Here is a 55,430-nt window from a genome sequence, read left to right on the forward strand (position 1 = left end):
CCCCCCCCCCCACGGCGAGGTTGTAGGTCGGCGCGCCGTCAGAACGCAGCAGGACGAGATCGTCGAGGTCCCGATTTCTGAACGTCACCTGGCCCTGGACGAGGTCGCTGACGACGGTGTCGCCGTTCCTGGGTCCACGGAAACGGATGGCGTGCGGCTTCGCGAGGTCGGCCGGGCCGGGATCGCGGTCACGCCAGGGCGATCGCAGTGCATGGCCGGCGGCCTGGGCCTCCTCGCGGGCGGCGGTCAGCTCGTCGCCGCTGAGCCAGCAGCGGTAGGCCTTGCCGGCCTCCAGCAGCTCAAGCACGACCGCGCGGTGGCGGTCAGCGCGCGACGCCTGGAAGACGGGCTCGCCGTCGAAGGGCAGGCCCAGCCACGCAAGGCCGTCGAAGATCACCTGCACCGCGGCTTCGGTCGAGCGTTCGCGATCGGTGTCTTCCACACGCAAAAGAAAGCGCCCGCCCATATGTTTCGCGTATAGGTAGTTGAACAGCGCGGTGCGCGCCGTGCCGATGTGCATTGAGCCGGTCGGCGAGGGGGCGATACGGGTGACGACAGGCCTGGAGTCGGACATCTCGGTGGGGTCTGCTGGAATGGGGCGGCCTCTTAGCACGGTCGCTCGCGCCGCACATAGCCTCGCCGCGCTGGGTTCTGAATTCTCCGCCCAGGCGAGTCGCTGGACCCTCTGGACGCCAGTGGCCTTCGGCCTTGGCGCTGCCGGCTATCTGACCCTGCGGATCGAGCCGCCGCTGTGGCTGGCGCTGGTCGCGGCCGCGCTGGCGATCGGCGGGCGAAGCCTGGTGGCGCGGCGTTGGCGCACGGGCGCGCTGGTCATCGGCGCGACCCTGGTCGCCTTCGCGGCGGCCGGGTTTCTCGCCGGCAAGGCGCGGTCCGACAGGGTGGCCGCGCCCATCGCGCCGACCTCCGGGGCGCCGCGGGTGATCGAGGGCTGGGTCGTCGATGTGCCCAGTCCCGGCGCGGGCGGCATGCGCCTGCTGCTGGCGCCGGTCCGGGTCTCGGACCTGACGCCGGAGGCCACCCCGGTGCGGGTGCGGATCACCTTGCGCGAAGGGATCGCGCCGCCGCCGCCGGGATCGCCGGTGCGCGTGCTGGCGATGCTCGGCCCTCCGCCCGCGCCCGCCAGTCCGGGGGCCTACGACTTTGCCAGGGACGCCTGGTTCGACCGGGTCGGCGGTGTGGGATTCAGCCTGGGCGCGCCGGCGGAAACCAGGTTGCCGAAGCCGCCCATCAGGTTGCGCCTGACGATGGCGGTGAACGCCGCACGCTGGAGACTGGCGCAGCGTATCGTGGCCCGGATGGGTCCCACGAGCGGCGGCCTCGGCGCAGCCATGGTCACCGGCCACGAGGCCTGGGTCCCGGCCCAACAGACCGCGGACATGCGGGCCTCCGGCCTGGCGCACATCATCTCGATCTCCGGACTGCACATGGCCATCGTCGGCGGCTTCGTGTTCGCCGCCGCGCGGCTCGCAATAGCGCTCATCCCCTGGCTGGCGTTGCGGGTTCCGGGCAAGAAGGTCGCCGCCGGCGCCGGCCTGATCGCGGTTACGACCTATCTGGTGATGTCCGGCGCGCCGCCTCCGGCGGAACGGGCCGCGATCACCGCCGGCGTGGCCTTCGCCGCCATGCTCGTGGACAGGCAGGCGGTCAGTCTGCGCACCCTTGCCGTGTCGGCCCTGATCATCCTCGCCCTCCAGCCGGAAGCCGCCGCTGGGCCGGGTTTCCAGATGTCGTTTGCCGCGACCACCGCGCTCGTCGCGCTGGCGGAGGCCTGGCCGCGCACCGTTCGCGAGATTTCAGCTCCCTGGTGGATCCGGGCGCCTCAGGGGATGGTGCTGTGGCTGACGGCGGCGATCGCGGCCAGCTTTGTCGCCGGCCTGGCCACGGGCCCGTTCGCCATGCACCACTTCAATCGCATGGCCAGCTACGGCCTGATTTCCAATCTGATCGTCTCGCCGCTGTCGAGCTTCGTCATCATGCCCTTTCTGGCGCTCGGGGCGGCGCTGGAGCCGCTGGGGCTCGGCGGGCCGTTCCTGTGGGTCGCGGGGCAAGGCATCGACGGCATGATCTACGTTGCACACCAGACAGCCGTGCAACCCGGAGCCCAGGTCACGATCGCCAGCGGGCCGGCCGCCGCCCTGCCGATCGCCTTTCTCGGCATCATGCTGCTGTGCCTGTGGAAGGGCCGTCTGCGCTGGCTGGGCGCGCCTATGGCGATGGCCGTGCTGGTCTGGCCGCGCGCGACCCCGCCTGACGTCTGGATCGCCTCCGACGGCGCGGCGATGGCCGTGCGGGTCGAGCGACAGGCCATTCTGCTGCGCCCCGATGCCCGCCGGTTCGCAGCCGACCTGTGGACCCGTCGCCGTGGACTGGCCATCAGCGAAGACCCGGAAGCCGCGAGAGACGCCCTGTTCGCCTGCGACCGCTTCGCCTGCCTGCCGGGCAGGGGCCCTGACGTCGCTCTCTGGGCGGGGAAGAAGCCCCCGAAACCAGCGGAATTCGACGAGCTTTGTGCGCCGGGCCGACTCGTCGTTATGCGCTCGCCGGCGCCCTGGCGGGGCTGTGAGGGCGCGATCCTGCTGTCGGCGGAGGATTTCGCAGTCGGCGGGGCGGCGGAGCTGTGGCGAACGCACGACGGCTGGCAGGTGCGATGGGCGAACGACCTGCGTGGGCGGCGGCCCTGGACCGGCTAGAGCCCCGCGGCGAACAGGTCGATCTTGCCCAGCGGGACGCCCCTGGCCCGAAGAATCCCGTAGGCGGTCGACAGGTGGAACATCAGGTTGGTGTTGGCGAACACCGTGATCCATCGCCCAGCCGGCAAGGTCGGCTCCATCCCGGGGCCGATGGCGAAGGTCACGGGTGCGTCGTCACGCCCCTCGAACTGAGCCGGCGTCAGCCCGGCCAGATAGGTCCGCCCCTCGCCGATGGCGGCCTTCAGGCCGGCGACGTCGAGATCGTCCGGCAGGGATTCTGGCACGGGCAGACCCGCCGCGCGGGCCGGCCACTGCCGGGCGAAGTTGCAGACCACGGTGATCTGGAAGCGGAAGGTGGCCATATCGTCGATCAGCCGCCAGCCGAGCAGGTTGTCTTCGCCACCGCCCTGCGCCTCGGCGAAGGTCAGGCCTCGATCGATCAGGTGATCGGCCGCCGCCAGCGCGCGGTCAAAGATGTCGACGAAACTGAACAGGCTGACGGTCATGACGGTGCTCCCGATTGTTTGGGCGAGCCTGCCGCGTGGTGGTGGAAAGCGAAAGGGGGTCGTAGGGGAGGGGTTCGTCTTCACAAAAATCCTCCCCAGCGGAGCTGGGGAGGGGGACCGCTCGAAGAGCGGTGGAGGGGAGTCCGTGCACCGACTCCCCTCAGTCACGCTTCGCGCGACAGCTCCCCACGCCGTGGGGAGCATAGATCATGAAACTCAGTGATACTTGCGGATCAGCCCGACCAGCTTGCCCTGGACCTCGACCTGATCGGGGCCATAGACCCGTGTCTGGTATTTTGGGTTGGCCGCTTCCAGCGCGATGGAGGCGCCCTTGCGGCGCAGGCGCTTGAGCGTGGCTTCCTCGCCCTGGACCAGGGCCACGACGATCTCGCCGCTGTGCGCGGTGTCGGTCTTGCGGATCAGCACGAAGTCGCCGTCGAGGATACCGGCGTCGATCATCGAGTCGCCCTGCACCTCGAGCACATAGTGCTCGCCGGCCCCCAGCATGCTTTCGGACACCAGCATCTTGTCGCGTTCGACCTGCAGCGCCTCGATCGGCGAACCGGCTGCGATCCGGCCAAGCAGCGGAATTTCACGCACATCATTGGCGATTGAAGCCGGGGACGGGGCCAGTTTGTCGCCTGCCACGACCTGGGGCTTGAACGACTGCCGGCCGCCGGCGGGAGCGGAGGTTGTCGCCTGCTGCGGCAGCTTGGTCACTTCCAGCGCCCGGGCCCGGTGCGGCAGGCGGCGCAGGAATCCGCGCTCCTCCAGCGCCGTGATCAGTCGGTGAATGCCCGACTTGGAGGCCAGATCGAGCGCCTCCTTCATCTCGTCGAAGGAGGGAGAGACACCGGTCTCCTTGATCCGCTCGTGGATGAACATGAGCAGTTCGTGCTGCTTGCGGGTGAGCATCTGCCGGGCCTCGCCACCGAATCTGTCGCGGAACAAACCGCTAACAACTGTCGATGTTCTCTAGGCGTTCTTGGTTTCTGTCAAGTTAACGGGGTTCGAGGCGCCGAAAGCTCACGAAAAAGCGAGGGAACACGGGCGGTTGCCGGTCGTTTCGACGGAGCAGCCAGCCCCGCGAGAGACCATGTCGTTCACCGAACTGCAGACCCCGATTCCCATGACCGTCGAGGGCAAGGGCTCCGGTCAGGCCATCGCCGTCATCGACTACGGCCCCGAGCATCACCTGATCTGGGTGGTGGCGCTGGATGACAGCGGCGAGATCTGGAGCGCGCCGAATCCCAAGGTGCGGATGCAGTCCAACTGGACCATGGGACGGAAGGTGCGGCCCCCTGGCGACGTCGAATCGTTGCGGCCGGCGGCGGTCAGGGCGGGGTAGCGACTACGCCGCTGCCAGCAGCGACCGCGTCGCTGCTTCCACATCGGCCTGACGCATCAGGCTTTCGCCCACCAGCATGGCCTTCGCGCCCGAGCCTTCCAGCCGGGCCGCGTCGGCGGCGGTGAAGATGCCGCTCTCCGTCACCAGCAAGGCCCCGGCCGGTGCGCGGGCGGCGAGTCGCTCGGTGATCGCCAGATCGACGGTGAATGTCCGCAGGTCGCGGTTGTTCACGCCAACGAGCGTCGCACCCAGGGCGCAGGCGCGGTCCATCTCGGCCTCGTCATGCACCTCGACCAGGGCGTCCATGCCGAAGCGGGCGGCCTGCGCCATCAGGTCGGCGGCCAGGGCGTCGTCGATCATCGCCAGGATGACCAGAATTGCGTCGGCGCCCAGCGCGCGGCTCTCGGCCACCTGCCAGGGATCGACGAGGAAGTCCTTGCGGATGCAGGGCAGGGCGGTCGCCGCCCGGGCCGCCACCAGATAGCTGTCCGCGCCCTGAAAGCTCGGGCCGTCGGTCAGCACGGACAGGCAGGCCGCGCCGCCGGCCTCGTAGGCCTTTGCCAGCGCCGGCGGGTCAAAGTCTGCCCGGATCAGGCCCTTGGACGGGGAGGCCTTCTTGATCTCGGCGATAAGCGAAAGCCGGCCGGGACCATGGTGGCATTCCAGCGAGGCCTTGAAGCCGCGCGGCGCGCTGGCGGCCTGGGCGGCGGCTTCGACCTCGGCCAACGGCCGGGCCGGCTTGCGCTGCGCCACCTCGTCCCGCTTGTAGGCGGCGATCCTGGCGAGGATGTCGGTCATGCGGTCACCGCGACCAGGGTCTCGAGCGCCTTCAGGGCTCGGCCGTCGTCGATGACCTGGCCGGCCAGTTCGACGCCTTCGCGCAACGTCTCGACCTTGTCCGCCACGAGGAACGCGGCGGCGGCGTTCAACAGCACGATGTCGCGATACGCGTCGGCCTTGCCGTTCAACAGGTCCCGCAGGGCGGCGGCGTTGTACCCGGGATCTCCACCCGTAAGATCAGCGAGTGAACCGCGAGGCAATCCAACGGCTTCCGGCGTAATCTGAAAGCGGCGCACGCCGCCGTCGCGCCATTCGGCGACCTCGGTCTCGCCGGTGGTGGCCAGTTCGTCCATGCCCTGGCCGTGGACGGACCAGGCGCGGACCGCGCCCAGCGCGCCCAGCGCCTGGGCAATCGGCTCGACGAAACGCGGGGCCGAGACACCGACCACCTGCCGCCGTGCGCCTGCAGGATTAGTCAATGGGCCTAACAGATTGAAAATCGTGCGGAAACCCAGTTGCTGGCGGATCGGCGAGACATGCTTCATCGCCCCGTGGTGAGCCTGGGCAAACAGGAAGCAGATGCCGGCCTGGTCCAGCGCCGCGCGCTGCTTGTCGAGGCCGGGATCGATGTTGACGCCCAGCGCGGCCAGCACATCTGCGGTGCCGGACTTGCTGGTGATGGCCCGGTTGCCGTGCTTGGCCACCTTCAGCCCGCCACCCGCCGCGACGAAGCCGACGGCGGTCGAAATGTTCAGGGTGTGCAGGCCGTCGCCGCCGGTGCCGCAGACATCGACCGTCTCGTAGGGCAGATCGAGATTGACCGCCGCCCGCCGCATCGCGCGGGCGCAGGCGACGATCTCGCCGACCGTCTCGCCGCGCAGGCGGATCGCGGTGACCGCCGCGGCCACCTGGGCCGGGGTCGGCTCGCCGCGCAGGCAGGCGCTGAAGAAGGCCTCCGCGTCCTCCTCGGACAGGGTCGCGCCGTCGGCCAGACGGTTCAGCAGAGGCTTGAAGGCATCCGACACGGCCTAGACGGTCTCGCCGCGCTTGACGCCGGCCAGATCGAGGAAATTAGCCAGCAGATGGTGGCCGCCCTCTGTGGCGATGGATTCGGGATGGAACTGAACGCCGAAGACCGGCCGGGTCCTGTGCTGGAATCCCATGATCTCGCCGTCCTCGGTCCGGGCGGTGACCTCCAGAACGTCCGGCAGGCTTTCCTTCGGCACGGACAGGCTGTGGTAACGCGCCGCCGTGAACGGGTTGGGCATGCCCCTGAACATGCCCTTGCCCTCGTGATGGATCGGGCTGGTCTTGCCGTGCATGATCGCCTTGGCCCGCACGACTTCGCCGCCATAGGCCTGGCCGATCGCCTGGTGGCCGAGGCAGACCCCGAGGATCGGCAGGTCTTCCGGCGCGCCGCGCAGCAGCGGCAGGCAGATCCCGGCCTGGTCCGGCGCGCAGGGGCCCGGCGACAGCAGCACCGCCTCGGGCTTCATCCCCAGCGCTTCCTGCACCGTCAGCGCGTCGTTGCGCCAGACAGCCGTCTCCGCCCCCAGTTCGTTCAGGTAGTGAACGAGGTTGTAGGTAAAGCTGTCGTAGTTATCGATGACGAGGATCATGGTGCGTTTATTCTAGAGCCATTCCCCCTTTTCGTCATCGCCCCAATCCCCGCCAGTTTCCGATTATCCCGTCATCGTCGGACGTGTTCCGACGACCCATGCGCACCGTGCGAATGGTCCCTGGCGCGGCGCCCTCCGCGTGCTCCCGTCGAACAGTCAGGCCTTGGGTCGTCGGAACAAGTCCGACGATGACGGGGATGGAATGCGCGCAAAGATAGTAGTATGGCTTGATGTATGGTTTCGCGCGACGGGATCATCGCGGTCTACATCATGGCCAGCGGCCGGCACGGCACGCTCTACATCGGCGTCACCGGCAACCTGTCCCGCAGGGTCTGGGAGCATCGCGAAGGCCTGATCCCGGGGTTTACGCGCGATCACGGCTGCAAGCGGCTGGTCTGGTACCGTTCGTTCGAGCTGATGACCAACGCGATCCGCACCGAGAAGACCATGAAGCGCTGGATCCGCGACTGGAAGATCAACCTGATCGAGCGTGAGAACCCGCACTGGGATGATCTGTACGGGGTGTGGCTGTAAGGGGCCGCTATCGCCTTACTTGCCGACGCACCCCAAACTTCCGTCATCGTCGGACTTGTTCCGACGACCCATGCGCACGGTGCGAATGGTCCCTGGCGCGGCGCCCTCCGCGTGCTCCCGTCGAACAGCCAGGCCTTGGGTCGTCGGAACAAGTCCGACGATGACGTTGTGTGGGATGGCGGCGCGCTTCATCTTCCGCCCATGCCGCACGCTGATTCCGTTCTCGACCATGAGGCTCTGGCCTACGCCAAGGCGCTGCTCAAGCCGCCGCTGGAGCGGGAGAACCTGGTCGGCGCCCTGGCGGCGGCGCTGTTCGCGGCGGTCTCGGCCCTGGGGTTCGCCGTGGCGATGGTCATGGCTCCGCCCGTGAGCGAAAGCCGGCTGGCGCTGGAGCCTGCGCCGGCCACGACTGAGGTCGTGTCGCCCAGCGAGAACAACTAAGTCCGAATTATACAGCCTTCGCCTAGCGAGGCGCCCGGAACACCATCGGAATCATCACTACAGCGCCTGTGACCGGCACCCCGTCGCTGGTGATTTTGTCCATCACGAACAGCCGTCCGAGTTTGACCGCCGCTTCGCCGAAGCCGTAGCCGATCGGACTTTCGGAGAGGGCTTCACATTGTTCGAGCCGCCCGTCAGCCTTGACCAGACACCGGATTGTGGCGCGGCCATCGACATCTTCCCGTGAGGCCCGAAGCGGGTAGACCCGGGCGATGTCATCTGCTGTCGGCTTCCGACGCCAATCTGGTCGGGTGATTAGCGACGTTTCCGTGGCGGGGGCCGGTGTGGCGCTCGATGGCGGCAGCGACTGTCCATGCGCAGCGGAAAGGGGCATAGCGACGCACAAGACGGCAGCCAGCAGAGCTGACCGAGTTGACTGATGCATCACAACTTCCCGCAGCACGTTAGTCCACGCGCGAACTTAACCTATACTACCCGAACCGCCAGGCCTCGGCCGCCGCGCGCCGCAGGGCGTTCGACTTGTGCAGGGTCTCGTCGTACTCGGCGTCCGGGTCGCTGTCGGCGACAACGCCGCCGCCGGCCTGGACGTACATCGTCCCGTCCTTGAGCAGCGCGGTGCGTAGTACGATGCAGGTGTCGACCGAGCCATCTGCGCCGAAATAGCCGACCGCGCCGGCATAGCCGAGGCCGCGCTTCTCGGTCTCCAGCTCGTCGATGATCTCCATCGCCCGCACCTTCGGCGCGCCGGACAGGGTGCCGGCGGGCAGGGCGGCCATCAGCACGTCGACGGGATCCAGGCCGTCGGGCGCATCGCCCTCGACGTTGGAGACGATGTGCATCACGTGGCTGTAGCGCTCGATGATGAAGCTCTCGGTGACCCGCACGGCAGGCCCACGCTGTGCCTTTGCCGGTTCGTTGCGACCGGGCTCGCGCAGCCGGGCGACGCGGCCCACGTCGTTGCGGCCGAGGTCGAGCAGCATCAGGTGTTCGGAGCGTTCCTTGGGATCGGCGAGCAGCTCCTGTTCCAGCGCCAGATCCTGCTCGGGCGTGGCGCCGCGCGGGCGGGTGCCGGCGATCGGCCGGATGGTCACCTTGCCGTCGCGCAACCGCACGAGAATCTCGGGGCTCGAGCCGACCAGCTGGAACGGTCCGAAGTTCAGGTAGAACAGGAACGGCGAGGGGTTGGTTCGCCGCAGCGACCGGTACAGGGCGAACGGCGCACGGGTGAACGGCGCGCGGAACCGGTGGCTGGGCACGACCTGGAAGATGTCGCCGGCGCGGATGTAGGCCTTGGCCTTCTCGATGATGTCCGCATAGGCCGTGCGGCTGACCTTCGTCTCGAAGACGTCGGGGCCCGGCGTGCCGTCAGTGGCCGGCGCGGGCAGGGGTCGCCGCAGGTCGGCCATCACGGCGTCTAGACGGGTGTTGGCCTCGGCCCAGGCCGCGTCGGCGCTGACGCCGTTCATCGGCCGCGCGGGCGTGACCAGCACGATCTCCTGGGCGATGGCGTCGAACACCGCCACGATCGCCGGACGGATCATCACCGCGTCGGGCAGGCCCAGTTCGTCGGTGTTGATGTCCGGCAGCTTCTCGACAAGCCGGACCATGTCGTAGCCGATCGCGCCGTAGATGCCGGCGGCAGGGGGCGGCAGACCCGCCGGCAACTCGATGCGCGAGCGGGCGACCAGGTCGCGCAGACTGTCCAGCGCCCCGCCGGCCTGCGGCGTGAAGCGATCCGCGGCGATGGCCTCGCCCTCGGCCACTTCTGCGGCGTCGCCGCGACAGCGCCAGACGAGGTCCGGCTTCATCGCGACGATGGAATACCGGCCGCGCCAGGCGCCGCCCTCGACCGACTCGAAGAGGAAGGCGTAGGGCCGTTCCCGGGCGATCTTCAGATAGGCCGAGACCGGCGTCTCGAGATCATCGATCAGCCGGCGCCAGACGACCTGGGGCCGTCCCGCTTCCCACGCCGCCCTGAAGCTGTCGAAGGACGGCTCTGTCGTCACTGGCCCTTGCCTGCCGGAGCAGCGGCGCCCTGGGCCGCGTCGGCCGGGTCGATGCCGATGGCAATCCGGGCGCGGGTCAGGTCGGTCTTGGTCTTCAGCTTCTTGCGGGCGTAGCCGCGGGCGGCCTCGCCGACGTCGCTGAACATCTCCTGGGTGAACTGCTGACGCCCCTGCTCCGTGGCCTGGGCCACCTGCTGCGGATCGCCCGTGCGGATGGCGGTGACCACCGCGACCGCGACGCTGAAGTTCGGGGCGCTGGCCGTGAAGGGCTCGCCCTTCTTCGATCCCAGCGCGCCGCCGACCAGTTCACGGCCGAGCGCCTGGTGCGCCTGCAGCGTGGTGCGGCTGATCGCGTTGACGCGGACCACCGGGGCGCCGGCCGAGGCCGCCACGGCCTCGATCGACTCGCCCTTGCGGATCCGGGCGGCCAGCGTCTCGGCCCGCGCCTTCATGGCGTCCGCCTGGCGCTTCAGCATGATCGTCTTGATCAGTTGCGGCCGGATGACCGCCATCGGCGGCATGGCCGGCGGCACGACGCGGTCGAGGCGCACGGCGAAGTACTGGCCTTCGCCGGCGTCCTGGATGTCGCTTTCGCCGCCCTGGGTCAGGTCGTAGGCGGCCTTCAGGATCGCAGGGGGAATGCCCGGGACGGGCCTGCCGTCCTGGCCACGGCCATCGGCGGTGACGGGGGCGTAGGTTGTCGTCGGGACGCCGGCCTTGGCGGCAGCTTCCGGCAGGGTGGCGCCGGCTTCGTGGGCGTCTTCGTAGACCTTCGACACATCGGACAGCTTCGCGCCGGCGAGGTCGCCGCGGATCTTCTTTTCAATTTCGGCGCGGTGTTCGGCCAGGGTGGCGACGTTGCCGGCCGCGACCTTGCTGACCTTGACGACAGCCAGACCGAACTGGCCCTTCACTGGCGCGCTGACGCCGCCTTCGGGCAGGCTGAACGCCGCGGCCGCGACGGCCGGATCGAAGAAGGCGGACCGGGGCTTGTCGACGTAGGTTACCGCGGTGACGCCGATCGAGGCGGCCACGGCCTTGGGATCTTCGCCCTTGTTCAGGCGCTCGATGATCGCGGCGGCCTGGCCGGCGTCCTTGGCCGGGATCTGGGCGACGGTGCGCAGCTCGGGGCTGGACAGGCTGTCCTTCAGGAAATCGAACTGCTTCTGCACCTCGGCTTCCGTGACGGTCACCTGGCTCTCGTAGGCCTTCGCGTCGAAGTGAACGACGGTGAAGGCGCGGAATTCCGGCAGCGAAAGCTGGGCGGCGTTCTGTTTGACGAAGGCGCTGATGTCCGCGTCGGTAGGCTGGGCGATCGGTCCGACGCTCGCCGGGGTAACCGCGAAATAGGCCAGGTCGCGCTGTTCGAGGGCGAAGAGGCCGCCGATGGCCGAGTAGGCGCGCGGCGCCCGCAAGCCGGCGACAGCGGCGGAGATGAACTGGTTGCGGCGCATTTCGTCGGTCAGAATCCCTTCGAAGATCGCCGGAGTCAGGCCCTTTTCGCGCAAGGCGGTCGCGTACTTGTTCTCGTCGAACTGACCGGTCACCTGGTCGAAAAAGACCGGAGCCTTGCGCAGTTCTTCGGTCAGCATCTTGTCGGAGGCCCGCAGACCCATGCGGGACAGGAGCTCGTCCAGGGATTCGCGATAGGCCAGCTCTTCCATCACGCGGCGGTCGAGGCCCTGTTGCTGGGCCAGTTCGGCGGAGATGGGCTGCTGGAAGCGCTGCTCGAGCTGTTCCTTGTAGCTGTCGAACTCCCGCTTGAAATCATTGAGCGAGACGGTTCGCGACCCGGCCTTCACGACATAGGTCGAGGGTCCGCCGGACAGGATGTCCTTGTTCACGCCGAACACGGCGAAGCCGATCAGCAGCGGAACGAAGAGCAGCAGCGCGAGCCAGGACTTGGCGAACTTCCGCATAAAGGCGAGCATGAACAGACAGACCCTCAGGAGCGCGGGGCGTTTGCGCCGCCCCGGCGGTATAGTGGAGGCGCATCCAACCCCGCAAGCGTGGCGCCGATGCGGCGTGACAGGATGTTCGCCTTCGCGTAGGTCGCCGAACGATATTTGCTGAACCACGAGGGCCTCTTTTATGACCGCGCCGCGTCCGCTGATCGCCGGAAACTGGAAAATGAACGGGTTGGCCGCATCGCTCGACGAGGCGCGCGCGGTCGCCGCCGCCATCGACGCCCGCCCGCCGGCGGCGAGGGTGGCGATCTGTCCTCCGGCCACCCTGATTCATCGTCTCGCCGATATGCTGGAAGGGACCGGGGTCGAGATCGGCGGCCAGGATTGCCGCGCTGAACTGGCCGGAGCCTTCACGGGCGATCTCTCAGCCGAGATGCTCGCCGATGCGGGCGCGGGCCTCGTCATCCTCGGCCATTCCGAACGCCGCGCGGGGTACGGCGAAACGGACGCCCTGGTCGCGGCCAAGGCCGGCGCTGCGCATCGCGCGGGCCTGGAGCCGATTGTCTGCGTCGGCGAGACGCTGGCCGAACGCGAGGCGGGCCGGACGCTCGAAATCGTCACCGGACAGGTGAGGGGCTCGCTGCCCGACATTCTTGGCGGTCAGGCTTTCGCGGTGGCCTACGAGCCGGTCTGGGCCATCGGCACCGGCCTGACCCCGACGCTGGAGCAGATCGAGGAGGTCCATGTGGCTATCCGCACGGTGCTGGTCGAGCTGTTCGGCGATCACGGCCGGAGCGTCGCGATTCTGTACGGCGGCTCGGTGAAGCCGTCGAACGCTTCGGACATCCTGAAACTGCGCGACGTCGGCGGCGCCCTGGTCGGCGGCGCCTCGCTGAAGGCGGCGGACTTTCTGGGGATTATCGAGGCGGCATAAGCGGGGACATGTACCAAAGGTACGTGTCCCCCAATCGAGCAGGTATGGTTTTAGGGGACACGTACCTGCGGTACATGTCCCCGGCCTACAGCAGCAGCCCCCAGAGTCGGCAGTCGCGGCGTTCGCCGTCGCGGTCGACGTGGCCGCGCAGGTAGCCCTCTTCCTCGAAGCCGAGTTTGCGCAACAGCGCCTCCGACGCGAGGTTGCCGACGTGAGTGCGCGCCCACAGACGCTTGAAGCCGAGCGTAGCCGCGTAGCCGAGCACGGCCTGCATGGCCTCGTAGCCGTAGCCCTTTCCCCAGGAATCCTTGCCCAGGATGAAGCCGACCTCGGCGCGATGGTGACGCCAGTCGATGTCGGAGAGATCGACGCTGCCGAGGTATCGCGACTCCGCGTTCAGCCGGACCGACCAGTAGAAGGCCTGCTCGTTGGCCATTTCGATCAGCTGGCCGTGCAGGAAGGCCTCGATCGCGTCCGGGTCGTCCAGGGCGGCGCTGTCCATGTGCGCCATGACCTCGGGATCGGCCATGATCGGCTGGAGCAGGGCTCCATCCTCGGGCGTGACGGGCGTCAGGGTCAGGCGTTCGGTTTCGAGAATCATGGACTTGCACGCTTGCGAACAATGCCCAGCTATGGCGTGGCCGCCTGCGTGGTGCTAGAGGGGCCGGCTTGTTTCGCCCGGGCGCGCGTCGCTCCACGGACCCTGATAGACCGCAATGCTGCTGAACATCCTGCTCACGATCCAGATCATCGTCGCCATCCTGCTGGGCGTGGCGGTCCTGCTGCAACGCTCCGAGGGCGGCGCACTTGGCATGGGCGGGGGGCCGTCGGGCTTCATGACGGCGCGCGGTCAGGGCGATCTTCTGACGCGCTCGACCTGGATCCTGTTCTCGGTCTTCCTGGTGCTCTGCATCGCCCTGACGATCATTCAGGGCCGCATGTCCGCCGGATCGTCCGTGGTTGGCCGTGAGAACCTGAAGGGTCTGACCGCCGCGCCGCGTCCCGTGACGCCGCCGCCGGCTGCTCCCACGGGCGCCGCGCCGACGCCGCAACTGCGTGGCCTCCCGGCGGCGCCGACCACCGGCGCGCCCGGTTCGGCCGTTGACGGCGCCCTTGGCGGCCTCGCCGCTCCGCAGACCCCGCCCAGCAAGTAAGTTCTCGTCCCTGTCGTTGGTGCAGGCGCCGATGCCGAATCGGCGCTATTCTGGATTCCCATGGCCCGGTACATTTTCATCACCGGCGGCGTGGTCTCCTCACTTGGCAAGGGTCTCGCGTCCGCCGCTCTCGGCGCGCTCCTCCAGGCGCGCGGCTACAAGGTCCGCCTTCGCAAGCTCGACCCCTATCTGAACGTCGATCCGGGGACGATGAGCCCCTATCAGCACGGCGAGGTCTTCGTGACCGACGACGGCGCCGAGACCGACCTCGACCTGGGGCACTACGAGCGGTTCACGGGCGTCAACGCGACCCGCGCCGACAACATCACCACCGGCCAGATCTACAAGACGATCATCGAGAAGGAGCGTCGCGGCGACTATCTCGGCGCGACCGTCCAGGTGATTCCGCACGTCACCAACGAGATCAAGGAATTCGTTCTCTCGCCGGCGCTCGACGAACATGGCGAGGAGGCCGACTTCGTGCTGGTCGAGATCGGCGGCACGGTCGGCGATATCGAGGGGCTGCCGTTCTTCGAGGCGATCCGTCAGCTTGGCCAGGACCTGCCGCGCGGCCAGTCCTGCTTCGTGCACCTGACGTTGCTGCCGTTCATCAAGACCGCCGGCGAAATGAAGACCAAGCCGACGCAGCACTCGGTGAAGGAGCTGCGCTCGATCGGCATTCAGCCGGACATCCTGCTGTGCCGTTGCGAGCAGCCGATTCCGGCCGACGAAAAGCGCAAGATCGCCCAGTTCTGCAACGTGCGAACAACGGGCGTCATCCAGGCGATGGACTCCAACTCGATCTACACTGTGCCGCTCGACTATCACGAGCAGGGCCTCGACCGGGAAGTGCTGGATGTCTTTGGTATGGGCGACGCGCCCGAACCGGACCTGTCACGCTGGCAGGCCATCGGCGACACGCTGTCGAACCCGGACGGCGAGGTCACGATCGCGGTCGTCGGCAAGTACACCGTGCTCAAGGACGCCTACAAATCCCTGATCGAGGCGCTCAGCCACGGCGGGGTCGCGAACCGGGTGAAGGTCAACCTCGACTGGGTCGAGAGCGAGACGTTCGAGAACGAGGATGGCGCCGCCGCCAGCCGGCTGGAGGGCGTTCACGGCATCCTCGTGCCAGGCGGCTTCGGCGAGCGCGGCAGCGAGGGCAAGATTCTCGCGGCCGAGTTCGCCCGCGTGCACAACGTGCCGTACTTCGGCATCTGTTTCGGCATGCAGATGGCCGTCATCGAAGCCCTGAGGAACGTCGCGGGCATCGCCGGCGCCTCGTCGACCGAGTTCGGCCCCGCGACCGAGGCGGTCGTCGGCCTGATGACCGAATGGACCCAGGGCAATCAGCGCGTCGAGCGACGTGAAGGCGACGACCTCGGCGGCACCATGCGTCTGGGCGCCTACGAGGCCGTTCTGACGCCCGGGTCGAAGGTGGCGCAGATCTACGGCGAGACAGGGATCAGCGAGCGTCACCGCCACCGCTACGAGGTCAACATCGCCTACCGCGAGGCGATGGAAGAGTCGGGGCTGCTGCTCACCGGGCGTTCGCCCGACGGCGTGCTGCCCGAAATCGTCGAGCGGACGGACCACCCCTGGTTCGTCGGGGTGCAGTTCCACCCCGAACTGAAGAGTCGCCCGTTCGCCCCGCACCCGCTGTTCGCCAGCTTCATCGCCGCGGCCAAGACGCAAAGCCGCCTGGTGTAAAGCGGCCCCTTGAAAGCCCGGGCGCTTTCCGGCATACACCCGCCCTCACGCGGCGGCCCGACGGCCGCCGTCACCGTTTTTCATGCTCAGCGAGCAGAGTTACTCCGATGGCCGTTCCTAAACGCAAAGTCTCTCCGTCGCGTCGCAACATGCGCCGCTCGCACCACGCTCTGGGCGCGAACTCGTACATCGAGGACAAGGACACCGGCGAGCTGCGCCGTCCGCACCATGTCGATCTGAAGACCGGCATGTACGGCGGCCGTCAGGTCATCACGCCCAAGGAAGACTAGTCGCACCAGCGACCTGTCTGACGACATTCGACGGCGCCCGGGGGACCCCTCCGGGCGCCGTTCGCATTTGAGCGACCATCGATCAGCATCATGCTAGGGTTCCCGAACACAAAACGGGGAGAAACCCCATGCTTGACCGCCGCCAACTCGCCCTGGCGCTGACCGGGGCGGCACTAGCGCCCCGCCTGGCGTTCGCACAGGAAGCCGCGCCGCCTCCGCCGCCGGCCGATCCGGACCAGATCATCGGGGCCGGAATAGATCGCTACGACCGCCTGACCATTCCCGTCACCATCGGCGACAAGGGCCCGTTCGACTTCGTCGTCGACACCGGGGCCGACCGGACTGTCCTGTCGCAGGCCCTGGCGGACGAACTGGGGCTGCCGCCGGGGCGCGAGGTGCTGATCCAGGGCATTACGGGCGCCGAGCTGGCGCCGACGGTGAAGGCGCCGCCGATCAACCTGGGCCGAATCACCCTCGAAAGCCTCGACCTGCCGGTCCTGCCGCGCGAGCGGCTGGGGGTGGACGGTCTGCTCGGCGTCGATGCGCTGCAGAAGCGCCGGCTGGTCATGGACTTCCGCGAACGCCGACTGGAGATCCTGCCTGGTCGCGAGCCGTCGACGGGGTACTCCAGAGCCCGCGACACCTGGGTGCCGGCTCGTGACCGGTTCGGGCGGCTGGTGGTCATCGACGCCACGGCCGATACCGCCGAGATCGGCGCCTTCGTCGACTCCGGCGCCAGCATGTCCATCGGCAACCGCGCCCTCGCGCGAGCGGTCCAGGCGCGCGGCGGCTGGCGAGAACCGGCGCCGACCGTGCCGGTCTATGGCGTGACCAGCCATCAGAGCGAGGGGGAGGTGAGGGTGCTCGAGACCCTCCGTCTCGGCGGACTACGCTTTACCGGCGTGCCGATGATTGTCGCCGACCTCGACCTGTTCACGCTCTGGGGCATGGCCGACAAGCCCTCGCTGCTTCTCGGGGTCAACGTCCTGCGACTCTTCTCGCGGGTGGAGATGGACTACAGCCGCAAGCGGATGATGTTCCGCGTCGGCGCGGACCCGCAGATCTGGCTGGCGTAGCTCGACTTGGCGCAGTGCTACCCCTGCGTCCGCGCCCGCGCCTGGATGCCCGCGCGCCGCGCTTCGACGGCCTCGGGCGTGACCAGCCGGTTGTTGGCCGTGGATTTCTCGGCCTCGAATTTCAGGCTGTCGCCGTAGGCCAGCGCATAGCCGCCGTCGATGATCCGCTTGTAGGTGGTCAGGGTCTCGACCGGGATGGTCGCCATGTCGGCGGCCAGCTTCTTCGCCACGGTCAGCAGGTCGGCGGCGGGAACCACCCGATTGACGAGGCCCCAGTCACAGGCCGTCTTCGCATCGAGGAAGTTGCCGGTCAGGCTCAGCTCCTTGGCCCGGTAGATGCCGATCAGCCGCGACAGCTTCTGCGACAGGCCCCAGCCCGGCATGATGCCGACGCGGGCGTGGGTGTCGGCGAAACGGGCGTTTTCGGAAGCAATCAGCACGTCACAGGCCAGGGCCACCTCGAAGCCGCCGGTGATGGCCACGCCGTTGATCGCGCCGATCACCGGCTTGGTGCACAGCTCGATGGCCTTGACCGGATTCTCGTCCGCCCCGTCGGCGTTGGCCGCGCTCATGGCCCTGGGGTCCGAGCCGAGTTCCTTCAGGTCCAGGCCGGCCGTGAAGGCCCGCTCGCCGGCGCCGGTCAGGATGACCACGCTGACCTCCGGATCGGCGTCCAGGGCGACCATGGCCTTGTAGAGCTCGCTGCGCATCGCCTTTGACAGCGCGTTCATCGCCTCGGGGCGGTTCAGCGTGACGACGGCGATCCCGTCCTGTTTCTCGACCAGCAGCAGCATGGGGTGTTCCTCTGTTTGGAGGAGGGATGACGGGGCGACGGAGGGGCAGTCAAGCATCCTCCCATCCTCCGTCATGGCCCGGCTTGTCCGGGCCACCCATGAACACCACTCCAGGCGGAAGGAGGCTCGGCGAGCCATCGCGACCCTTCCGGTCACGCCAGCGCGCTTGGGTGGCCCGGACAAGCCGGGCCATGACGGTGTGGGGGTTGGTTGCGATTCCACGGTCAGGGCGCTAATCGGGGCCCGCATTTCCTCCGGAGCTCCCATGACCGAGATCGTCGACATCATCGCCCGCGAAATCCTCGACAGCCGCGGCAACCCGACCGTCGAAGTCGATGTGGTGCTGGAAGACGGCTCGTTCGGCCGCGCCGCGGTGCCGTCGGGCGCCTCCACCGGCGCGCACGAGGCGGTCGAGAAGCGGGACGGCGACAAGAACCGCTACGGCGGCAAGGGCGTGCTCGACGCGGTCGCGGCGGTCAACGGCGAGATCTATGACGCCCTGAGCGGCGTCGACGCCGAGGACCAGCGCCGCATCGACAGCCTGCTGATCGCGCTCGACGGCACCAAGAACAAGGCCCGGCTGGGCGCGAACGCCATTCTCGGCGTCTCGCTGGCCACGGCCAAGGCGGCGGCCGTCAGCGCCGACCTGCCGCTGTACAAGTACGTCGGGGGCGTCTCGGCCCGCGTCCTGCCGGTGCCGATGATGAACATCATCAACGGCGGCGCCCACGCCGATAACCCGATCGACATCCAGGAGTTCATGATCCTGCCGACCGGCGCGGCGACCTTCTCCGAAGGCCTGCGCATGGGCGCGGAGATCTTTCACGGCCTGAAGAAGGCCCTCAAGGACGCCGGCCACAACACCAACGTCGGCGACGAGGGCGGCTTCGCCCCCAACATCGGCTCGGCCGAAGAGGCTCTGGCCTTCATCATGAAGGCGGGCGAATCCGTCGGCTACCGCGCGGGCGAGGACTTCGTGCTCGGCCTCGACGTCGCGGCCACCGAGTTCTTCAAGAACGGCAAGTATGTGCTTGAAGGCGAAGGCAAGACCGTCGATCCGGCGGGCATGGTCGCCTACCTCGAAGGCCTGGTCAGCAAGTTCCCGATCGTCACCATCGAGGACGGCTGTTCGGAAGACGATTTCGAGGGCTGGAGCCTCCTGACGGCCGCCCTCGGCAAGAAAATCCAGCTGGTCGGCGACGATCTGTTCGTGACCAATCCCGAGCGCCTGTCGATGGGGATCGAGAAGGGCCTGGCCAACTCGATCCTGGTCAAGGTCAACCAGATCGGCACCCTGAGCGAGACGCTGGACGCGGTCGATATGGCTCACCGCGCCGGCTACACTGCCGTCATGAGCCACCGCTCCGGCGAGACCGAGGATTCGACGATCGCCGACCTGGCCGTCGCGACCAACTGCGGGCAGATCAAGACCGGCTCGCTGGCCCGCTCCGACCGGACCGCCAAGTACAACCAGCTGCTGCGCATTGAAGAGCAGCTGGACGATCAGGCGATCTACCTTGGCCGCAAGGCGATCAAGCAGGGGTAATCCTCCCCTTGACCGGATAAACAGCCGTCATCCTCGCCCTTGTGGCGAGGACCCCTCGATCCGTCCCGCGAGCGGGTTTCTATCCTGACGGGTTCGGAACACGTCTAGAGGGGTCCTGGGCACACGGCCCAGGATGACGGGGTCTGGTTGCATCCGGCGATCGGCCTCGACGATTAGCGACCCCTTAACCACGCCGTCGGCAATGTGCGCCCGTACCGCCGCCCGGATTCGCCAGCGTGTTCCAACGCCTGCAGCCCCTTCTTCCGACCTTCGCCCTGCTCGGGCTGATCGTCTATTTCGTCTCCCACGGCCTGACCGGGGAGCGTGGACTGCTGCTGGGCTCGCAGCGGCGGGCGCTGCTGGCTGAAAGAACGCGCGAGTACGCCGAACTGCACAGCCGCAGGGTGGACCTGGAGGCCCGGGCCCGGCTATTACGTGACGGCAGCCTGTCGGCGGACCTTCTTGAGGAGCGTGCGCGTTCTCTTCTGGGATTCGCCGATCCAAAAGATTATGTGATCCGCACCAAGCCCTGATCCGGGTCGATTGTTTCGTCCCGGCCGCGAAGCGAGGGACGATCTGGCCGCGATGATACGGTTCAAGGGAGAGATGCATGGCGCGGACGCGTAAGGCGGAGGCCGTTTCGGGCGAGGCGTCCGGCGCCGGGAGCAAGACGCAGCTCCTGAAGTACTACCGCGACATGCTGCTGATCCGCCGGTTCGAGGAGCGGGCCGGCCAGCTGTACGGCATGGGCCTGATCGGCGGCTTCTGCCACCTCTACATCGGCCAGGAAGCCATCGCCGTCGGCATGGACGCCATCCGCAAGCCGGGCGACCAGATCATCACCGGCTACCGCGACCACGGCCACATGCTGGCCGCCGGCATGGACCCCAACGAGGTCATGGCCGAGCTGACCGGCCGGGCCGGCGGCTCGTCCAAGGGCAAAGGCGGCTCGATGCACATGTTTTCGACGCAGGCCGGCTTCTACGGCGGCCACGGCATCGTGGGGGCGCAGGTGAGCCTGGGCACGGGCCTGGCGCTGGCCGACAAGTACAAGGCCAACGGCAACGTCAGCTTCACCTACTTCGGTGACGGCGCGGCCAACCAGGGCCAGGTCTACGAGAGCTTCAACATGGCCGAGCTGTGGAGCCTGCCGGTCGTCTATGTGGTCGAGAACAACCAATACGCCATGGGCACCTCGATCGAGCGCTCCAGTTCCGAAACCCGCCTGCACAAGCGCGGGATTTCGTTCAACATTCCCGGCGAGGAAGTCGACGGCATGGACGTCGAGGCGGTCGCCGCTGCCGGCGCCAAGGCGGCCGAGCACGCCCGCAGCGGCAAGGGCCCCTACATCCTCGAGATGAAGACCTATCGCTACCGCGGCCACTCGATGAGCGACCCGGCCAAATACCGCACCAAGGAAGAGGTCGACGAGGTCAAGAAAACCCGCGATCCCATTGAACATACGCGGGAACGGCTGGTCGCGCTGAAAGTGACGGACGAGGAGTTCAAGGCCATCGACACCGAGGTGAAGGCCATCGTCGCCGCCTCCGCAGAGTTCGCTCGCACCAGCCCCGAGCCGGATCCGTCCGAGCTGTACACCGACGTCTATCTGGAGGCCGCGCAGTGAGCGTCGACATCCTCATGCCCGCGCTTTCCCCCACGATGGAGGAGGGCACGCTCGCCAAGTGGCACGTGAAGGCCGGCGATACGGTCAAGGCCGGCGACGTGATCGCCGAGATCGAGACCGACAAGGCGACCATGGAGGTCGAGGCCGTCGACGAGGGCGTCGTCGGCGCCATCCTCGTGCCCGCCGGGACCGAGAACGTGAAGGTCAACACGCCGATCGCCCGGCTGGGCGACGACGGTGCGTCCTTCGAGCCCCGGACTGGATCCGGGGCGGCTGCGCCGGCTCCTCAGGATGACGGGAAGGGGAGCCCCGTCCCTGAAGCCAAAATTGTTCGTCAGCCTGAGGAGGCCGCACCAGCGGCCGTCTCGAAGGCCGCACAACCCCTCAACGACCCCGAAATCCCCGCCGGCACGAAGATGGTCCGCATCACGGTCCGCGACGCCCTGCGCGACGCCATGGCCGAGGAGATGCGCCGGGACGACACGGTGTTCCTGATGGGCGAGGAAGTCGCTCAGTACCAGGGCGCCTACAAGGTCAGCCGCGAATTGCTGCAGGAGTTCGGCGACCGCCGCGTCATCGACACCCCGATCACCGAGCACGGCTTCGCCGGCCTCGGCGTCGGCGCGGCCATGGCGGGCCTCAAGCCCATCGTCGAGTTCATGACCTGGAACTTCGGCATGCAGGCGATCGACCAGATCATCAACTCGGCCGCCAAGACGCTCTACATGTCGGGGGGGCAGATCAAATCCTCGATCGTGTTCCGCGGACCCAACGGCGCGGCCAGCCGCGTCGGCGCCCAGCACAGCCAGGACTACGGCGCCTGGTACGCCCAGATCCCCGGCCTGAAGGTCATCGCGCCGTACGACGCGGCCGACGCCAAGGGCCTGCTCAAGGCGGCCATCCGCGACCCGAACCCGATCGTCTTCCTCGAACACGAGATGATGTACGGCATCGAGTTCGACATCCCCGACGTCGAGGACTGGGTCGTGCCGATCGGCAAGGCCAAGGTCCGCCGCGAGGGCAAGGACGTGACCATCACGGCCCACAGCCGGATGGTCGGCATGGCCCTGAAGGCCGCGGAGGAGCTGGCCGCCGAAGGCATCGAGGCGGAGGTCATCGACCTGCGCACCCTGCGCCCGCTGGACCACGAGACGATCCTTACGAGCGTGCGCAAGACCAACCGCCTGGTCAGCGCCGAGGAGGGCTGGGGCCCGATGGGCGTCGGCGCCGAGATCGTCGCCCGGGTCGTCGAGCACGCCTTCGACTACCTCGATGCGCCGCCGCTGCGCGTGCACCAGGAAGACGTCCCGCTGCCCTACGCCGCCAACCTGGAAGCCCTGTCGCTGCCCGGTCCGGACAAGATCGTCCGGGCGGTGAAGGCGGTCTGCTACCGGTGATGTTCGCCCACGCTCGCCATCCCCTTCGTCCGTCATCCTCGCGCCTGTCGCGAGGACCCATGCACACGGCCCCTCGACGGTGTTCATGGGTCGTCGGAACACGTCCGACGATGACGGAGATCTTGGGATCCGGCGCATGAGCGGCGACCTCCACCCCCACACCGGCGGCTGTCACTGCGGCGCGGTCCGCTTCGAGGCGGTCCTGCCGGCCGTGGTCGAGGCCCAGACCTGCAACTGCTCCATGTGCGAGAAGGTCGGCTTCATCCACATCATCGTGCCGGAAAACCGCTTCCGCCTGACCTCGGGCGCGGACCAGATCACGACCTACACCTTCAACACCGGCGTCGCGAAGCACACCTTCTGCAAGGTGTGCGGCGTGAAGAGCTTCTACCGGCCCCGCTCCAACCCGGACGGCTGGTCGGTGAACGCCCGCTGCCTCGACTCCACCGAGGGCCTCGATCTGCGCATCGAAGCCTTCGACGGCCAGAACTGGGAGGTCCATGCGGCCGCCCTGGCGCATCTCAGTAAGGAAGACTGAATGTCCATCGAGATCCTCATGCCCGCCCTGTCTCCGACCATGGAGGAGGGGACGCTGGCCAAATGGCACGTGAAGGCCGGCGACACGGTGAAAGCGGGCGACGTCATTGCCGAGATCGAGACCGACAAGGCGACCATGGAGGTCGAGGCCGTCGACGAGGGCGTCGTTGAAGCCCTGCTGGTCGACGCCGGGACCGAGAACGTGAAGGTCAACGCGGTGATCGCGAGACTGGCCGGGGAGGGGGAGGTTGCGTCCTTCGAGACGCCGGCTGCGCCGGCTCCTCAGGATGACGGGCAGGGGAGCCCCAAATCTATTCGTCAGCCTGAGGAGGGCGCGCCAGCGGCCGTCTCGAAGGCCGCACCGGCAACACCGCCGGCGCCCGAGCCGAAACTCAACGGCTCCTCCGGCGACCGCGTGTTCGCCTCGCCGCTGGCCCGTCGCCTCGCCCAGGCCGCCGGCCTCGACCTGAAGACCATCGCCGGGTCCGGCCCGCACGGCCGGGTGATCAAGGCCGACGTCGACGCCGCGCGGGGCAAGGCCCCGGCTGCTGCGCCGGCCTCGACTGGCGGTGCGCCCGCCTCCGCGCCCGCCCGTCAGATCCAGTCGCTGGAACAGCAGGGCATCCCCGCCGGCAGCTACGACCTCGTCCCGCTCGACGGCATGCGCAAGACCATCGCCCGGCGGATGACCGACAGCTTCCGCGACGTGCCGCACTTCCCCCTGACCATCGATCTGGAGATCGACGGCCTGCTGGCGGCGCGGGCGAAGATCAACGCGATGCTTGAAAAGGACGGGGTGAAGGTCAGCGTCAACGACCTGGTGATCAAGGCCGTGGCCGTGGCCCTCAAGCGCGTGCCGGAAGCCAACTCCAGCTACACGCCCGAAGGCATCGCCCTGCACCACCACGCCGACATCGCCATGGCCGTGGCCATCGACGGCGGCCTGATCACCCCGATCATTCGCGCCGCCGACACCAAGGGCCTGGCCCAGATCGCGACCGAGGCCAAGGATCTTGCGGCCCGCGCCCGCGACAAGAAGCTGAAGCCCGAGGAATTCCAGGGCGGCACCTTTTCGATCTCCAACATGGGCATGATGGGCATCCGCCAGTTCGCCTCGATCATCAACGAGCCGCAGGCATGCATTCTCAGCGTCGGGGCCGGCGAGCCGCGCCCGGTGGTGAAGAACGGCGCCCTGGCCATCGCCACGGTCATGACCGTGACCCTGACCTGCGATCACCGCGCGGTCGACGGCGCCATCGGCGGCCGCTTCCTCAGCGTCTTCAAGGCGCTGATCGAAGATCCCCTGACGATGATCGTTTGAGGTCGTGACCATGGATTTCGACGTCATCGTCATCGGCTCCGGCCCGGGCGGCTATGTGACCGCCATCCGCGCCAGCCAGCTGGGCCTGAAGACCGCCATCGTCGAGCGGGCCGAACTGGGCGGCATCTGCCTCAACTGGGGCTGCATCCCGACCAAGGCCCTGCTCAAGAGCGGCGAGGTCTATGAGCAGCTGTCGCATCTCGGTGACTACGGCCTGTCGGCCAGTGGCACGGCTTTCGACTTTTCCAAGATCATCGAACGCTCGCGCGGCGTGGCGAAAAAGATGGAGGGCGGCGTCGCCTTCCTGATGAAAAAGCACAAGATCGAGGTGCTGTTCGGGACCGCGACGCTGGAGAAGGGCGCGCCGGCCCCGAAGGTGACCGTCGCCCTCAACGCCGGCGGCAAGCGCACCATCACCGCCAAACATGTGATCCTCGCCACCGGCGCCCGCGCCCGCACCATCCCGGCCATCGGCCTGGAGAGCGACGGCGAGCGCGTCTGGACCTACCGCGACGCCCTGGTTCCGAAGGCTTGTCCGAAGAGCCTGGTCGTCATCGGCTCCGGCGCCATCGGTATCGAATTCGCCAGCTTCTACCGGGCGTTGGGCGCGGATGTTACGGTGATCGAGGCCCTCGACCGCATCCTGCCCGTCGAGGACGAGGAGGTCTCAAAGGCCGCCCACAAGGCGTTCGAGAAGCGCGGCCTCAAGTTCCGAGTCGCCGCCAAGGTGACGAAGCTGACCAGGAGCAAGACCGGCGTGTCCGTGGCGCTGGAAGCCGGCGGCAAGGCCGAGACCCTGACTGCCGACGTCGCCATCGTCGCTGTCGGCATCACCGGAAATGTCGAGAACCTCGGCCTTGAGGCGCTGGGTGTCACCGTTGATCGCGGCCACGTGGTCACCGACGGCCACGGCAAGACGAATGTCGCCGGCCTCTACGCCATAGGCGACATCGCCGGCCCGCCCTGGCTCGCGCACAAGGCCAGCCATGAGGGCGTGCACTGCGTCGAGCATATCGCGGGCCTCAAGCCGGCCAATCTGACCGCGCCGATCCCGGGCTGCACCTATTCCAACCCCCAGATCGCCTCGGTCGGCCTGACCGAAGCGGCCGCCAAGGCCGCGGGCCATGAGCCGAAGGTCGGGCGTTTCCCGTTCCGCGTGAACGGCAAGGCCGTCGCGGCCGGCGAGATCGAGGGCTTCGTCAAGACGGTGTTCGACGGCAAGACCGGGGCTCTGCTGGGCGCCCACATGATCGGCCACGAGGTCACCGAGATGATCCAGGGCTTCGCGGTGGCCATGACGCTCGAAGCCACCGAGGAAGACCTGATGGCCACGGTGTTCGCTCATCCGACCATGAGTGAGGCGATGCACGAGTCGGTGCTGGACGCCTACGGCAGGGCGCTGCACATCTGATCGGCAGATCCTCCCCCCTTGGGGGAGGTGGCTCGCCACCGGCGAGACGGAGGGGGTTCGCTCAGGTCGCGGGTGACCCCCTCAGTCGGCGGAGTTTATCCTCGGGCCGGCCAAAGGCCGGTCCCGGGGGCCGACAGCTCCCCCGAAAGGGAAGCATTCTGGGTTACGCCGCCCGCGCTTCCGTCTCGGCCATGCGCTGGATGGCGACATAGTCGGTCTTGCCTGTGCCCAGGACCGGGACTTCCGGAATGGTCACGATCTTGCGCGGCACCGACAGTTCGGGCGCGCCAAGGCTCTGGGCATGCGCCAGCAGCGGGGCCACGGTGGCGTCCGAGCGGTCGGTGAACAGGATCAGCCGTTCGCCCTTCTTCTTGTCCGGCATGGAGATCACCGCGTGACGGCCCTCCGGCCAGACCGCCACGGCAAGGTCCTCGGCCGCGGTCAGGGAGACCATCTCGCCGCCGATCTTGGCGAAGCGCTTGACCCGGCCCTTGATGGTGACCCAGCGGTCCTCGCCTTCGATCATGACCACATCGCCGGTGTCGTGCCAGCCGTCGGGCAGAGGATCGATGCCGCCCTTGTCGTTCAGATAGCCGGCCATCACGTTGGGCCCGCGCAGGAACAGGCGGCCGCCGCCGGCGATGCCTTCCACCGTCTCGATGCGGGTCTCCATGCCGGGCAGCATGCCGCCCACGGTCCCGCGACGGTTATCCGTCGGCTTGTTGACGGCCACCACGGGCGCGGCCTCGGTGGCGCCGTAGCCTTCCAGCACGGGCACATCGCCGAACCGCTCGGCGATCAGGTTGTGGGTTTCGTCGCGCACCTTCTCGGCGCCGCAGACGATGAACTTCAGGCCCGACATGTCGCCGGGATCGGCCGACCGTGCGTACTGGTTCACGAAGGTGTCCGTGGCCAGAAGGATGGAGGCGCCGGTTTCGCGGATCAGGGTCGGGATCTGCTTGATATGCAGGGGCGAGGGGTACTGGAAGGCCTTCATCCCGGTCAGAATCGGCAGCAGCACGCCGCCGGTCAGGCCGAAGCAGTGGAAGGTCGGCAGCGGGTTGAACATCACCCACGCCGGGTCCAGCTCGATATGCGCCTCGACCTGCCGGACATTGCTGACCAGGTTCTTGTGGCTCAGCACCACGCCGCGCGGCGCGCCGAAACTGCCCGAGGTGAACAGGATCACGCCCGGCTCGTCGAAGCCGAGTCTCGCGCTGAACTGTTTGGGAAACAGCGCCGCCGTGGCCGCGAACAGCTTGTCGGACAGGCCGATCTGCTCGCGCAGGTCTTCCAGGTAGACGATCTTGCAGCCGCCGTTCTCCAGCGAGTCCACCAGATCGTGCAGCTTGCCCTGCTCGATGAAGGCGTGCGCCGTCAGGACGGTCTTCACACCCGCCAGCTTGCAGGCGGCCCGCAGGTTCCGAAGGCCGGCCGTGAAGTTCAGCATGGTCGGGACGCGCGCGAACGCATGCAGACCGAAGAAGGTCACCACCGCGCCGGCGCTCGATGGCAGCAGAACGCCGACGTTCTCGCCCTTCTGCGTGATGCCGGCGATCTTGCGCCCGAGGGCGAAACTGCCCTGGATCAGACCGGTATAGGTGAGCGGCGTACGGTTCTGATCCTCAAGGATCGGCTTCTTGGCCCCGTATCGGTCGCGGGCTTCGAGCAGGGCGTCAAAGACAGACCGCTCGCCGGCCCGCGCATCGTAAGCACGCGGCATATGGGTGAAACTCCCCGGATGTTTCCCACCAGTATCGTTGGGGTGACCCTATCGTCCGGGTTCGGCGTTGAAAAGGTCCGTTACAGTCCGTGATCGACGACAGGGCCCACCAGGATGGGCCGGGACCCCGCGCGGGCGCGGACAAAGCTGTCCACCGCCGCCAGCCAGGGACCGCGGATCGCGTCCCGTTCGAGGTGCAACGCGTGGCGGCCGCCCTTCAGGCTGTAGCGCCGGCAATGTCCCATCGTTTGGCAGACACGGGTCTGGGCCCCGGCATTGGCGATGGGATCGGCATCGCCGGTCAGCAGCAGGGTAGGGGTCTCGACATCCTTCAGGCCGGGCTGGATGGCCTTCGAGGTCGCCCGGGCGCTGGCCAGCCAGCCGAGGCTGGGTCCGCCCATGCGGAGGTCGGGATTGGCGATCTGCCAGGCCAGTTCCACCTTGCCCCGCCAGGGGTCGCTGGTCAGGCCGGCGGCGACGCTGTCCGGACGGTCCCGCGTCCAGCCGCTGTTCCAGGCGGCGGGCAGCCGGCCCAGGCCGGCCCGTACGAGCGCGGCCTTGGTGCTGTCGACCGGATCTCCGGCGGCGAAGGTCGGCGATGACAGGATCAGGCCCTCCGCCGGCGCGCCCTGCTCGATGGCCGCGACCGCGACGAGTCCGCCGACCGCATGACCGAGCAAAACGATTGGCGTCCGCGGGGCGGCGGCGGCCATCATCCGGCTCAGCGTCTTGACCGCGCGGATGTCGTCGCGGAACTGCGGCGCATGCCCCAGGTCACGGGGCAGAACGTAGCGCTCCGACCCGCCCTGACCGGATCGCTCCAGCACCCAGACGCTGTAGCCGTGCCGATTCAGATCCCGGGCCGTCTCGAACCAGGCTTCCGCCGATTCGCCGTAGCCGGTGAGGATCAGGATCTGCGCCTGCGGGGTAACCAGCGTGGAGGACACGCCGTACCGCTGCGCGGGCGCATCGCCGACTTTCAGCAGACCCCAGGCCCAGCCCTCCGGCGCCCAGAACCGTGGGCCCAGCTGCGGCGGGATCCGGCTTTCGACGAACGGCGCGCCCCCATCGCTCCCACCGCCGCAGGCCGCGAGAAGGAACAGGAGGCCGGCAAGGGCGAGGCGAAGGCGCATGGGCCTCAGTGTTTCCGCGCCTGCGATCGCCCGCAAGGGCGCGCACGCCACAGGAGGCCTGTTCCGCCTCCCCCCGTCGAGGGGGAAGCGCCTCATGGTGCTTGATCCTTTGCCCCGGAAGGACGATCTAGGCCTCATGGCCACGGTGATCGACACCACGAAGGCGCGACCGCGCCATCCCGAGAAGCAGAACCGGCCCGAGACGCCGTTGTTGCGCAAGCCCGACTGGCTGCGCGTTCGCGCGCCCGGCTCGGCCGGCTACAATGAAACCCGCGACATCGTCCGCTCTCACGGCCTGACGACGGTCTGCGAGGAAGCGGCCTGTCCGAACATCGGCGAGTGCTGGACGCAGAAGCACGCCACCATGATGATCATGGGCGAGATCTGCACTCGCGCCTGCTCGTTCTGCAACGTCATCACCGGCAAGCCGAACGCCCTCGACCCCACCGAGCCCGCCCGCGTGGCAGAGGCCGTGGCGAAGATGGGCCTCAAGCACGTGGTCATCACCTCGGTCGACCGCGACGACCTGGACGACGGCGGCGCGGCGCACTTCGCGGCCGTGGTCTACGCCATCCGCGCGGCGGCTCCGGACACGACCATCGAGATTCTGACCCCCGACTTCCTGCGCAAGGACGGCGCGGCCGAGATCGTCATCGACTCGGCGCCGGACGTGTTCAACCACAACCTCGAGACCGTGCCGCGGCTGTATCTGACGATCCGGCCGGGCGCCCGCTACTACAACAGCCTGCGCCTGCTGGAGCGGGTCAAGGACCGCGACCCCCGCCGCTTCACCAAGTCCGGCCTGATGGTCGGCCTCGGCGAGAGCAAGGAGGAGGTCATGCAGGTGATGGACGACATGCGCTCGGCCGGCGTCGACTTCCTGACCATCGGCCAGTACCTGCAGCCGACCCGCCGGCACGCCGCCGTCGACCGCTTCGTCCATCCTGACGAGTTCGCCGCCTATGAGGCGATCGCCCGGGCCAAGGGGTTCCTGATGGTCTCGGCCAGCCCCCTGACCCGCTCCTCGCACCACGCCGGCGAGGATTTCGCGCAGCTCAAGGCGGCGCGCGAAGCGCTAGAAGCCCGGTAGACCCGGGGCGGGGCGGATTGAAACACAGGCTCACCCGCATCCTGCCCTACACGCCGGACCAGCTGTTCCAGCTGGTCGGCGACGTGGAGCGGTATCCCGAGTTCGTGCCCTGGATCACCGCGCTCAGGGTCTGGAACCGCCAGGACCCCGGCGGCGGCGTGACGATGCTCGACGCCGAGGCGGCAGTCGGCTTCTCGTTTCTGAAAGAGCGCTTCTCAACCCGCGTGCGGCGCGACGCGACGGCTCGCACGATTGAGGTCAGCCTGCTCAGCGGCCCGTTCCGCAAGCTGCAGAACCGCTGGCATTTCGCTGATCATCCGCAGGGCGTCTGCGTCGAGTTCGAGATCGACTTCGAGTTCAAGGTCGCCTTCCTCGACCGCATCCTCAACGCCAACTTCGACCACGCCGTGAACCGGCTGATCCAGTGCTTCGACGATCGGGCGAGGGTGTTGTACGGCCTGCCCAAATAGGCCGTCATGGCCCGACTTGTTCGGGCCACCCAAGAACTCGATATCGCAGGGAAGGGCGTTGATCGTCCGGCGCGCGGTCCGGACCTCTGTGCGCTTGGGTGGCCCGAACAAGTCGGGCCATGACGTGAGGTGGGGGAACGTTAAATCGCCTCTCTCAGCATCTGCAGCGCCGTCGCAACCGCCGCCATCTGCACGTCCCAACGGGTGTCGAACTCGTACAGCTCGTGGCGGTGCCGGATTCCTGCCGTGCTGCGCGCGGTCGCCAGGTGCACCGTGCCGACAGGCTTCATCGGCGAGCCGCCGCCGGGGCCGGCCACGCCGGTGATCGCCACGGCGATGTGGGCGCGGGAGTTGGCCAGGGCGCCTTCGGCCATCATCCGGGCCACCGGCTCCGAGACGGCCCCGAAGTCGGCCAGCATGTCGCCCGGAACGCCCAGCATCTCCTCCTTGGCCCGGTTGGTGTAGGTCACGAAGCCGCGGTCGAAGATGTCCGAGGCTCCGGAGATCGCGCAGATCGCGCCGGCGACCAGCCCGCCCGTACAGCTCTCGGCCGTGACGATCCGCAGATGCCGGTCCCGCACCTCCTCGATCAGCAGCCGCGCATGCGTCTCGACTTCGATGGGGAACATGCGGGCGCACTCCGAAACTTGGTCAATTGTTAAGGCCGCAGCCCAACATCCTGTGTGTCTCACTGACAAGCCGATTCGAGCCATGACCGACACGATCGAGACCGCTCCCGCCGCCGCCGCCAGGACGCCGCCGCTGTTCGTGGTGGCTGTGTTCACCAGCGCAGCCCTGGTCTTCATGGTCCAGCCGATGGTGGCCAAGCTGGTGCTGCCGCTGCTCGGCGGCTCCCCGGCGGTGTGGAACACCAGCATGGCCTTCTTCCAGATCGCCCTGCTGGTCGGTTACGGCTACGCCCATTTCCTGCAGAAGATCCCGCAGGTGCGGCGGCAGATCACGGTCCATATCGCCGCGCTCGCCATCGCCGGCCTGACGCTGTTTCCACTCAGCATCTCGAAACTCGCCGGGGACCCGTCGTCGAACCATCCGGCGCTGTGGCTGCTCGCCGTGCTGACGCTCTCGATCGGATTGCCGTTCGCCATCCTCTCGGCCACCGCGCCGCTGGTGCAGGCCTGGCACGCCCGGGTCTTCCGCGGGCAGGGCGCCAGCGAGCCCTACAGCCTGTACGCCGCCAGCAATCTCGGCAGCCTGATCGCTCTGCTAGCCTATCCCATTGCCATGGAGCCGCTCCTGACGCTGCACAGCCAGCGCTGGAGCTGGAGCAGCGGCTACTGGGTGTTCGTCCTGATCCTCGCGTCGCTGGCGGTGATGGTCTGGAAGCGCTCGGAAGTACCGGTCGGCGAGTCGGGCGCCGCGCCCGCCAAGCTGACGCCGGCCCCGACCTGGCGTGAGCGGATCATCTGGATCGCGCTGGCGGCCATTCCGTCCAGTCTGATGCTCGGCGTGACCGCCCACCTGGCCACGGACGTGGCCTCCGCGCCCTTCCTGTGGGTCGCGCCGCTGGCGCTGTATCTCGTCACCTTCATCATCGCCTTCCAGACGAAGCCCGCGATCCCGCGCTGGGCCACGCTGACCTTCCAGGCGGCGGCCGTCGCGGCCTGCGCGGCCACCCTGCAGTTCGGCTCGAACGCCATCGAGCTGCAGATCTTCATCCACCTGGCCTGTTTCTTCCTCACCGCCCTTGTCTGCCATCAGGCGATGGTCGCCCGGCGGCCTGATCCCGAACATCTGACCGAGTTCTACCTCTGCATGTCGCTCGGCGGGGTGGTCGGGGGCTCGTTCAACGCCTTTGTGGCGCCGGTGATCTTCAACTCCGTGATCGAATATCCCCTCGTTCTCGCCCTGTCGGTCCTGGCGCGCCCCTGGGGCAAGGGGCGGCTCACGACGGTGCAGATCTTCATTGTCGCGGTGGGCGTGCTCTCGGCCCTGGCGGCGGCGGTTGCGGTCAACCAGGTCGGACCGACGCTGACGGTCAAGCTGGCGCTGGCGGCGACGACGGTCTCGGTCTTCATGATGCGCGACCGGGCGCTGCTGATGTTCGCGCTGATGCTGACCCTGCTGATGGCGGCCAGCGCCGTCGGCGACCGCGTCGACGTGATCCGGACCGACCGCAGCTTCTTCGGCGTACTGCGCCAGTCCCGCATGATCGTGCCGCGCACTTCGCCGACGCCGCCCGATGATCTGGCAAAGTTTTCCGGCGGCGAAGTCCGTCTGCTGGCGCACGGCACGACGCTGCACGGCGCCCAGGCGGTCGATCCGCGCTACCACTGCAAGCCGTTGGTCTACTACGCGGCCGAGACCCCCATCGGGCAGGTGTTCACGGCCTCGCAGGCCGCTCGTCCGGCGCTTCGCGTCGGCGCGGTCGGGCTCGGCACCGGCTCCGTGGCCGGCTACGTCCGCCCGGCCGATCACCTGACCTTCTTCGAGATCGATCCGCTGGTGATCCATATCTCCCACGACAGCGGCCAGTTCGACTACACGACCAAATGCGCCAAAGGGCCGGTCGATTTCGTGCTCGGCGATGCGCGGCTGACTCTCGAGAAGCAGCCGAGGGACGAGTTCGACATCCTGCTGATCGACGCCTTCTCGTCGGACGCGGTGCCCGCGCACCTGCTGACCGTCGAGGCGGTGCGGGCCTACCTGACCCACATCAAGCCCGACGGCGTCCTGATCCTGCACCTGTCGAACCGGAACCTCGACCTCAACGCGCCGGCCATGGCCGTCGCCAAGGCGGCCGGCGGCTATGCGCTGCTGCAGGAGCACCGTGCGCCGAGCAACTCGCCGAGCATGTGGGAGTCCGCCGAGGACGCCCTGATCATCGCCCGCTCGCCTGAGGTGCTGGCGAAATACGCCGCCGACCCGCGCTGGGAGCCCACGAAGCCTGATCTCGTCCGCCCCTGGACCGACGACTACACCAACCTGATCGGCGCCATGCTGCGCCGGATGGGCGAGCGGCCGGTGTTTGCAAATCTCAAGGACGCGATGGACCGACTGACGGGGAAATAGGGGACACGTACCTTTGGTAGATGCCCCCGACTACAGCTCCACCACCGCCACGGCCTGGGCTGCCAGACCCTCGCCGCGCCCGGTGAAGCCCATGCCCTCGGTCGTGGTCGCCTTGACGCTGACCCGGTCCAGCGGGAGGGCGAGGATGGCGGCCAGCCGCTCGCGCATGGCATGGCGGTGCGGTTTGATCTTCGGTCGCTCGCAGATCAGCGTGACGTCGACATTGATGATCCGCCCGCCCTTCGCCGAGACCAGCGAGGCCGCGTGTTCGAGGAACAGGTCGCTGGAGGCGCCTTTCCACTTCGGATCGGTCGGCGGGAAGTGGTCGCCGATGTCGCCTTCTCCGATGGCGCCGAGGATGGCGTCGGTCAGCGCGTGAAGCCCGGCATCGGCGTCGGAATGACCAATCAGAGTCTGGTCGTGGTCGATGCGCACGCCGCAAAGCCAGACGGCCTCGCCGGGCCCCCAGCGATGAGCGTCGAAGCCCTGGCCCATGCGGGTAATCCGGGCGCCGCCCACCAGCCGTTCGGCCATGTCGAAGTCCTCGGGAAAGGTGAGTTTCATCAGAAGCGGGTCTCCCGGCGCCAGGGCGACCCGGCCACCGTCCGCCTCGACCACCTGGGCGTCGTCGGTTGGCTCGCCATCGGTCCAGCGGGCGTAGGCGGTCAACAGCCGGTCCCGGCGGAAGGCCTGGGGGGTCTGGGCGCGCCACAGGCCATCACGCGGCGTGGTGGTCAGACCCGCTTCGGTCTCACGCTTCAGCGTGTCGGCGACGAGCAGGGCAGGGATAGCCCCGTCGGCTCCGTTGAGCGCCGCGAGGACAGCCTCGACATGGGCCTTCGTGACAAAGGGTCTGGCCGCGTCGTGCACCAGAACGGGCTCGTCGGGCGCGCCGTTGATCGCCATCAGGCCCGCCTGCACCGACTGGGCACGGGTCGCGCCGCCCAGCGCCGTGCGCCAGCCGGAGAGCCCTGTGAGGGCTCGTGTGGCGAGGGCTTCGCCATCGGGGCTGACGACCACCACGAGATCGCGCGCACCGGCGTCCAGCAAGGATTCAACGGACCAGCGCAGCACGGGCTTGCCGGCGACCGTGCGCCACTGTTTCGCGAGGCCCGGGCCCGCCCGCGTGCCGCCGCCGGCGGCGACGATGACGACTGAAAAGCTCATCCGCCCTGTCTAGGGCGCGAAAGCGTCATCTCCAACCTTTACTGCACCGCACAATATGCCTAAAAAGGCAGCGTTCGGGGTGATTACAGAATGAGCAAAACGCTCACTATCGGAGACGTGGACGTGCCGGGGCGGGTGTGGATCGCCCCCATGACCGGGATCTCCGACCTTCCTTTTCGCAAGGCCGCGGGGCGGCTTGGTGCGGCCTACGCGGCGACCGAGATGGTTGCCTGCGCGGAATTCGCGCGTCACCGGCCTGACGTGGTCCGTCGCGCGGCGATCGGCGACGGCCATCCGCTGATGGTCGTCCAGCTGGTCGGCCGCGAGGCGCGCTGGATCGCGGAAGGCGCCCGTCTTGCCGCCGCCGCCGGGGCGCATGTCATCGACCTCAATTTCGGCTGTCCGGCTCGCGAAGTCACCGGCGTGCAGTCCGGGTCCGCCCTGATGCGCGACCTGGATCTCGCCGAGTCGCTGGTCGCCGCGGCGGTCGAGGCCGTGGATGTCCCGATCACCGTGAAAATGCGCCTGGGCTGGGACGACGCCACGCGAAACGCGCCCGAGTTCGCCCGTCGGGCCGAGGCCGTCGGCGCGAAGGCCCTGACCGTCCATGGCAGGACCCGGTGCCAGTTTTACAAGGGTGCCGCGGACTGGACCGCCGTGCGCGCGGTCAAGGAGGCCGTGTCGATCCCGGTCATCGTCAACGGCGACATCGTCGATGGCGCCAGCGCCGCCCGTGCGCTGGAGCAGTCCGGCGCCGACGGCCTGATGGTCGGCCGCGGCGTGCTCGGCCGGCCCTGGATCGCGCGCGCCATCGAAGCCCAGCTGCAGGGCGCGACCGACGTCGAGCCGCCACTGGCTGAACGTCTCGAGATCGTGCTCGACCATTTCCGCGACAGCATCGCCTTCTACGGCCCGAAGCTCGGCCTGCGCATGTTCCGCAAGCACCTGGCGGCCTACGTCGAGAACGCCCCTGCGCCGGCGTCCGCCGAGGCCCGCCGCGAGGCGCGGGCGCGGCTGTGTCGCCTGGACGATCCGGCCGAGGTCGAAGTCGCCCTGACCGCGCTCTGGTCCGGCGCGGCGGAAAGGCTGGCCGCATGACCGGTCGTCTCTCTACGCTTTCGCCGGCCTCCTCAGCCGCCCTGAAAGCCGCTGCCTTTGATCTCAGCCCGGAACCCGCGCTGCTGATCGGCGCCGACGGGGCGCTGGCCGCGGCCAACGAGGCCGCCGAGGCGCTGTTCGGCCAGGGGCTTGGCCTGTTGTCGCGCGGTCGGATCAGCGGCGTCCTGCCGGCGTCCTCGCCGCTCATGGAGCTCCTGACCCGCGCGGTGGAGGAGGGCGTCCGGGTTCGCGAGCACGGCGTCGAGATCGCCCTGTTCGGCCATGCCGGCTTCGAGGCCGACTGCGCCGCCTCGCCGCTGGGCGATGGCGCGGTGCTGCTGACCCTGCATGTGCGCGGCGCGATCGGCGCGGAACGCTCGTCCGATCCAGCCGGCCTGCGGTCGGTCGTGGGGCTTGGCCGGATGCTGGCGCATGAGATCAAGAACCCGCTGGCCGGCATCCGCGGCGCCGCGCAGCTGCTCAAGAGCGGCGCCGCCGCCGAGGATCAACCGCTGGCCCAGCTGATCGTCGACGAAACCGAGCGGATCCGCCGGCTTGTCGACCGGATGGAAGCCTTCTCCGACGATGCGCCGCCGGAGCGCCTGCCGATCAATATCCACAGCGTGCTGGACCGTGTCCGGGCCCTGGTGGCCAACGGCGTCGCCGAGGATCTGGTGATCAAGGAGCGGTACGATCCCTCGCTGCCGCCGACCTGGGGCGATGAGGACCTGCTGATCCAGATCTTCCTCAATCTGGTCAAGAACGCCGCCGAAGCCGCCAACATGCGCAGCGACGGCGGCGGAGAGATCGTCATTTCGACCGCCTGGCGGCCGGGCGTTCGTGTCCGCGACGCCAAGGGGCAGCTGCAGCAGGGCGCGCCGCTTGAAGTGAAGATCCAGGACAACGGGCCGGGTGTGCCGCCGCACATGCGCGACCACCTGTTCCAGCCGTTCGTAACCTCCAAGACCTACGGCGCCGGCCTGGGCCTCGCGCTCGTCGCCAAGCTCGTGGCCGGGCATGGCGGTCTCATCGATTTCGACTCCGAGCCCGGCAGGACCGTCTTCCGCGTCCTCCTGCCCGTCGCCCCCTCCGGGACACCTGAATGAACCCCGCCTCCAAGAAGATCCTCATCGCCGACGACGACAGCTCGGTGAGGCTGGTGCTCAGTCAGGCCTTTACGCGCCTGGGCTACCAGGTGCGCGCCACGGGCAATGCGGCGACCCTGTTGAAGTGGGTGCAGGAAGGCGAGGGCGACCTGATCCTCACCGACGTGATGATGCCGGATGAGAACGTGTTCAACGTCCTGCCGAAGATCCGCAAGGAGCGGCCCAAGCTCCCGATCATTGTCATGAGCGCGCAGAACACCCTGCTGACGGCGGTCAACGCGGCGGATGCGGGGGCGTTTGAATACCTGTCCAAGCCGTTCGACCTGGATGACGTGACCGCTGCCGCCCGCCGCGCCCTGTCGCGGCCGTCCGACAACGAGGCCGCCAAGGCCCAGGCCCGGGCGATGAAGGATGAGCGTCTGCCCCTGATCGGTCGCTCCGCGCCGATGCAGGAGGTCTACCGCACGGTCGCCCGGCTGGTCGGGGCCGACCTGAAGGTGCTGATCCTTGGCGAATCCGGCACCGGCAAGGAACTGGTCGCCCGTGCGCTGCATGACCTCGGTCGCCGCCGCGACGGCAAGTTCGTCGTCATAAATCTGGCCGCCGTGCCGCGCGAACGGGTCGAGACAGAGCTTTTCGGCCGGGGCGAAGGTGATCTGGGCAAGCTGGTCGAAGCCGATGGCGGGACGCTGTTCCTCGACGAGATCGGCGACATGCCGCTCGACGCCCAGAGCCGCCTGTTGCGCGTGATCGACGGCGCCGAGCCGGCGCTGAATCCGCGCACGGGTCGGGCGCCGAATGTGCGGATTATCGCCGCGACCAACCGGGACCTGCGCGGCCTGATTCAGCAGGGCCTGTTCCGGGAAGACCTGTTCTTCCGCCTGAACGAGGCGCCGGTTCGCCTGCCGCCGTTGCGCGACCGCGTCGAGGACATCCCCGATCTGGCCCGCTCTTTCCTTCTGCGCGCCGCCCGCGAGGGGCTGCCGTCCAAGACCATCGACCAGTCGGCCCTCGACCGGATGAAGACCCACGACTGGCCAGGCAACGTGCGCGAGCTGGAGAACCTCGTGCGGCGCATCTGCGCCCTTTACGGCGAGGACCAGATCACCGCGCGGATCATCGAGCGTGAACTGCAGGATCCGGCGCCCGTGGTGGGCGAGGGCGGCCCCCTGACCCTGTCGCAGATCGTCGAACGCCACCTGGCAAGTCACTTCGCAGACCAGCCCGACGGCGTGCCCGCGCCCGGCCTCTATGACCGCGTGCTGGAAGAGGTCGAGCGGCCGCTGATCCAGCTGACCCTGGCGGCGACCCGCGGCAACCAGGTGCGGGCCGCCGAGATCCTCGGCCTGAACCGGAATACCCTGCGCAAGAAGATCCAGGACCTCGGGGTGGATATGGCGCGCGGCAAACGCTGACGCGTTCGCGCCACAATACTGTTGCAGGAAGGGCGCAGTTCGACCTAGGTTGCCCCTCATGAGTTTGTCGGCCTCAAACACCGCTCCCGGCGGTGAGGCGCCGCCGCCGGCCTGGCGTCGAGCGATCGAGTCCCGTTACGTCGTCGGCGCGGGCTACGCGGTCGCGGCTGCGCTGACGATCACCGGCGCCCTGCTGGTGTCGAGTCCGCCGGCCACCGGACCGATTGGGCCGGCGGTTCAGGCCATGCTGGTGGTCCTGGGACTCAATCTCGTTCTCATCCTCGGGCTGGCCATGCTGGTCGGGATGCGCGTGGCCCGGCTGATCCACGACCGGAACGTTGACGCCGGTGCGCGGCTGCATCTGCGGTTCATGGGCCTGTTCGGACTTGCCGCCGTGGCCCCCGCGATCATCGTCGCGATCTTCTTCGGCGGCTTCGTGCTGACCGGCGTCGAGACCTGGTTCGGCGACAAGATCAGCACCCTGGTCGAGAATTCCGCAGACACGGCCCGGTCCGTGGTCGCAGAACAGCAACTGATCCTGCGGGACAACATGACGCTGGTGGCGGTCGACCTGAACGATGCCGCGCGTGCGCTTGAGACGACCCCGGTCGCCTACGGTCACTATCTGGCGCAAATCTCGGCCAATACCTTCGCAGCGGTCTATGTCCTCGACCGCGACGGACGCATTCTGGCGCGAGCCGAGAAGCCGAACGGTCCGACATTCGTTGCGCCGCCGCCCTCCAGCTTCAAGGCCGCGGACGAAGGCATCATCACGGCCGAAACCTTCGAGGCCCAGAACGTGATCCGCGGCCTGTACCGCCTGAAGGCCTATCCGGACGCCTATCTCTATGTTGCGCGTCCGGTGGGCACGGGGATCATCAGTCAGCTCCGTGACGCCGAGGGCGCGCTGGTGGCGCTCCGCGAGGCGGCCAACAACCGCGAACGGATCAAGGGCGCGTTCCTCCTGACCTACATCGAGACCGCCCTGCTGGTGCTGGTCGGCGCCGCCTGGCTGGCCATCGCCGCCGCCAACTCGATCGCCGCGCCGGTGGCCCGGCTGGTGCAGGCCGCCGGACGGGTCGCGACTGGCGACCTGAACGCGCGGGTCGATACGACCGACCAACCTGAAGAGATGGCCGTATTGTCCCGCGCCTTCAACAGTATGACGCATGATCTTCAGGTTCAGCAGGTCGCCCTGCGAACGGCCAGTCTGGACGCTGAATCGCGCCGGCAGTTCATTGAAACGGTTCTGCTCGGCGTGAGCGCCGGCGTGATCGGGCTGGATGCCGCTGGCAATGTGTCTGCGGCCAACCGTCAGGCCGCCAGCCTCCTTGGCGCGGATCCGGAAGCCATGACCGGACAGGCGCTGGCAGCGATCGCGCCGGAACTGGCGTCGGTGTCCCAGCGCGCCATCGAAATCGGCGGCGAGGCCGAGGAAGAGGTCGATATCGTGCGGGGCGGCGACACGCGGCGCCTGCGGGTGCGCGCCAGCGGCGCGTCCGACGGGGTCGTGCTCACGTTCGACGACATCACCCGCCTCATCACCGCCCAGCGCAATGCGGCCTGGAAGGACGTCGCCCGTCGCATCGCCCACGAGATCAAGAACCCGCTGACCCCGATCCAGCTGTCGGCCGAACGCCTCCGGCGGAAGTATCGCGCCGAGATCACGTCGGACATCGAGACCTTCGACCGCTGTACCGAGACGATCATCCGTCAGGTTGGCGATATCGGCCGGATGGTCGACGAGTTCTCGTCGTTCGCCCGCATGCCCACGCCGCGCTTCGCCGAGCACGATCCCGCCGAGCTGCTGCGTCAGGCAGTTTTCGCCCAGCGCGTCGCCAGCCCTGAACTGACCGTCGACATGGACGAGCCGCCGGCCAATCGCAGTCTCGTCTGTGACGACCGCATGGTCGGTCAAGCCCTGGCCAATATCCTCAAGAACGCCGCCGAGGCCGTCTCGGCGCGCGGCCTGCCCTCGAAAGAGGGACGAATTTCCGCGGCTCTGGTCGAGGATGACGGTGGGCTGACGTTCCGTATCGAGGATAATGGCATCGGTCTGCCGTCGCGGGACCGTGACCGGCTCACCGAACCCTATGTGACGACGCGCGAGAAGGGCACGGGCCTTGGTCTCGCCATCGTCAAACGCATTCTCGAGGACCACGGCGGCGAGCTGGCGTTGGGGGACGCCAGCACCCTGCCCGGGGCCAGGGTCAGTCTGAATTTCCCCAACGCGCGTTTGACGGCCGCGCTCGCTAGCAAGGAGACAGCCCATGGCGGCTGATGTTCTGGTCGTTGATGACGAGGCGGATATCCGCGAACTCGTCTCCGGCATTCTCAGCGATGAAGGCTATGCCGTGCGAACGGCGGCCGACTCCGAACAGGCCTTGCTGGCGATCCGCGCCCGCAAGCCGACGCTGGTGGTGCTCGACATCTGGATGCAGGGCGGCGGCATGGACGGGCTCGAACTGCTCGACCTGGTGAAGGCGCTCGATGGCGATCTGCCGGTCATCATGATCAGCGGCCACGGGAACATTGAAACCGCCGTCAGCGCGATCAAGCGCGGCGCCTACGAGTTCCTCGAAAAGCCGTTCAAGTCCGACCGCCTGCTGCTGATGGTCGAACGGGCCATCGAGTCCGCCAGCCTGCGCCGAGAGAACCGCCGGCTGCGCACCCAGGCCCTGACGCCCGACGGCCTGATCGGGCGATCGCTGCCCGCGCAGCAACTGCGCCAGATGATCACCAAGGTCGCCCCGGCCAACAGTCGCGTGCTGATCACCGGCCCGGCAGGGTCGGGCAAGGAGATGGTCGCGCGGATGATCCATGCGGCCAGTCCGAGGGCCAAGGGCGAGTTCGTCGCCATCAGCGCTGCGGGCATGGCGCCCGAGCGGATGGATCTCGAACTGTTCGGTGAGGAAGGCGAGGGCAGCCGGCCCGGCAAGATCGGCGTGTTCGAACGGGCGCACGGCGGCACGCTGTACCTCGACGAGGTGGCCGACATGCCCCGCGAGACGCAGAGCCGCATCCTGCGCGTCCTCGTCGAGCAGCGGTTTCGGCGAGTCGACGGCAACGCCGACGTGCAGGTCGACGTGCGGGTCATCTCGTCCAGCTCGCGCGATCTGCGGGAGGAGATCTCCGCCGGGCGTTTCCGCGAAGACCTGTTCCATCGGCTGAACGTGGTGCCCGTGCGGGTGCCGGGTCTGGCCGAGCGCCGCGACGACGTGCCGGAGATGATCAACTACTTCATCGATCGCATCGCGGAGGCCACCGGCCTGCCGCGTCGCCGGCTGGGCGAGGACGCCATCGCCACGCTGCAGGTGCACGACTGGCCGGGCAACGTCCGGCAGCTGCGCAACAACGTAGAGCGGATGATGATCCTGGCCTCGGGCGATCCGAACGAGCCGATCACTGCAGACATGCTGCCGTCAGAGGCGCCGAGTGCGTCGCAGAACGGGGCCATCGGCACCGAGCGGATCATCGCCCTGCCGCTGCGCGAGGCGCGGGAACTGTTCGAGCGGGAATATCTGAACGCCCAGATCCTGCGGTTCGGCGGCAACATCTCGCGCACCGCGGCCTTCATTGGCATGGAGCGCTCGGCTTTGCACAGGAAGCTCAAGTCGCTCGGTCTGGCGGGCGCGCGGGCCGGTGAGGAGACCGAAGACTGATGTCGCGCTGGGCCTACGTGAATCACCGCTTCGTCCGGCACGGCGAGGCGGCCGTCCATATCGAGGATCGCGGCTATCAGCTCGGCGACGGCATCTACGAAGTCTGGGCCGTGTTCGGCGGCCGGCTGGTCGACTCCGACGGTCACTTCGAGCGACTGCAGCGCAGTCTGGGCGAGTTGGGGATCACGCCGCCGATGGGCCGCCGGTCGCTGGAGCTGGTGCTGGGTGAAGCCATCCGCCGCAATCGGGTCAAGCACGGTCTGGTCTATCTGCAGGTCACGCGCGGCGTTGCCCGCCGCGACCATGCCTTCCCTGTTCCGGCCCCGCAGCCCGCCATCGTGATCACGGCCAAGTCGATCGACGCCGCCGCCGCCGAGGCGCGCGCAGCCAAAGGCATCGGCGTCATGACCACGCCGGAGAACCGCTGGGGGCGTTGCGACATCAAGACCATCGGCCTGCTGCCCAACGCCATGGCCAAGACGGCGGCCCGTGACCAGGGCGCCGGCGAGGCCTGGTTCGTCGATGCACAAGGCCTGGTGACCGAGGGCGCCTCCAGCAATGCCTGGATTGTCGACGCCGACGGCGTTCTGCGGACGCGCGATACGACCGCCAACATCCTGCGCGGTGTGACCCGCAAGAGCGTCATGGGACTCCTGGGAGACCTCAACATCCGCCTCGACGAGCGCGCCTTCACGCCGGAGGAAGCCCGCAACGCCCGCGAGGCCTTCATTACGGGGGCTGGGGCGCTGGTCATGCCGGTGGTGGCGATTGACGGCGCGCCGATCGGCGACGGCCGCCCGGGCCCGGTGGCGCAACGTCTGCGAGCGCTCTATATCGAGGCTGCCCAAGCTTCGGGCAGTTGAGCGTCCGGAACCTCGTCGGAGGTTGCGGGCTTCCGTGACGAGCGCCTACGTACAAACTGTGTGTGTGGAGGGCCTTTGCCTTCCGACCAAAAAGAGGGGAACCCCCGTGACCGAGAAGAAACAGAACCTGCAGGACACATTCCTCAACAGCGTTCGCAAGTCGAAGACGCCGCTGACCATCTTCCTCGTGAACGGTGTGAAGCTTCAGGGCGTTGTCAGCTGGTTCGACAATTTCTGCGTGCTGCTGCGTCGCGACGGCCAGTCGCAACTGGTGTACAAGCACGCGATCTCGACGATCATGCCCGCGCAGCCGGTTCAGCTGTACGAACCCTCCGACCAAGACGATTGACCCAACTCATTGATCACGAAGACCCCGTCCAACGGGCGCTGGTTCTTCATCCCGTTCGGCCGCAGCTGGCCAACGCCCGCGATCCTCAGGCCCGGCTTGAGGAAGCGACCGGACTCGCCCTCGCGCTCGATCTTGATGTGGTCGAGTCCCGCATCGTCCCGCTGCGCGAACGCACGCCCGCGACCCTGTTCGGCAAGGGCAAGGTCGAGGAGCTTCGCCTGCTGTGCGAGGTCGAGACGATCGACGTCGTGGTCGTCGACGACGCCCTCTCGCCTGTCCAGCAGCGCAATCTGGAGAAGGCCTGGAACGCCAAGGTCGTCGACCGCAGCGGCGTGATCCTCGAGATCTTCGGCCGTCGGGCTCGGACCAAGGAAGGCGTGCTGCAGGTCGAGCTGGCCCGACTGGAATACGAGAAATCCCGCCTCGTCCGCACCTGGACCCACCTCGAACGCCAGCGTGGCGGCACGGGCAATACCGGCGGCCCTGGCGAAACCCAGATCGAGCTCGACCGGCGCCAGATCGCCGACCGCATCATCAAGATGAAGAAGGACCTCGTCGAGGTCCGCCGCACCCGCGCCCTGCACCGGACCCAGCGCAAGAAGGTCCCGTATCCGACCATCGCCCTGGTCGGTTACACCAACGCCGGCAAGTCGACGCTGTTCAACAAGATCACCGCCGGCGGCGTGCTGGCCAAGGACATGCTGTTCGCCACGCTCGATCCGACGCTGCGTAACGTGAAACTGCCCGATGGCCGGCCGGCGATCCTGTCGGACACGGTGGGCTTCATCTCCGACCTGCCGCACGAACTGATCGAGTCGTTCCGCGCCACCCTCGAGGAGGTGCAGGAGGCCGACGTCATCCTGCATGTCCGCGATATCGCCAATCCCGACACCCATGCCCAGAAGCGGGATGTCGAGAAGGTGCTGACCGAGCTGGGCGTCACCCCGGAGTCAGGTCGCAAGCTGGTCGAGGTGTGGAACAAGGCCGACCTGCTGGATCCTGAAGCCCGCGACGAGGCGGAGGGCGCCGCGCGTCGCGTCGGCGCGATGCTGGTGTCCTCGATCACGGGGGAAGGCTGCGAGGCGCTGCTCAACAAGCTGGCCGAGATGGTCGATGAGACGCCCGAGATAGACGTCCAGCTGGATGTCGGCGCCGGGGAGGCGCTGGCCTGGCTGTACCGCCACGGTCGCGTGGTCGGGCGCCATGACGGCGTTGACGGCGACCTGCGCCTGCGGGTCCGGCTCGACGGTCAGGCGCTGGGCAGGTTCGAGCGCATGTTTCCGACCGCCACGGTTTCGGAGGCGGCGGGGTGAAACGCGCGGCGCTGGCGGCTATCCTGCTTCTTATGACCGTCTCGCCCGCTTCCGCCGTCATGGCCGCAGACCCGATCAGCTTCAGCGATCTGCTGGCCCGCCCGCGCGAGACGGCTGACGCGACCATCGCCTATGGTGCCGATCCGCTGCAGCACGGCGAGCTCTGGTTGCCGAAAGGGCAGGGGCCGTTCCCGGTGATCGTGCTGATCCACGGCGGCTGCTGGCAGGCGGATCTGCCGGGCACGGAGCTGATGGACTATCTGGCTGTCGACCTTCGGGCGCGCGGCTACGCCGTCTGGAACCTCGAGTATCGCCGCATTGGCCATCCGGGCGGGGCGTACCCGGGGACGTTCAGCGATGTCGCGGCGGGGCTCGACCATCTTCGGACCATCGCCGCCGCACGCCATCTGGACCTTGGCCGCGTCGTGCTGGTCGGCCATTCCGCCGGCGGCCATCTGGTCAGCTGGGCCGCCGCCCGCAGCGGCCTGCCGCGCTCCAGCCCATTGTGGAGCTCCGATCCGCTGGCGGTGAAGGGCGTCGTCAGCCTGGCCGGCATCAACGATCTCGAAGCCTTCCGCGCCACCGGTCCCGATCGTTGCGGCGGCCCGCAGACCATCGACGATCTCGTCTCGGCCGCGAGCCGCACCGGACAGGATGTCTACGCCGACACCTCGCCAGCCCGGCTGCCGAAGCCCACCGCGCCGGTCGTGGTGATCTCGGGGACTCTGGATCCGATCGTGCCGCCGGTTTTCGGAGCGCCTTTCGCCAAGGGCTGGTCCGCCCGCAACATCGTCATCGACGGGGCAGGGCACTTCGAACTGATCGACCCGACGAGTGCGGCGTGGGCGAACGTGATCGCGCCGGAGATTGACCGGCTGATCTCTTCCCGCCCCTGAACTGTCATCCCGGAAGGCGCGAAGCGCCTATCCGGGACCCGGATCAATTCTCATCCCACCTGACTCGAAGCCGAATCTGGGTCCCGGCTCTTCGCGCTTCGCGCTGCGGCCGGGATGACAGTGTTTGGGCTAGGCCCGCTCCGCCGCCTTCGCCTCGTCCCACAGCGCGTCCATCTCGGCGAGATCCGACATCTCAGGGGTCTTGCCCCGCTCCGCCAGCGCCGCCTCTATGAAGCCGAAGCGGCGGACGAACTTGGCGTTGGTGGCGCGCAGGGCGTCCTCGGGCTCGATGTCCAGGGTGCGGGCCAGGTTGGCGATGACGAACAGCACATCACCCAGCTCGCCCCGCAGCTTCTCGATGTCGCCGCCGGCCACCTCGGCCTTCAGCTCGGCGACCTCCTCGTCCAGCTTGTCGAGCACCTCGTTGACGCTGGGCCAGACGAAGCCGACGCGGGCGGCGCGTTTTGACAGCTTCACCGCGCGGGTGAGGGCAGGGAGGCCGACCGGTACGTCGTCGAGGATGCCGTGGCGTTCCTTGCCGGCCCGTTCCTGCTGCTTGAGCACTTCCCATGCGACGGTCTGCTCGCCGGCGGTGCGGTGACTGACGTCGCCGAACACGTGGGGATGGCGGCGGATCATCTTGTCGCTGATGGCGGTCGCCACGTCGGCGAAGTCGAACGCGCCCTGTTCTTTCGCCATCCGGGCGTGGAACGCGACCTGGAAAAGCAGGTCGCCCAGCTCCTCCTTCAGGTCCTTCAGGTCGTTCCGCTCGATGGCGTCGGCGACCTCATAGGCCTCCTCGACCGTGTAGGGCGCGATGGTCGCGAACGTCTGCTCCAGATCCCAGGCGCAGCCGCCGGCGGGGTCGCGCAGACGATCCATGATCTCCAGCAGGCGGAAGACAGGGTGGCTGGCGTCAGGTGACGGCGGGGTTTGCGACATTGGGCTCGATCCCCGCGACATCTTCCGGAACGACGGGCGGGAGCGCTCCGTCCTTCTCGCCGAGCTGGCGGAGAATCTCCGCGTGCCGGGCTTCCGTCAGGGGATAGCCGATCATCACCGCCGCCGCCAACAGACCCACGATGCCGGGTACGAAGGCGTACAGCGCCTGCAGGCCCGTCATCGACAGCGGGGTGCTGTTGGCCGCCGTGTGGGCGTCAAAGCCAAGGGATCCGAGCAGGATCAGGCTGGTCACGGCGAGCGCCGACCCGATCTTCACCGTGCCGGTCAGGATGGCGAACAGCAGGCCGGTGCGATCGACACCCGTGGCGAGACGTTCCTCGTCACCATAGTCGGCCATCATCGAGCGGAGCAGAAGCGCGCCGGCGGAGTAGGGGATGCCGGCCGCGATCAGGAAGGGTGTCGCCAGCCAGAAATTGCCCGCCGGCAGGAAGACGACGCCGAACTGAACGGCCGCGTAGGTGACGCAGGAGGCGATCAGCGCCTTCGACTTGCCGACGCGCTTGGCCAGTCGGGTCCAGATCATCGCGCCGAGGATGGCCGCGACGAAATAGATCAGCAGCAGCGCCGAGGACTCCAGGAAACTGAACTGCTTGATGCGGATGAAGTAGAAAAAGAACAGGGTTCCGGCGATGCCGGGCGCCAGACCCGTCGCCAGATCGGCCGCCAGGATCCGGATCACCGTCGGTCGCGCCAGAAGGCGGAAATAGTCTGCCAGCGTGGCGTTGGCGGAGACCGTCTCGCCGGCGGCGTTGACCGCAGTGCTCTCGATCGGCTTCGGCTCGGGCACTCGCCAAAGCGCGAGCAGCATCATCAGCGGCAACAGGCCCACGATGAACCAGCCCTGGCCGTGCAGGATGCCTTGTTGGCCGATGCCCTTGCTGGCGAGGCTAAGCACCAGCGGCATGGCGAGGATCATGATCATGCCGATCACGTTGCCCGTCTGCCAGAAGGCATAGATGCGCGAACGCTCGTGATAGTCGGTGGTCAGCTTGGCTGCCCAGGACGTATGCGACAGCACCGCGATCGAATAGCCAAGATAGACCACGATCAGCCACAGCCAGAGATAGCCGGTGGTGACCCCCGGTTTGGCCATGAACAGCATATAGATAGCGAGCATCAGGATCGGCGCGCTGATCGCTATCCAGCCCTTGAACCGACCGAATGACCAGCGCGTGCGGTCCAGGATGGTGCCGAAAATCGGGTCGAATCCGATATCCACGAGGCGAACCAGCAGGAAGGCAAGTCCGACCGCGGCGACATCGAGGCCGAGCGTCTCGGAATAGTAGTGGGGGAGGCTGATCGTCAGCGGCAGGCCGAACGCCGCGAGGGGCAGGCAGGGGGCGGCGAACGCCGCGAGGGTCAGGGTAGATCGTCGGCCGCCGGCCATGTCGCCTCGCTAATCACAGGTCGGCGTTGTGGGTAATCGCCGTTCATGGGAAAAGAGCCCGCGAACGGCGATGACGCAAGTGAAAGCTGGCCGGTCCTACCGTTCGGCGACGAGGTCGCCCTTGGTCAGATGGCGGGCGAAGCGGTCGAAGGTGGTCTCGGCGTCGGTCCAGGTTCCAGCGCCGACGGACCAACGGATGTCGGTCTCGTACCAGTCATAGCTGAGCGGGACCTGTTGGCCGTCGGCAGTTTTCAGCACGCCGCTGATCTTCGCGCCCCCGAGACCGAAGCTTTCGTAGGACAGGCCCGGCCTGCGGTTCATCTGGCGCATGGTCGGACGGTTCGGGGTTGCGGCCTCGATCACCAGATCCAGCGTCCCGCCAGCCGGTGAGAGGCCGCCGCCGGCGCGGCCGATGGCCTGGATCACCGAGTCGCGCAGATCGGACGCCAGCATATCCAGATCCCGTTGGCCGTACTCGTCGGCCTTGTCCTGCAGTTCGGATCCGATCGAGACCCGAACATCGGCGACCGGCCCGAGCGGCGCGGCGTGGACACTGAAGGCGAGGGCCGACGTGGCGGCGATGGACGATATAAAGGCAACCAGACGCATTGAAACACTCCGCGAGTTCTATGCCCCTCTGGCTTGAGGATAGAGCGGCGGCGGGGTCTTGGAAAGGAGGGGGCCGATCACTTCAGCGCGGCGACCGCCTGGGCGTAGACGCGGTTCATTGCCTTTGCACCGCTTAGGGCGGCGCGCTGGAACTGGCCGACATTCGCCTGGTACTCGTAGGACGAAGAGCTGTAGGCGAAGCCTGGCCCGACCTCATACGGCTCGGCCATGCCGCTGTTGACCCGGGAGTTCCACCAGGCGACCTCATCCCGGTTGGAATGTTCGCGAGTCTGAACGAGCTGGCCGCCTTGGCCGAGTCGAATGCGCTTCTGCAGTTGCGCCCGCCCGCCGTCGCCGCCGAACTTGTTCCGCCCATGATACGCGCCGAGGCCGGTCCACAGTTCCACCAGATACATGCCCGGATCGATGCCGGTGCTGGCGCTGCCGCTGTAGACGCTGCTTCCCGAGCTCGAAAGCTGCGCGAAATCGATGATGATATTGGGGATCAGCACCACGGCGTCGAGCTCAAAGCTGAGGTGGCTCAGCGCCATGGCGTTCTTCAGGTCGAACGGCGACTTGTCGGTGATCGGGGAGTCCGCGTTGGTCAGAATGAGGTTCATGCCGTGCGGCGGGACCATCATGACCCGGCGAGCGTCCGCTGCTGGCTGCTTGCGAAAGGGTACGGGTGAGGCCTTGAGTGTGGCGAAGGAGGGGGCCTGGCGGATGGCGTCCATCAGCAGCAGAGGCCTGCCGGTCTGGCGCAGCACATCCGCGAAGTCGACGAGCGCATGGTCAGCGATCGTCTGGACCTCATCGATGGACAGGCCGGTGAGCGAGGCCGCCGTGCTTGATTGCGCGCTCCCGGCGCCGCCGAACGCCTTGATCTCGCTTTGCACCACCAGGCCCAGATTGTAGCCCAGGATGGCGATGTTCTTGAACGGGCCCATCGCCGAGAAGGCCGCGCGACTGTTCATCACGTTCGGGGTCAACGAGCCGATATCGGCGAAGTCCTGGGCCTGAGCGGCGGCGGCAACCCCAAGGCCGCTGACCAGACCCGCGCCCGCGAGGCCGGTGATGACATCACGCCGCAACATGGTGACCTCCTGAACGGCATGTTCATTCTGGCCCGAGTGATGTGCGAAGTGCGGGTCACAGACCAGCGAACGCTTGACCGGAAGTTTCAGAGTTGCATCCCCAAAAAGGGGGGCGGTAACCGCAGGATGCACCGGGAACGCTGGCGGATACGGCGCGGCCTGGAGAGCAAGGCCCCGGCGCCGGCAAGTCAATCAACTTTGCGCCTAAGGAATATTATCGGAAATAACTGGATTGGCGACGCGACGGTTCGGCCACTAGAGGCCGATCGTCAGCGTCATGCCGTCGTATGCGGGCTCCACACCATCCGGAAGAGCTGACCGCAACATCCTGTAATCCATATCGATATGCATGTTTGTCAGGATGGCGCGGCGTGGCCTGATCCGGGCGATCCAGTCCAGCGTGCGCTCGAGATGCGCGTGCGTCGGATGCGGCGTGTGGCGCAACGCATCGACGATCCAGGTATCAACGCCCGCCAGCGCCTCGAAGGCGGAATCCGGCAACCCATTGACGTCCGGCGAATACGCCACCGGTCCAAACCGGTAGCCGACGCAGCGGATATGGCCGTGTTCCTGATCGAATGTGTTGACCGGGACTGGTCCTGACGGGCCCTCCACCACAAAAGCCTCGCCGTAGGGCGGCAGTGAAACGGAGTCGAGGATAGCTGGATAACCGCCGGTATTTTCAAAGATATATCGAAACCGGGTCGTCAGCGCGTCATGGGTGGCGCGGTCCATCCAGGCCGGAATTCTGGCGCGCTGGCGCAGGAAGAAGGCGCGAACGTCGTCGATGCCGTGCACCTGGTCGGCGTGGTCGTGGGTGTACAGGATGCCGTCGATCCGTTTCACCCGCGCGGCGATGGCCTGCTCGCGCAGGTCCGGCGAGGTGTCGACCAGAACTGTCGTCTCCGCGCCCTCCCCCTTGCGACGCAGGAGGAGGCCGCAGCGGGTGCGCCGATTGCGCGGCTCATCCGGGTCGCACGCGCCCCAGTCGCCATCGGCGCGCGGCACGCCGCCGGACGATCCGCAGCCGAGGATGGTGACCTCGAGCACGCCGCTCATGGACGGGGGATCCTGTCGAACAGGGTGAAGAAGGCATCCTCGGTGCGCTGCTCGGCGTCTTCGAGCGTCCAGCCGCGGATTTCGGCCAGTTTCGCCAGCACATGCGGCAGGAAGGCTGGCTCATTGCGGCGGCCCCGCATCGGCACGGGCGCGAGATACGGACAGTCTGTCTCGACGATGATCCGGTCGGCCGGCATGTCGGCGATGATATCCCGCACATCCTGCGCCGCCTTGAAGGTGGCGATGCCGGAGACCGAGAACCACGCTCCCAGCGCCGCCGCCCGCCGCGCCAGCTCGGGGCCGCTGGTATAGCAGTGCATCAGCAGCCGGAACGGGCCGGCCGCGTATTCCTCTTCGAGGATCTCCGCCATGACGTCATCGGCTTCGCGGGTGTGCACCACCAGCGGCAAGCCGGTCTCGCGCGCGGCGATACAGTGCTGGCGGAACACGGCGGCCTGCACCTCGCGCGGGCTGAGGTCGTAGTGGAAATCGAGACCGCATTCGCCGATGCCGACGACTCGCGGACGCCCGGCCAGATCGATGAGGATATCCGCCGTAAGATCTGGATTTTCCTTGGCTTCGTGCGGATGGGTGCCGACGGTCGCCCAGATGTCCGGGTTCTCGTCGGCCACGGCGTAGGTGGCGTCAAAGGTCGACACCTTGTCGCTGATATTGACCATCAGCCCGATGCCCGCCGCGCGGGCGCGGTCGATGACGTCCTGGCGATCGTCGGCGAACTGCGGCGCGTGCAGATTGACGTGGCTGTCGATCAGCATCAGGCAGCCGCCGCCGCGCGCAGCTCACGCATCGCGGTCCAGAAGGCGTCGGCGCGGTCCAGGTTCAGGCCTTCGGTCTGACCAGGCAGAACCCGTAGCGCCTCCCAGGCCAGCACCCAGCGATCGAGACCCTCGCCCGTCCCCGCCATGGCCTGGGTGGCGGCCATGTCGTGGATTCGGGCGGTCAGGCGGTCGATCAGCAGGTCGAACCGGCCCTGCCCTTCCGATCCGCGGAAACTGTCCGCCAGCAGCATCAGCGCGCCTTCGTCGAGCCTCGGCAAGGTCCGCAGGATTTCGTGCGCCGCGTCATCGGCGCCCAGCGCGTCGGCCGCCGCCAGGCGAAGCGCGAGACCCGGCGCTCCGCCGGCCATGCTCGCCAGCCGCGCGGCTTGCTCGTGCGTCAGATCACTCCGGGCCGTCAGGAATTCCACCGTGAGCGCCTCGCCCGGCGCGTTGAACGCCAGCCGCCGGCAGCGCGAGCGGATGGTCGGCAGCAGACGGCCCGGCGCATGGCTGACAAGGAAGATCACGCCACGCGGGGGCGGCTCCTCCAGGGTCTTCAGAATGGCGTTGGCCGAGTTGACGTTCAGATCATCGGCCGCGTCGATGATGGCGACACGATAGGGGGAGGTCGCCGGGGTCTGGGAGAAGAATTCCGCCAGCCGCCGCGCTTCATCCACCGGGATGACCTTGCGAAGTTTGCCGTCCTCGCCCAGGCGCTCCAGCACCATCAGATCCGGGTGAGACCGGGCAGACACCTGCCGCACCACGGGATCGGAGCCGAGCGAACCGAGCACGCCGTTGGCGGGATCCGGCCTCGCGCCGAGCAATCGTCGCGCGGCGCGATAGGCGAAGGTTGCCTTGCCCACGCCCTCGGGCCCCGTCAGCAGCCATGCGTGATGCAGACGCCCGCGCTCGATCGCTTCGAGGAAGGCGTTTTCCTGCTCTTCCGCCCCCTCAAGCAGGAAGGCGTCGCGGGGATGGACGGGCTCGTCGCTCATTCGCCCAGCCGGTCGGTAACCGCGCGCCAGACGAGCGCGGCGACCTCGTCTTCGGTCCCCGAGGCGTCAATGATCACGCACCGCCATGGCTCGTCATGCGCGATGGCCAGATAGGCGGCGCGCAGGCGGGTGTGGAAATCGAAGTCCTTGGTTTCGAACCGGACCTCGAACATGTCACGGCCAAAGGCGCGCTCCAGGCCAATCTCGGGCGGCAGGTCGAAGACCAGCGTCAGGTCCGGCCGGTTGTCGCCGACCACGGCCCGCTCGACCGTTTCGATGAACTCGGCCGGCACGCCGCCGCCGGCGCCCTGATAGGCGCGGGTCGAGTCGCAAAAGCGATCGCAGACCACCCATTCGCCGAGCTCCAGCGCCGGGACGATAGTCCGCTCAAGATGATCGCGCCGCGCGGCGTTCATCATCAGGGTTTCGGACATCGGGGACCAGCGATCGGCCTTGCCCTCGACCAGCAGACTGCGCAGGGCTTCGGCGCCGTCCGAACCGCCGGGTTCACGCGTGCGGATCGCGCTCCGGCCCTCGGCCTGCAGCCGGGTCGTCAGGATGCGGGACTGGGTCGATTTGCCCGTCCCCTCCCCGCCTTCGAAGGTGATGAATTTTCCGCGCGCCACGACGCCCTCAATCGGACGGAACGGGGCCGATGTCCAGAATGGGCGGGCTTTGAGCTGTGGACTATCTGCCGGCCGGCGCCGGCCCGAGGTAGCGGACCCGGACACGCGCGACCCCCTTGCGCGCCATGCCCAGCTGCTCCGCGGCCGCTTTCGACAGGTCGATGATCCGGCCGTCGACGAAGGGCCCCCGGTCATTGACCCGCACGCGGATCTTGCGGCCGGTGTCGAGATCGGTGACCTCGACGATAGATGGCAGCGGCAGGGTTTTGTGGGCGGCCGACGGCAGGTCCATGTCGAACGTCTCGCCATTGGCCGTGCTGCGATTGTGGAACTGTTCGCCGTACCAGCTCGCGACGCCCTTTTCGTCGTAGTCCGGGTCGTAGCGCGGCGTGTACCAGACGCCACGCACCTGGTAGGGCCGCATCGTCGCCGGCGCCCGGCCGCCCGGCGCGGACCGCTGCGGCGGGCCCGACGGGTCCGGACCCTTGATGGCGTAGCTCGGCGAAATACAGCCGGCCAGGGCCAGCGAGGCCAGCAGGACGGCGATCAGCGACAGGCTTTGGCGTGCGGCGAACATGGCCCCCTCCCCGGTTCACGGGAGGTCAGCCTACGGCCCAAGGGTTTTCAGCGTGGTTAAGAGCGCGAAAACCCTGTTTCGGGCGCCGGAACCGCTCGACGCAGCCGTCCGGGGAGCTAGGCTGGTCAAAATTTCAGGGACGGAAGCACCGATGAGCCAGTCACTTCCCGAACAGGGCGCGCCCTGGGCGGAGACCCGCGCGAGAATGCTCGAAATGGCCGCGGGCGACGTCAAATGGCGCGACGGCAAGGCCGCCGTCTATGTGTTCAACGCAGGGGAAGACGTCGAGCGGGTCCAGAAGGAGGCCTATGCGATGTTCGCCTCCGAGAACGGGCTCGGGCCGGCGGCGTTTCCCAGTCTGGCGCGCATGGAGCGGGAGGTGGTGGCCAATGGCCTCGCCCTGCTGCATGGGCCCGAGGGCGCTGCCGGGTCGATGACCAGTGGCGGCACCGATTCCATCCTCATGGCGGTCAAGGCATCGCGCGACTACGCCCGAAAGGTGCGCGGGGTCGCAGGCCCATTGAACATTGTCCTGCCCTTCTCCGCCCATCCGGCTTTCGACAAGGCCTGCCGGGTCATGGAAATCGAGGTGCGGCGCACGGCGCTGAAGGACTACCTCGCTGATCCTGTCGCCATGGAGGCGGCGGTCGATGACGCCACCATCATGATTGTGGGATCGGCTCCGTGCTTTCCCTACGGTCTGATCGATCCAATCGAGGAACTGGGCGCACTCGCGGAACGTCGCGACCTGTGGCTGCACGTCGATGCCTGCGTCGGCGGCTACATCGCGCCCTTCGTGCGGATGAACGGCGCGGACATTCCGCCGTTCGATTTCGAGGTCGCGGGCGTGCGGTCGATGTCGGCCGATCTGCACAAGTACGGCTACTGCGCCAAGGGCGCGTCGACGGTGTTCTTCCGGTCGGAGGACCTGAAGAAGCACATGATCTTCGAAGTCGGGGACTGGCCGGCTGGCAAGATGACCACGCCGACCCTCGCCGGCACACGCCCCGGCGGCGCCATCGCGGCGGCCTGGGCGATTATGAACGTCCTCGGGGTCGACGGGTATCGCGACAAGCACGGAGAGGTGACGAAGGCCCGCGAGATCATCGAGGCCGGCGTCAGGGCTCGGGGCTTCACCGTCATCGGGCAGCCGAAGCTCGGCCTCCTTGCCTTCACCCGGGACGACGTCGACTGCATGGCCATTCTCGGCAAGCTCTACGAACGCGGCTGGGTCACCAGCGCGACCAGCCAGCCGCGTGGTCTGCACCTCATGCTGTCGCCGGTGCACCTGACTGTGGCCGAACGGTACCTTGCCGATCTCGACTGGGCGACGGAGGCCGCCCGGGGTCAAACGGGCGCAGCGGCGAATGTGGGTTACGCGCGATAGGCGCGAAGGGGGCGATATGAAGAACTACAAGGGCGTCACAGCGCTGGTCACGGGCGCGTCGTCGGGCATCGGCAAGGCGTTCGCCGAGGATCTGGCCGCACGGGGCGCGAAGCTGATCATCACCGCGCGGTCGGAGAGTGGCCTGCAGTCGCTGGCGCAAGACCTGCGCGCACGGTTCAAGACTGAGGTGGCGGTCATTCCGCTCGACCTCGGCCAGCCCGGCGCCGCCGCGCGGTTGATGGACGCCGTGCATGGCCAGGGCCTGACCGTTGATCTGCTGGTCAACAACGCCGGCTTCGGCAAATGGGGTGCGTTCCTCGAGATCGAAGGGCCGTCGAACGCCGAGATGATCCAGCTGAACGTTACGGCGCTGGTCGAACTGACCCACCTCAGCCTTCCCGGCATGATCACGCGGCGCAAGGGCGGGGTGATCAACGTCGCCTCGACGGCCGCCTTCGTGCCCCTGCCCTATGCGGCGGTCTACTCGGCGGCCAAGACGTTTGTTCTCTATTTCAGCGAAGCGCTGTGGGGCGAGACCCGGGACAGCGGCGTGCACGTCATGGCGCTCTGTCCGGGCGGCACGGCCTCGAACTTCGCCGCCGTTGCCAGCGACCTGCCGGGGGCCGGTACGGGCCGCCCCGGGCTCGACAGCGCCGCGTTCGTGGCCTCCGAGGGCCTGAAGGCGTTCCTGCGCCGCAAGACGGTGGTCATCACCGGCAAGGGCAACCAGCGCCTTCGCTGGCTGCCGCGTCTGATGACCCGCAAGCAGATTGTCATCGCCATGGGCGACCGCTGGAAGGGCGTGGTTGATCAGGTCGCGGCGGCCAGAAAAGCTCAACCCCGCGCCTGAGCCGCCTCACTCCGGGATCGTGGCCGACGGATTCTGTCGGTCCTGTGGATCGATCGCCTGTCCTTGGGCGACCGGCGGCGCAGGGCGTGAGCGCCTGGGCTCGAGCCAGTCGTGCT

General features: G+C 67.9%; 55 protein-coding genes (1 of these 55 running past the window's edge). 30 read left to right on the plus strand and 25 right to left on the minus strand.

What is annotated here, in order from left to right:
- Positions 1-574, minus strand: a 574-nt coding sequence (locus tag ACODSL_RS11505; RefSeq protein ID WP_488900832.1) for a glutamate--tRNA ligase, incomplete at its 3' end; no start/stop codon positions are given.
- Between the two features lie 19 nt (positions 575-593).
- On the opposite strand from ACODSL_RS11505, the gene ACODSL_RS11510 reads away from it, so the two are divergent.
- Entirely contained in the window at positions 594-2,711 is a 2,118-nt protein-coding gene (locus tag ACODSL_RS11510; RefSeq protein WP_488900833.1) for a ComEC/Rec2 family competence protein, read from the plus strand.
- Here ACODSL_RS11510 and ACODSL_RS11515 read toward each other — a convergent pair.
- A complete protein-coding gene (locus tag ACODSL_RS11515) occupies positions 2,708-3,217 on the minus strand; it encodes a DUF1993 family protein (RefSeq protein ID WP_488900834.1) in 510 nt (169 codons plus the stop codon). The two genes, ACODSL_RS11510 and ACODSL_RS11515, sit on opposite strands and share 4 nt — an antisense overlap.
- A gap of 216 nt (positions 3,218-3,433) precedes the next feature.
- A complete protein-coding gene (gene lexA / locus ACODSL_RS11520) occupies positions 3,434-4,132 on the minus strand; it encodes a transcriptional repressor LexA (RefSeq protein ID WP_488900835.1) in 699 nt (232 codons plus the stop codon).
- 181 nt (positions 4,133-4,313) lie between these two features.
- Here lexA and ACODSL_RS11525 point away from each other — a divergent pair, with 181 nt between their 5' ends.
- Positions 4,314-4,565, plus strand: a complete 252-nt coding sequence (locus tag ACODSL_RS11525) for a hypothetical protein (RefSeq protein ID WP_488900836.1) — start codon at positions 4,314-4,316, stop codon at positions 4,563-4,565.
- A 3-nt stretch (positions 4,566-4,568) separates the two neighbouring features.
- On the opposite strand, the gene trpC is transcribed toward ACODSL_RS11525, so the two are convergent.
- Genes trpC through ACODSL_RS11540 form a run of 3 tightly spaced genes read right to left on the minus strand, consistent with a single transcriptional unit; the run spans position 4,569 to position 6,964 of the window.
- Positions 4,569-5,363: an indole-3-glycerol phosphate synthase TrpC gene (gene trpC / locus ACODSL_RS11530; RefSeq protein WP_488900837.1), complete on the minus strand. Its 795-nt coding sequence runs from the start codon at positions 5,361-5,363 to the stop codon at positions 4,569-4,571.
- Entirely contained in the window at positions 5,360-6,370 is a 1,011-nt protein-coding gene (gene trpD, locus ACODSL_RS11535) for an anthranilate phosphoribosyltransferase (protein WP_488900838.1), read from the minus strand. The genes trpC and trpD overlap by 4 nt, the downstream gene beginning before the upstream one ends.
- A 3-nt stretch (positions 6,371-6,373) precedes the next feature.
- Complete coding sequence (locus ACODSL_RS11540; RefSeq protein WP_488900839.1) at positions 6,374-6,964, minus strand: anthranilate synthase component II; 591 nt, start codon at positions 6,962-6,964, stop codon at positions 6,374-6,376.
- A gap of 234 nt (positions 6,965-7,198) precedes the next feature.
- On the opposite strand from ACODSL_RS11540, the gene ACODSL_RS11545 reads away from it, so the two are divergent.
- Together ACODSL_RS11545 and ACODSL_RS11550 are read left to right on the plus strand one after the other, a co-directional pair.
- Positions 7,199-7,498 carry a GIY-YIG nuclease family protein gene (locus ACODSL_RS11545; RefSeq protein ID WP_488900840.1) on the plus strand — a complete coding sequence of 100 codons (300 nt, stop codon included), beginning with the start codon at positions 7,199-7,201 and terminating at the stop codon, positions 7,496-7,498.
- A 201-nt stretch (positions 7,499-7,699) separates the two neighbouring features.
- Positions 7,700-7,939 (plus strand): hypothetical protein, encoded by a 240-nt coding sequence (locus ACODSL_RS11550; protein WP_488900841.1) that lies wholly within the window; start codon positions 7,700-7,702, stop codon positions 7,937-7,939.
- Positions 7,940-7,961: 22 nt separating this feature from the next.
- Here the strand turns inward: ACODSL_RS11550 and ACODSL_RS11555 are convergent, their stop codons facing one another.
- From ACODSL_RS11555 to ACODSL_RS11565, 3 genes are read right to left on the minus strand one after another with little or no spacing between them, the layout of a single operon-like run.
- Entirely contained in the window at positions 7,962-8,384 is a 423-nt protein-coding gene (locus ACODSL_RS11555) for a TonB family protein (RefSeq protein WP_488900842.1), read from the minus strand.
- A gap of 46 nt (positions 8,385-8,430) precedes the next feature.
- Positions 8,431-9,966, minus strand: coding sequence for an anthranilate synthase component I (trpE, locus tag ACODSL_RS11560; protein ID WP_488900843.1), 1,536 nt, complete (start codon positions 9,964-9,966; stop codon positions 8,431-8,433).
- Positions 9,963-11,897: a peptidylprolyl isomerase gene (locus ACODSL_RS11565; protein ID WP_488900844.1), complete on the minus strand. Its 1,935-nt coding sequence runs from the start codon at positions 11,895-11,897 to the stop codon at positions 9,963-9,965. Before ACODSL_RS11565 ends, trpE begins: the two co-directional genes overlap by 4 nt.
- Before the next feature lie 160 nt (positions 11,898-12,057).
- Here ACODSL_RS11565 and tpiA point away from each other — a divergent pair, with 160 nt between their 5' ends.
- A complete protein-coding gene (gene tpiA / locus ACODSL_RS11570) occupies positions 12,058-12,807 on the plus strand; it encodes a triose-phosphate isomerase (RefSeq protein WP_488900845.1) in 750 nt (249 codons plus the stop codon).
- An 85-nt stretch (positions 12,808-12,892) separates the two neighbouring features.
- On the opposite strand, the gene ACODSL_RS11575 is transcribed toward tpiA, so the two are convergent.
- Positions 12,893-13,408, minus strand: a complete 516-nt coding sequence (locus ACODSL_RS11575) for a GNAT family N-acetyltransferase (RefSeq protein ID WP_488900846.1) — start codon at positions 13,406-13,408, stop codon at positions 12,893-12,895.
- Between the two features lie 115 nt (positions 13,409-13,523).
- Between ACODSL_RS11575 and secG the strand changes: the two genes are divergently transcribed.
- The 4 genes from secG to ACODSL_RS11595 all read left to right on the plus strand — a co-directional run bounded on the left by secG (position 13,524) and on the right by ACODSL_RS11595 (position 17,037).
- A complete protein-coding gene (gene secG / locus ACODSL_RS11580; protein WP_488900847.1) occupies positions 13,524-13,961 on the plus strand; it encodes a preprotein translocase subunit SecG in 438 nt (145 codons plus the stop codon).
- A gap of 60 nt (positions 13,962-14,021) precedes the next feature.
- Positions 14,022-15,671, plus strand: coding sequence for a CTP synthase (gene pyrG, locus ACODSL_RS11585; RefSeq protein ID WP_488900848.1), 1,650 nt, complete (start codon positions 14,022-14,024; stop codon positions 15,669-15,671).
- A 107-nt stretch (positions 15,672-15,778) separates the two neighbouring features.
- Positions 15,779-15,961, plus strand: coding sequence for a 50S ribosomal protein L32 (gene rpmF, locus ACODSL_RS11590; protein WP_488900849.1), 183 nt, complete (start codon positions 15,779-15,781; stop codon positions 15,959-15,961).
- 128 nt (positions 15,962-16,089) lie between these two features.
- Entirely contained in the window at positions 16,090-17,037 is a 948-nt protein-coding gene (locus tag ACODSL_RS11595; protein ID WP_488900850.1) for an aspartyl protease family protein, read from the plus strand.
- A 17-nt stretch (positions 17,038-17,054) separates the two neighbouring features.
- Here the strand turns inward: ACODSL_RS11595 and ACODSL_RS11600 are convergent, their stop codons facing one another.
- Positions 17,055-17,831: an enoyl-CoA hydratase gene (locus ACODSL_RS11600; RefSeq protein ID WP_488900851.1), complete on the minus strand. Its 777-nt coding sequence runs from the start codon at positions 17,829-17,831 to the stop codon at positions 17,055-17,057.
- Between the two features lie 265 nt (positions 17,832-18,096).
- Between ACODSL_RS11600 and eno the strand changes: the two genes are divergently transcribed.
- The 7 genes from eno (at position 18,097) to lpdA (ending at position 25,670) form a co-directional block, all read left to right on the plus strand.
- Positions 18,097-19,377 carry a phosphopyruvate hydratase gene (gene eno / locus ACODSL_RS11605; RefSeq protein ID WP_488900852.1) on the plus strand — a complete coding sequence of 427 codons (1,281 nt, stop codon included), beginning with the start codon at positions 18,097-18,099 and terminating at the stop codon, positions 19,375-19,377.
- A 236-nt stretch (positions 19,378-19,613) separates the two neighbouring features.
- Entirely contained in the window at positions 19,614-19,910 is a 297-nt protein-coding gene (locus ACODSL_RS11610) for an FtsB family cell division protein (RefSeq protein WP_488900853.1), read from the plus strand.
- A gap of 77 nt (positions 19,911-19,987) precedes the next feature.
- Positions 19,988-21,004, plus strand: a complete 1,017-nt coding sequence (gene pdhA, locus ACODSL_RS11615; protein ID WP_488900854.1) for a pyruvate dehydrogenase (acetyl-transferring) E1 component subunit alpha — start codon at positions 19,988-19,990, stop codon at positions 21,002-21,004.
- A gap of 14 nt (positions 21,005-21,018) precedes the next feature.
- On the plus strand, positions 21,019-22,401 hold the full coding sequence (locus ACODSL_RS11620; protein WP_488901173.1) for a pyruvate dehydrogenase complex E1 component subunit beta: 1,383 nt from the start codon (positions 21,019-21,021) through the stop codon (positions 22,399-22,401).
- 136 nt (positions 22,402-22,537) lie between these two features.
- On the plus strand, positions 22,538-22,939 hold the full coding sequence (locus ACODSL_RS11625; protein WP_488900855.1) for a GFA family protein: 402 nt from the start codon (positions 22,538-22,540) through the stop codon (positions 22,937-22,939).
- Entirely contained in the window at positions 22,940-24,259 is a 1,320-nt protein-coding gene (locus ACODSL_RS11630; RefSeq protein ID WP_488900856.1) for a pyruvate dehydrogenase complex dihydrolipoamide acetyltransferase, read from the plus strand.
- A 4-nt stretch (positions 24,260-24,263) separates the two neighbouring features.
- A complete protein-coding gene (gene lpdA / locus ACODSL_RS11635; protein ID WP_488900857.1) occupies positions 24,264-25,670 on the plus strand; it encodes a dihydrolipoyl dehydrogenase in 1,407 nt (468 codons plus the stop codon).
- Between the two features lie 163 nt (positions 25,671-25,833).
- Here lpdA and ACODSL_RS11640 read toward each other — a convergent pair whose 3' ends face one another.
- Together ACODSL_RS11640 and ACODSL_RS11645 are read right to left on the minus strand one after the other, a co-directional pair.
- Complete coding sequence (locus ACODSL_RS11640) at positions 25,834-27,393, minus strand: AMP-binding protein (protein WP_488900858.1); 1,560 nt, start codon at positions 27,391-27,393, stop codon at positions 25,834-25,836.
- Positions 27,394-27,473: 80 nt separating this feature from the next.
- Positions 27,474-28,526, minus strand: a complete 1,053-nt coding sequence (locus ACODSL_RS11645; protein ID WP_488900859.1) for an alpha/beta fold hydrolase — start codon at positions 28,524-28,526, stop codon at positions 27,474-27,476.
- A 136-nt stretch (positions 28,527-28,662) separates the two neighbouring features.
- Between ACODSL_RS11645 and lipA the strand changes: the two genes are divergently transcribed.
- On the plus strand, positions 28,663-29,616 hold the full coding sequence (gene lipA / locus ACODSL_RS11650) for a lipoyl synthase (protein ID WP_488901174.1): 954 nt from the start codon (positions 28,663-28,665) through the stop codon (positions 29,614-29,616).
- 17 nt (positions 29,617-29,633) lie between these two features.
- Positions 29,634-30,086, plus strand: a complete 453-nt coding sequence (locus ACODSL_RS11655) for a type II toxin-antitoxin system RatA family toxin (RefSeq protein ID WP_488900860.1) — start codon at positions 29,634-29,636, stop codon at positions 30,084-30,086.
- A 140-nt stretch (positions 30,087-30,226) separates the two neighbouring features.
- On the opposite strand, the gene ACODSL_RS11660 is transcribed toward ACODSL_RS11655, so the two are convergent.
- A complete protein-coding gene (locus ACODSL_RS11660) occupies positions 30,227-30,715 on the minus strand; it encodes a CinA family protein (protein WP_488900861.1) in 489 nt (162 codons plus the stop codon).
- Between the two features lie 82 nt (positions 30,716-30,797).
- Between ACODSL_RS11660 and ACODSL_RS11665 the strand changes: the two genes are divergently transcribed.
- On the plus strand, positions 30,798-33,116 hold the full coding sequence (locus tag ACODSL_RS11665; protein ID WP_488900862.1) for a spermidine synthase: 2,319 nt from the start codon (positions 30,798-30,800) through the stop codon (positions 33,114-33,116).
- 30 nt (positions 33,117-33,146) lie between these two features.
- Here the strand turns inward: ACODSL_RS11665 and ACODSL_RS11670 are convergent, their stop codons facing one another.
- The gene (locus ACODSL_RS11670; protein WP_488900863.1) at positions 33,147-34,283 is read right to left on the minus strand and encodes a bifunctional 2-C-methyl-D-erythritol 4-phosphate cytidylyltransferase/2-C-methyl-D-erythritol 2,4-cyclodiphosphate synthase; all 1,137 of its coding nucleotides are present in this window, start codon (positions 34,281-34,283) and stop codon (positions 33,147-33,149) included.
- A 90-nt stretch (positions 34,284-34,373) separates the two neighbouring features.
- On the opposite strand from ACODSL_RS11670, the gene dusB reads away from it, so the two are divergent.
- The 9 genes from dusB (at position 34,374) to ACODSL_RS11715 (ending at position 44,985) form a co-directional block, all read left to right on the plus strand.
- The gene (gene dusB / locus ACODSL_RS11675; protein WP_488900864.1) at positions 34,374-35,381 is read left to right on the plus strand and encodes a tRNA dihydrouridine synthase DusB; all 1,008 of its coding nucleotides are present in this window, start codon (positions 34,374-34,376) and stop codon (positions 35,379-35,381) included.
- On the plus strand, positions 35,378-36,487 hold the full coding sequence (locus ACODSL_RS11680; RefSeq protein ID WP_488900865.1) for a two-component system sensor histidine kinase NtrB: 1,110 nt from the start codon (positions 35,378-35,380) through the stop codon (positions 36,485-36,487). The genes dusB and ACODSL_RS11680 overlap by 4 nt, the downstream gene beginning before the upstream one ends.
- Positions 36,484-37,902 carry a sigma 54-interacting transcriptional regulator gene (locus ACODSL_RS11685; RefSeq protein WP_488900866.1) on the plus strand — a complete coding sequence of 473 codons (1,419 nt, stop codon included), beginning with the start codon at positions 36,484-36,486 and terminating at the stop codon, positions 37,900-37,902. Before ACODSL_RS11680 ends, ACODSL_RS11685 begins: the two co-directional genes overlap by 4 nt.
- Positions 37,903-37,960: 58 nt before the next feature.
- On the plus strand, positions 37,961-40,183 hold the full coding sequence (locus ACODSL_RS11690; RefSeq protein ID WP_488900867.1) for a sensor histidine kinase NtrY-like: 2,223 nt from the start codon (positions 37,961-37,963) through the stop codon (positions 40,181-40,183).
- Positions 40,173-41,564 (plus strand): nitrogen assimilation response regulator NtrX, encoded by a 1,392-nt coding sequence (ntrX, locus tag ACODSL_RS11695; protein WP_488900868.1) that lies wholly within the window; start codon positions 40,173-40,175, stop codon positions 41,562-41,564. The genes ACODSL_RS11690 and ntrX overlap by 11 nt, the downstream gene beginning before the upstream one ends.
- Complete coding sequence (locus ACODSL_RS11700) at positions 41,564-42,427, plus strand: D-amino-acid transaminase (RefSeq protein ID WP_488900869.1); 864 nt, start codon at positions 41,564-41,566, stop codon at positions 42,425-42,427. The genes ntrX and ACODSL_RS11700 overlap by 1 nt, the downstream gene beginning before the upstream one ends.
- 106 nt (positions 42,428-42,533) lie before the next feature.
- Positions 42,534-42,776: an RNA chaperone Hfq gene (gene hfq, locus ACODSL_RS11705; protein ID WP_488900870.1), complete on the plus strand. Its 243-nt coding sequence runs from the start codon at positions 42,534-42,536 to the stop codon at positions 42,774-42,776.
- Entirely contained in the window at positions 42,773-44,089 is a 1,317-nt protein-coding gene (gene hflX, locus ACODSL_RS11710) for a GTPase HflX (RefSeq protein ID WP_488900871.1), read from the plus strand. The genes hfq and hflX overlap by 4 nt, the downstream gene beginning before the upstream one ends.
- The gene (locus ACODSL_RS11715) at positions 44,086-44,985 is read left to right on the plus strand and encodes an alpha/beta hydrolase family protein (protein ID WP_488900872.1); all 900 of its coding nucleotides are present in this window, start codon (positions 44,086-44,088) and stop codon (positions 44,983-44,985) included. The genes hflX and ACODSL_RS11715 overlap by 4 nt, the downstream gene beginning before the upstream one ends.
- Before the next feature lie 129 nt (positions 44,986-45,114).
- Here the strand turns inward: ACODSL_RS11715 and mazG are convergent, their stop codons facing one another.
- The 9 genes from mazG to ACODSL_RS11760 form a co-directional block, all read right to left on the minus strand.
- Entirely contained in the window at positions 45,115-45,927 is an 813-nt protein-coding gene (mazG, locus tag ACODSL_RS11720) for a nucleoside triphosphate pyrophosphohydrolase (RefSeq protein WP_488900873.1), read from the minus strand.
- Positions 45,902-47,335 carry an MFS transporter gene (locus ACODSL_RS11725; protein WP_488900874.1) on the minus strand — a complete coding sequence of 478 codons (1,434 nt, stop codon included), beginning with the start codon at positions 47,333-47,335 and terminating at the stop codon, positions 45,902-45,904. Before ACODSL_RS11725 ends, mazG begins: the two co-directional genes overlap by 26 nt.
- A 96-nt stretch (positions 47,336-47,431) precedes the next feature.
- Positions 47,432-47,944, minus strand: coding sequence for a hypothetical protein (locus ACODSL_RS11730; protein WP_488900875.1), 513 nt, complete (start codon positions 47,942-47,944; stop codon positions 47,432-47,434).
- 77 nt (positions 47,945-48,021) lie between these two features.
- Complete coding sequence (locus tag ACODSL_RS11735) at positions 48,022-49,038, minus strand: hypothetical protein (RefSeq protein ID WP_488900876.1); 1,017 nt, start codon at positions 49,036-49,038, stop codon at positions 48,022-48,024.
- 255 nt (positions 49,039-49,293) lie between these two features.
- Positions 49,294-50,097, minus strand: coding sequence for an MBL fold metallo-hydrolase (locus ACODSL_RS11740; RefSeq protein WP_488900877.1), 804 nt, complete (start codon positions 50,095-50,097; stop codon positions 49,294-49,296).
- Complete coding sequence (locus ACODSL_RS11745; protein ID WP_488900878.1) at positions 50,094-50,873, minus strand: TatD family hydrolase; 780 nt, start codon at positions 50,871-50,873, stop codon at positions 50,094-50,096. The genes ACODSL_RS11740 and ACODSL_RS11745 overlap by 4 nt, the downstream gene beginning before the upstream one ends.
- On the minus strand, positions 50,873-51,874 hold the full coding sequence (locus tag ACODSL_RS11750; RefSeq protein WP_488900879.1) for a DNA polymerase III subunit delta': 1,002 nt from the start codon (positions 51,872-51,874) through the stop codon (positions 50,873-50,875). Before ACODSL_RS11750 ends, ACODSL_RS11745 begins: the two co-directional genes overlap by 1 nt.
- Positions 51,871-52,500 (minus strand): dTMP kinase, encoded by a 630-nt coding sequence (tmk, locus tag ACODSL_RS11755; protein ID WP_488900880.1) that lies wholly within the window; start codon positions 52,498-52,500, stop codon positions 51,871-51,873. The genes ACODSL_RS11750 and tmk overlap by 4 nt, the downstream gene beginning before the upstream one ends.
- A 61-nt stretch (positions 52,501-52,561) precedes the next feature.
- Entirely contained in the window at positions 52,562-53,077 is a 516-nt protein-coding gene (locus tag ACODSL_RS11760) for a septal ring lytic transglycosylase RlpA family protein (protein WP_488900881.1), read from the minus strand.
- Positions 53,078-53,228: 151 nt separating this feature from the next.
- On the opposite strand from ACODSL_RS11760, the gene ACODSL_RS11765 reads away from it, so the two are divergent.
- Positions 53,229-54,464 (plus strand): pyridoxal phosphate-dependent decarboxylase family protein, encoded by a 1,236-nt coding sequence (locus ACODSL_RS11765; protein WP_488900882.1) that lies wholly within the window; start codon positions 53,229-53,231, stop codon positions 54,462-54,464.
- Positions 54,465-54,480: 16 nt separating this feature from the next.
- A complete protein-coding gene (locus ACODSL_RS11770) occupies positions 54,481-55,314 on the plus strand; it encodes an SDR family NAD(P)-dependent oxidoreductase (protein WP_488900883.1) in 834 nt (277 codons plus the stop codon).
- A 6-nt stretch (positions 55,315-55,320) separates the two neighbouring features.
- Here ACODSL_RS11770 and ACODSL_RS11775 read toward each other — a convergent pair whose 3' ends face one another.
- Positions 55,321-55,430, minus strand: partial view of a potassium channel family protein gene (locus tag ACODSL_RS11775; protein ID WP_488900884.1) — the 3' end only. Its footprint extends 436 nt past the window's final position; 110 of the gene's 546 nt are visible here — the last part of the coding sequence; its start codon lies beyond the right edge, outside the window; the stop codon is at positions 55,321-55,323.

Source organism: Caulobacter sp. FG121, from assembly GCF_057809815.1.

Excerpts from the sequence above, each read along its gene's own strand:
- ACODSL_RS11765 (WP_488900882.1), top strand. The coding sequence starts at position 53,229 with ATGAGCCAGTCACTTCCCGAACAGGGCGCGCCCTGGGCGGAGACCCGC.
- mazG (WP_488900873.1), bottom strand. The coding sequence starts at position 45,927 with ATGTCGCAAACCCCGCCGTCACCTGACGCCAGCCACCCTGTCTTCCGC.
- eno (WP_488900852.1), top strand. The coding sequence starts at position 18,097 with ATGACCGAGATCGTCGACATCATCGCCCGCGAAATCCTCGACAGCCGC.
- tpiA (WP_488900845.1), top strand. The coding sequence starts at position 12,058 with ATGACCGCGCCGCGTCCGCTGATCGCCGGAAACTGGAAAATGAACGGG.
- ACODSL_RS11665 (WP_488900862.1), top strand. The coding sequence starts at position 30,798 with ATGACCGACACGATCGAGACCGCTCCCGCCGCCGCCGCCAGGACGCCG.
- ACODSL_RS11700 (WP_488900869.1), top strand. The coding sequence starts at position 41,564 with ATGTCGCGCTGGGCCTACGTGAATCACCGCTTCGTCCGGCACGGCGAG.
- dusB (WP_488900864.1), top strand. The coding sequence starts at position 34,374 with ATGAGCAAAACGCTCACTATCGGAGACGTGGACGTGCCGGGGCGGGTG.
- ACODSL_RS11645 (WP_488900859.1), bottom strand. The coding sequence starts at position 28,526 with ATGCGCCTTCGCCTCGCCCTTGCCGGCCTCCTGTTCCTTCTCGCGGCC.
- ACODSL_RS11525 (WP_488900836.1), top strand. The coding sequence starts at position 4,314 with ATGTCGTTCACCGAACTGCAGACCCCGATTCCCATGACCGTCGAGGGC.
- ACODSL_RS11600 (WP_488900851.1), bottom strand. The coding sequence starts at position 17,831 with ATGCTGCTGCTGGTCGAGAAACAGGACGGGATCGCCGTCGTCACGCTG.
- ACODSL_RS11630 (WP_488900856.1), top strand. The coding sequence starts at position 22,940 with ATGTCCATCGAGATCCTCATGCCCGCCCTGTCTCCGACCATGGAGGAG.
- ACODSL_RS11725 (WP_488900874.1), bottom strand. The coding sequence starts at position 47,335 with ATGGCCGGCGGCCGACGATCTACCCTGACCCTCGCGGCGTTCGCCGCC.
- ACODSL_RS11660 (WP_488900861.1), bottom strand. The coding sequence starts at position 30,715 with ATGTTCCCCATCGAAGTCGAGACGCATGCGCGGCTGCTGATCGAGGAG.
- ACODSL_RS11540 (WP_488900839.1), bottom strand. The coding sequence starts at position 6,964 with ATGATCCTCGTCATCGATAACTACGACAGCTTTACCTACAACCTCGTT.
- rpmF (WP_488900849.1), top strand. The coding sequence starts at position 15,779 with ATGGCCGTTCCTAAACGCAAAGTCTCTCCGTCGCGTCGCAACATGCGC.
- ACODSL_RS11735 (WP_488900876.1), bottom strand. The coding sequence starts at position 49,038 with ATGTTGCGGCGTGATGTCATCACCGGCCTCGCGGGCGCGGGTCTGGTC.
- ACODSL_RS11575 (WP_488900846.1), bottom strand. The coding sequence starts at position 13,408 with ATGATTCTCGAAACCGAACGCCTGACCCTGACGCCCGTCACGCCCGAG.
- lexA (WP_488900835.1), bottom strand. The coding sequence starts at position 4,132 with ATGCTCACCCGCAAGCAGCACGAACTGCTCATGTTCATCCACGAGCGG.
- ACODSL_RS11690 (WP_488900867.1), top strand. The coding sequence starts at position 37,961 with ATGAGTTTGTCGGCCTCAAACACCGCTCCCGGCGGTGAGGCGCCGCCG.
- trpC (WP_488900837.1), bottom strand. The coding sequence starts at position 5,363 with ATGACCGACATCCTCGCCAGGATCGCCGCCTACAAGCGGGACGAGGTG.
- ACODSL_RS11510 (WP_488900833.1), top strand. The coding sequence starts at position 594 with ATGGGGCGGCCTCTTAGCACGGTCGCTCGCGCCGCACATAGCCTCGCC.
- ACODSL_RS11550 (WP_488900841.1), top strand. The coding sequence starts at position 7,700 with ATGCCGCACGCTGATTCCGTTCTCGACCATGAGGCTCTGGCCTACGCC.
- ACODSL_RS11670 (WP_488900863.1), bottom strand. The coding sequence starts at position 34,283 with ATGAGCTTTTCAGTCGTCATCGTCGCCGCCGGCGGCGGCACGCGGGCG.
- ACODSL_RS11555 (WP_488900842.1), bottom strand. The coding sequence starts at position 8,384 with ATGCATCAGTCAACTCGGTCAGCTCTGCTGGCTGCCGTCTTGTGCGTC.
- secG (WP_488900847.1), top strand. The coding sequence starts at position 13,524 with ATGCTGCTGAACATCCTGCTCACGATCCAGATCATCGTCGCCATCCTG.
- ACODSL_RS11770 (WP_488900883.1), top strand. The coding sequence starts at position 54,481 with ATGAAGAACTACAAGGGCGTCACAGCGCTGGTCACGGGCGCGTCGTCG.
- ACODSL_RS11545 (WP_488900840.1), top strand. The coding sequence starts at position 7,199 with ATGGTTTCGCGCGACGGGATCATCGCGGTCTACATCATGGCCAGCGGC.
- ACODSL_RS11730 (WP_488900875.1), bottom strand. The coding sequence starts at position 47,944 with ATGCGTCTGGTTGCCTTTATATCGTCCATCGCCGCCACGTCGGCCCTC.
- ACODSL_RS11685 (WP_488900866.1), top strand. The coding sequence starts at position 36,484 with ATGAACCCCGCCTCCAAGAAGATCCTCATCGCCGACGACGACAGCTCG.
- ACODSL_RS11625 (WP_488900855.1), top strand. The coding sequence starts at position 22,538 with ATGAGCGGCGACCTCCACCCCCACACCGGCGGCTGTCACTGCGGCGCG.
- ACODSL_RS11680 (WP_488900865.1), top strand. The coding sequence starts at position 35,378 with ATGACCGGTCGTCTCTCTACGCTTTCGCCGGCCTCCTCAGCCGCCCTG.
- lipA (WP_488901174.1), top strand. The coding sequence starts at position 28,663 with ATGGCCACGGTGATCGACACCACGAAGGCGCGACCGCGCCATCCCGAG.
- ACODSL_RS11760 (WP_488900881.1), bottom strand. The coding sequence starts at position 53,077 with ATGTTCGCCGCACGCCAAAGCCTGTCGCTGATCGCCGTCCTGCTGGCC.
- ACODSL_RS11640 (WP_488900858.1), bottom strand. The coding sequence starts at position 27,393 with ATGCCGCGTGCTTACGATGCGCGGGCCGGCGAGCGGTCTGTCTTTGAC.
- ACODSL_RS11740 (WP_488900877.1), bottom strand. The coding sequence starts at position 50,097 with ATGAGCGGCGTGCTCGAGGTCACCATCCTCGGCTGCGGATCGTCCGGC.
- ACODSL_RS11750 (WP_488900879.1), bottom strand. The coding sequence starts at position 51,874 with ATGAGCGACGAGCCCGTCCATCCCCGCGACGCCTTCCTGCTTGAGGGG.
- ACODSL_RS11565 (WP_488900844.1), bottom strand. The coding sequence starts at position 11,897 with ATGCTCGCCTTTATGCGGAAGTTCGCCAAGTCCTGGCTCGCGCTGCTG.
- ACODSL_RS11515 (WP_488900834.1), bottom strand. The coding sequence starts at position 3,217 with ATGACCGTCAGCCTGTTCAGTTTCGTCGACATCTTTGACCGCGCGCTG.
- ntrX (WP_488900868.1), top strand. The coding sequence starts at position 40,173 with ATGGCGGCTGATGTTCTGGTCGTTGATGACGAGGCGGATATCCGCGAA.
- ACODSL_RS11595 (WP_488900850.1), top strand. The coding sequence starts at position 16,090 with ATGCTTGACCGCCGCCAACTCGCCCTGGCGCTGACCGGGGCGGCACTA.
- ACODSL_RS11745 (WP_488900878.1), bottom strand. The coding sequence starts at position 50,873 with ATGCTGATCGACAGCCACGTCAATCTGCACGCGCCGCAGTTCGCCGAC.
- pdhA (WP_488900854.1), top strand. The coding sequence starts at position 19,988 with ATGGCGCGGACGCGTAAGGCGGAGGCCGTTTCGGGCGAGGCGTCCGGC.
- ACODSL_RS11620 (WP_488901173.1), top strand. The coding sequence starts at position 21,019 with ATGCCCGCGCTTTCCCCCACGATGGAGGAGGGCACGCTCGCCAAGTGG.
- pyrG (WP_488900848.1), top strand. The coding sequence starts at position 14,022 with ATGGCCCGGTACATTTTCATCACCGGCGGCGTGGTCTCCTCACTTGGC.